This is a genomic window from Corynebacterium sp. HMSC28B08 (genome assembly GCF_001806865.1).
Lineage (GTDB): Bacteria > Actinomycetota > Actinomycetes > Mycobacteriales > Mycobacteriaceae > Corynebacterium > Corynebacterium auriscanis.
In genome coordinates, this window is record NZ_KV786166.1 from 1 (window position 1) to 57671 (window position 57671).

The 57671-nt window shown below is 59.5% G+C and carries 45 protein-coding genes, 1 pseudogene and 1 riboswitch (1 of these 47 running past the window's edge); of the genes and pseudogenes, 28 read left to right on the top strand and 18 right to left on the bottom strand.

The genetic code is table 11. The features are described from left to right. Nucleotides 1-285: 285 nt before the first annotated feature. The gene (locus HMPREF3098_RS05595) at nucleotides 286-2589 is read left to right on the top strand and encodes an HtaA domain-containing protein (RefSeq protein WP_141739679.1); all 2304 of its coding nucleotides are present in this window, start codon (nucleotides 286-288) and stop codon (nucleotides 2587-2589) included. Nucleotides 2590-2773: 184 nt separating this feature from the next. Continuing rightward, nucleotides 2774-3481: a DNA-3-methyladenine glycosylase gene (locus HMPREF3098_RS05600; protein WP_070434359.1), complete on the top strand. Its 708-nt coding sequence runs from the start codon at nucleotides 2774-2776 to the stop codon at nucleotides 3479-3481. 259 nt (nucleotides 3482-3740) lie between these two features. Here HMPREF3098_RS05600 and HMPREF3098_RS05605 read toward each other — a convergent pair whose 3' ends face one another. The 3 genes from HMPREF3098_RS05605 to HMPREF3098_RS05615 form a co-directional block, all read right to left on the bottom strand. Further along, complete coding sequence (locus tag HMPREF3098_RS05605) at nucleotides 3741-4097, bottom strand: hypothetical protein (protein WP_070434331.1); 357 nt, start codon at nucleotides 4095-4097, stop codon at nucleotides 3741-3743. A 138-nt stretch (nucleotides 4098-4235) separates the two neighbouring features. Beyond that, a complete protein-coding gene (locus tag HMPREF3098_RS05610; RefSeq protein ID WP_070434332.1) occupies nucleotides 4236-4604 on the bottom strand; it encodes a TetR/AcrR family transcriptional regulator in 369 nt (122 codons plus the stop codon). Between the two features lie 96 nt (nucleotides 4605-4700). Next, nucleotides 4701-5345: an LppP/LprE family lipoprotein gene (locus HMPREF3098_RS05615; protein ID WP_083284166.1), complete on the bottom strand. Its 645-nt coding sequence runs from the start codon at nucleotides 5343-5345 to the stop codon at nucleotides 4701-4703. Between the two features lie 71 nt (nucleotides 5346-5416). Between HMPREF3098_RS05615 and HMPREF3098_RS11295 the strand changes: the two genes are divergently transcribed. Then, nucleotides 5417-5770: a hypothetical protein gene (locus HMPREF3098_RS11295; protein WP_141739680.1), complete on the top strand. Its 354-nt coding sequence runs from the start codon at nucleotides 5417-5419 to the stop codon at nucleotides 5768-5770. Between the two features lie 575 nt (nucleotides 5771-6345). Here the strand turns inward: HMPREF3098_RS11295 and HMPREF3098_RS05625 are convergent. Together HMPREF3098_RS05625 and HMPREF3098_RS05630 are read right to left on the bottom strand one after the other, a co-directional pair. Then, nucleotides 6346-9984, bottom strand: a complete 3639-nt coding sequence (locus HMPREF3098_RS05625) for a (Fe-S)-binding protein (protein ID WP_070434334.1) — start codon at nucleotides 9982-9984, stop codon at nucleotides 6346-6348. 192 nt (nucleotides 9985-10176) lie between these two features. Further along, nucleotides 10177-11316: an alpha/beta hydrolase fold domain-containing protein gene (locus HMPREF3098_RS05630; protein WP_141739681.1), complete on the bottom strand. Its 1140-nt coding sequence runs from the start codon at nucleotides 11314-11316 to the stop codon at nucleotides 10177-10179. A 233-nt stretch (nucleotides 11317-11549) separates the two neighbouring features. On the opposite strand from HMPREF3098_RS05630, the gene dnaK reads away from it, so the two are divergent. Beyond that, complete coding sequence (gene dnaK, locus HMPREF3098_RS05640) at nucleotides 11550-13406, top strand: molecular chaperone DnaK (protein ID WP_070434337.1); 1857 nt, start codon at nucleotides 11550-11552, stop codon at nucleotides 13404-13406. Beyond that, nucleotides 13406-14077: a nucleotide exchange factor GrpE gene (gene grpE / locus HMPREF3098_RS05645; protein WP_070434338.1), complete on the top strand. Its 672-nt coding sequence runs from the start codon at nucleotides 13406-13408 to the stop codon at nucleotides 14075-14077. The genes dnaK and grpE overlap by 1 nt, the downstream gene beginning before the upstream one ends. A gap of 135 nt (nucleotides 14078-14212) precedes the next feature. Here the strand turns inward: grpE and HMPREF3098_RS05650 are convergent, their stop codons facing one another. Continuing rightward, nucleotides 14213-15547 carry a hypothetical protein gene (locus HMPREF3098_RS05650; protein WP_246815858.1) on the bottom strand — a complete coding sequence of 445 codons (1335 nt, stop codon included), beginning with the start codon at nucleotides 15545-15547 and terminating at the stop codon, nucleotides 14213-14215. A gap of 392 nt (nucleotides 15548-15939) precedes the next feature. Between HMPREF3098_RS05650 and dnaJ the strand changes: the two genes are divergently transcribed. Further along, nucleotides 15940-17136, top strand: coding sequence for a molecular chaperone DnaJ (gene dnaJ, locus HMPREF3098_RS05655; RefSeq protein WP_035116307.1), 1197 nt, complete (start codon nucleotides 15940-15942; stop codon nucleotides 17134-17136). A gap of 156 nt (nucleotides 17137-17292) precedes the next feature. Then, a complete protein-coding gene (locus tag HMPREF3098_RS05660) occupies nucleotides 17293-17700 on the top strand; it encodes a heat shock protein transcriptional repressor HspR (protein WP_035116355.1) in 408 nt (135 codons plus the stop codon). 15 nt (nucleotides 17701-17715) lie between these two features. Here HMPREF3098_RS05660 and HMPREF3098_RS05665 read toward each other — a convergent pair whose 3' ends face one another. The 5 genes from HMPREF3098_RS05665 to HMPREF3098_RS05685 form a co-directional block, all read right to left on the bottom strand. Further along, nucleotides 17716-19845, bottom strand: coding sequence for an ABC transporter ATP-binding protein (locus HMPREF3098_RS05665; protein WP_083284176.1), 2130 nt, complete (start codon nucleotides 19843-19845; stop codon nucleotides 17716-17718). Between the two features lie 5 nt (nucleotides 19846-19850). Continuing rightward, the gene (locus HMPREF3098_RS05670) at nucleotides 19851-21611 is read right to left on the bottom strand and encodes an ABC transporter ATP-binding protein (RefSeq protein WP_070434339.1); all 1761 of its coding nucleotides are present in this window, start codon (nucleotides 21609-21611) and stop codon (nucleotides 19851-19853) included. 81 nt (nucleotides 21612-21692) lie between these two features. Continuing rightward, on the bottom strand, nucleotides 21693-23180 hold the full coding sequence (locus tag HMPREF3098_RS05675; RefSeq protein ID WP_246815859.1) for an amino acid permease: 1488 nt from the start codon (nucleotides 23178-23180) through the stop codon (nucleotides 21693-21695). 184 nt (nucleotides 23181-23364) lie between these two features. Beyond that, a complete protein-coding gene (locus HMPREF3098_RS05680; protein ID WP_070434340.1) occupies nucleotides 23365-24771 on the bottom strand; it encodes an alpha/beta hydrolase in 1407 nt (468 codons plus the stop codon). Nucleotides 24772-24811: 40 nt separating this feature from the next. Continuing rightward, entirely contained in the window at nucleotides 24812-25135 is a 324-nt protein-coding gene (locus tag HMPREF3098_RS05685; RefSeq protein ID WP_070434341.1) for a hypothetical protein, read from the bottom strand. Nucleotides 25136-25317: 182 nt separating this feature from the next. Between HMPREF3098_RS05685 and HMPREF3098_RS05690 the strand changes: the two genes are divergently transcribed. Beyond that, nucleotides 25318-26229 (top strand): carbon-nitrogen hydrolase family protein, encoded by a 912-nt coding sequence (locus HMPREF3098_RS05690; RefSeq protein WP_035116301.1) that lies wholly within the window; start codon nucleotides 25318-25320, stop codon nucleotides 26227-26229. A gap of 78 nt (nucleotides 26230-26307) precedes the next feature. Here HMPREF3098_RS05690 and HMPREF3098_RS05695 read toward each other — a convergent pair whose 3' ends face one another. Together HMPREF3098_RS05695 and HMPREF3098_RS05700 are read right to left on the bottom strand one after the other, a co-directional pair. Further along, nucleotides 26308-26775, bottom strand: coding sequence for a hypothetical protein (locus HMPREF3098_RS05695; RefSeq protein ID WP_141739682.1), 468 nt, complete (start codon nucleotides 26773-26775; stop codon nucleotides 26308-26310). A gap of 37 nt (nucleotides 26776-26812) precedes the next feature. Further along, entirely contained in the window at nucleotides 26813-28048 is a 1236-nt protein-coding gene (locus HMPREF3098_RS05700; RefSeq protein ID WP_070434343.1) for an acyl-CoA dehydrogenase family protein, read from the bottom strand. Between the two features lie 179 nt (nucleotides 28049-28227). On the opposite strand from HMPREF3098_RS05700, the pseudogene clpB reads away from it, so the two are divergent. Continuing rightward, nucleotides 28228-30811, top strand: a pseudogene (gene clpB, locus HMPREF3098_RS05705) (ATP-dependent chaperone ClpB). A 44-nt stretch (nucleotides 30812-30855) separates the two neighbouring features. Here the strand turns inward: clpB and HMPREF3098_RS05710 are convergent. After that, on the bottom strand, nucleotides 30856-32058 hold the full coding sequence (locus HMPREF3098_RS05710; protein WP_070434344.1) for an FAD-dependent oxidoreductase: 1203 nt from the start codon (nucleotides 32056-32058) through the stop codon (nucleotides 30856-30858). Nucleotides 32059-32298: 240 nt separating this feature from the next. Here HMPREF3098_RS05710 and HMPREF3098_RS05715 point away from each other — a divergent pair, with 240 nt between their 5' ends. The 4 genes from HMPREF3098_RS05715 to HMPREF3098_RS05730 are packed head-to-tail and all read left to right on the top strand — an operon-like array spanning nucleotide 32299 to nucleotide 35647. Next, a complete protein-coding gene (locus HMPREF3098_RS05715) occupies nucleotides 32299-33819 on the top strand; it encodes an acetaldehyde dehydrogenase ExaC (RefSeq protein ID WP_070434345.1) in 1521 nt (506 codons plus the stop codon). A 54-nt stretch (nucleotides 33820-33873) separates the two neighbouring features. After that, the gene (locus HMPREF3098_RS05720; protein WP_083284168.1) at nucleotides 33874-34776 is read left to right on the top strand and encodes a sulfurtransferase; all 903 of its coding nucleotides are present in this window, start codon (nucleotides 33874-33876) and stop codon (nucleotides 34774-34776) included. A 20-nt stretch (nucleotides 34777-34796) separates the two neighbouring features. After that, nucleotides 34797-35264, top strand: coding sequence for a PTS sugar transporter subunit IIA (locus HMPREF3098_RS05725; protein ID WP_070434346.1), 468 nt, complete (start codon nucleotides 34797-34799; stop codon nucleotides 35262-35264). After that, on the top strand, nucleotides 35264-35647 hold the full coding sequence (locus HMPREF3098_RS05730; protein ID WP_052095234.1) for a hypothetical protein: 384 nt from the start codon (nucleotides 35264-35266) through the stop codon (nucleotides 35645-35647). The genes HMPREF3098_RS05725 and HMPREF3098_RS05730 overlap by 1 nt, the downstream gene beginning before the upstream one ends. Before the next feature lie 79 nt (nucleotides 35648-35726). On the opposite strand, the gene HMPREF3098_RS05735 is transcribed toward HMPREF3098_RS05730, so the two are convergent. Further along, complete coding sequence (locus HMPREF3098_RS05735; protein WP_083284170.1) at nucleotides 35727-36602, bottom strand: SDR family oxidoreductase; 876 nt, start codon at nucleotides 36600-36602, stop codon at nucleotides 35727-35729. A 361-nt stretch (nucleotides 36603-36963) separates the two neighbouring features. Beyond that, nucleotides 36964-37078, top strand: a riboswitch (glycine riboswitch). Nucleotides 37079-37120: 42 nt separating this feature from the next. Here HMPREF3098_RS05735 and gcvP point away from each other — a divergent pair. Both gcvP and gcvT read left to right on the top strand, forming a co-directional pair. Then, nucleotides 37121-40042, top strand: a complete 2922-nt coding sequence (gene gcvP, locus HMPREF3098_RS05740) for an aminomethyl-transferring glycine dehydrogenase (protein WP_070434347.1) — start codon at nucleotides 37121-37123, stop codon at nucleotides 40040-40042. A 45-nt stretch (nucleotides 40043-40087) separates the two neighbouring features. Continuing rightward, on the top strand, nucleotides 40088-41266 hold the full coding sequence (gene gcvT / locus HMPREF3098_RS05745; RefSeq protein ID WP_070434348.1) for a glycine cleavage system aminomethyltransferase GcvT: 1179 nt from the start codon (nucleotides 40088-40090) through the stop codon (nucleotides 41264-41266). Between the two features lie 43 nt (nucleotides 41267-41309). On the opposite strand, the gene HMPREF3098_RS05750 is transcribed toward gcvT, so the two are convergent. Further along, on the bottom strand, nucleotides 41310-41720 hold the full coding sequence (locus tag HMPREF3098_RS05750; protein WP_035116289.1) for a winged helix-turn-helix transcriptional regulator: 411 nt from the start codon (nucleotides 41718-41720) through the stop codon (nucleotides 41310-41312). A gap of 245 nt (nucleotides 41721-41965) precedes the next feature. Between HMPREF3098_RS05750 and HMPREF3098_RS05755 the strand changes: the two genes are divergently transcribed. The 3 genes from HMPREF3098_RS05755 (at nucleotide 41966) to HMPREF3098_RS05765 (ending at nucleotide 45245) form a co-directional block, all read left to right on the top strand. Beyond that, nucleotides 41966-42877: an alcohol dehydrogenase catalytic domain-containing protein gene (locus tag HMPREF3098_RS05755; protein ID WP_070434349.1), complete on the top strand. Its 912-nt coding sequence runs from the start codon at nucleotides 41966-41968 to the stop codon at nucleotides 42875-42877. Between the two features lie 196 nt (nucleotides 42878-43073). Next, on the top strand, nucleotides 43074-43457 hold the full coding sequence (gene gcvH / locus HMPREF3098_RS05760) for a glycine cleavage system protein GcvH (RefSeq protein WP_035116285.1): 384 nt from the start codon (nucleotides 43074-43076) through the stop codon (nucleotides 43455-43457). 96 nt (nucleotides 43458-43553) lie between these two features. Continuing rightward, nucleotides 43554-45245 (top strand): type III secretion system chaperone family protein, encoded by a 1692-nt coding sequence (locus HMPREF3098_RS05765; RefSeq protein ID WP_070434350.1) that lies wholly within the window; start codon nucleotides 43554-43556, stop codon nucleotides 45243-45245. An 86-nt stretch (nucleotides 45246-45331) separates the two neighbouring features. On the opposite strand, the gene HMPREF3098_RS05770 is transcribed toward HMPREF3098_RS05765, so the two are convergent. Then, on the bottom strand, nucleotides 45332-46135 hold the full coding sequence (locus HMPREF3098_RS05770) for a DsbA family protein (RefSeq protein ID WP_083284180.1): 804 nt from the start codon (nucleotides 46133-46135) through the stop codon (nucleotides 45332-45334). Between the two features lie 527 nt (nucleotides 46136-46662). Between HMPREF3098_RS05770 and pyrE the strand changes: the two genes are divergently transcribed. From pyrE to HMPREF3098_RS05805, 7 genes are all read left to right on the top strand, one after another. Beyond that, nucleotides 46663-47211: an orotate phosphoribosyltransferase gene (pyrE, locus tag HMPREF3098_RS05775; protein WP_035116280.1), complete on the top strand. Its 549-nt coding sequence runs from the start codon at nucleotides 46663-46665 to the stop codon at nucleotides 47209-47211. Nucleotides 47212-47326: 115 nt separating this feature from the next. Next, a complete protein-coding gene (locus tag HMPREF3098_RS05780; RefSeq protein ID WP_070434366.1) occupies nucleotides 47327-47947 on the top strand; it encodes a TrmH family RNA methyltransferase in 621 nt (206 codons plus the stop codon). A 225-nt stretch (nucleotides 47948-48172) separates the two neighbouring features. Then, the gene (locus tag HMPREF3098_RS05785) at nucleotides 48173-49351 is read left to right on the top strand and encodes a glycoside hydrolase family 76 protein (protein ID WP_052095233.1); all 1179 of its coding nucleotides are present in this window, start codon (nucleotides 48173-48175) and stop codon (nucleotides 49349-49351) included. Nucleotides 49352-49434: 83 nt separating this feature from the next. Continuing rightward, the gene (gene fbaA, locus HMPREF3098_RS05790) at nucleotides 49435-50469 is read left to right on the top strand and encodes a class II fructose-bisphosphate aldolase (RefSeq protein ID WP_035116275.1); all 1035 of its coding nucleotides are present in this window, start codon (nucleotides 49435-49437) and stop codon (nucleotides 50467-50469) included. A gap of 90 nt (nucleotides 50470-50559) precedes the next feature. Beyond that, entirely contained in the window at nucleotides 50560-51009 is a 450-nt protein-coding gene (locus tag HMPREF3098_RS05795; protein WP_070434351.1) for a DUF3151 domain-containing protein, read from the top strand. After that, complete coding sequence (locus tag HMPREF3098_RS05800) at nucleotides 51006-52004, top strand: endonuclease/exonuclease/phosphatase family protein (RefSeq protein WP_070434352.1); 999 nt, start codon at nucleotides 51006-51008, stop codon at nucleotides 52002-52004. The genes HMPREF3098_RS05795 and HMPREF3098_RS05800 overlap by 4 nt, the downstream gene beginning before the upstream one ends. A 9-nt stretch (nucleotides 52005-52013) precedes the next feature. Then, entirely contained in the window at nucleotides 52014-53303 is a 1290-nt protein-coding gene (locus tag HMPREF3098_RS05805; RefSeq protein ID WP_070434353.1) for an FUSC family protein, read from the top strand. 90 nt (nucleotides 53304-53393) lie between these two features. On the opposite strand, the gene HMPREF3098_RS05810 is transcribed toward HMPREF3098_RS05805, so the two are convergent. Next, a complete protein-coding gene (locus HMPREF3098_RS05810) occupies nucleotides 53394-54311 on the bottom strand; it encodes a hypothetical protein (RefSeq protein WP_070434354.1) in 918 nt (305 codons plus the stop codon). A 237-nt stretch (nucleotides 54312-54548) separates the two neighbouring features. Here HMPREF3098_RS05810 and HMPREF3098_RS05815 point away from each other — a divergent pair, with 237 nt between their 5' ends. The 3 genes from HMPREF3098_RS05815 to HMPREF3098_RS05825 form a co-directional block, all read left to right on the top strand. Then, on the top strand, nucleotides 54549-55661 hold the full coding sequence (locus HMPREF3098_RS05815) for a hypothetical protein (protein ID WP_070434355.1): 1113 nt from the start codon (nucleotides 54549-54551) through the stop codon (nucleotides 55659-55661). Nucleotides 55662-55936: 275 nt separating this feature from the next. Continuing rightward, a complete protein-coding gene (locus tag HMPREF3098_RS05820; protein WP_070434356.1) occupies nucleotides 55937-57226 on the top strand; it encodes an adenylosuccinate synthase in 1290 nt (429 codons plus the stop codon). A 176-nt stretch (nucleotides 57227-57402) separates the two neighbouring features. Then, nucleotides 57403-57671: the 5' end (the start) of a GNAT family N-acetyltransferase gene (locus HMPREF3098_RS05825; protein ID WP_052095229.1), read on the top strand. Its footprint extends 559 nt past the window's final position; the window shows 269 of its 828 coding nt (coding positions 1-269); the start codon lies at nucleotides 57403-57405; its stop codon lies beyond the right edge, outside the window.

The following is a 57671-nucleotide window of genomic DNA, read 5'->3' on the forward strand; positions in this document are numbered from 1 at the left end:
AGGGGGGAAAGGGGGTGAGGGGAAGAAGGGGTGAGGGGAAGAAGGGGTGAGAGGAAGAAGGGGTGAGAGGAAGAAGGGGTGAGGGGAAAGGGGGTGAGAGGAAGAAGGGGTGAGGGGAAGAAGGGGTGAGGGGAGTGGAAAGTGGCGAGGGGGTAAAGATTTTCATTACTGAACTGCGGATCTGTAATTCAGAAGGGTGTGACTGATTCCGCAGGATATAGGTTAGGCAAACCTTAGTAGGTAATCTCCGGGGTGTCTCATCCCTTTGGAGTGTTTGGAGCATCCTTGAAAACTACTGTTGCCCGCCACGGTGCTGTTTCGCTTGCGACGATTTGTGCGTTGTTGTCAGCCGGTGTGGCGGTTCCGGCTTATGCGCAAGTGAGCCCACCCGTAACTGAAACCTCAACTACACCGCTGTCCGTTGACGTCGGGACGATGACGTGGGGGATTCGATCTTCATTCAATAACTACACGCACGGACCGACCGAGTTGATCGGCACCGCCACGGAGAATGAGAAAAAGAACAGGTTCGGCTTTTCAATTGAGGCAAAAACTTATGATCGCGAGAGTGAACGATTCGAAGCGAAGTTCAGTGGCGGCGTGCGGTACAAGAAATACTGTGACCGTGGGGCGCAGGATAAGTGTCAGCTCGATCTGAAAATCGAGAATCCGCGCATTGTCATCAGTCCAGAGGGATCTTTTGTCTATGCGACCGTCACGTCAAAGCAGTATCCGAGTGGAAATGTTTACCTCAACTCAGGGGTGGATGATTCCAAGCCAATCGCGCAGCTGCACACTGCGAGTGCTGACTTTAAGACCAGTGGGAGCGTAGTGACATGGTCGGAGATTCCCAGCACACTGACCCGAGAAGGCCGCGAAATGTTTTCTCATTTCTACCCGGTAGGTGTGGGATTGGATTCGCTTACGTTCAGTTTCGACGTATCGGGACTGGAAGGTTTTGCTCGGCCGTCCACCGACGGCGCAGCGTTCGCCGTATCCACGCGAAAGTTTGACAATGAGGCGCTTTACGAACGGCGCCGTGATCTGTTTGCGTTGAAAGACCATGTCATTGTTGCAACAGCAGATTACCGATGGAGTCCCGTGGCGAAAGCTGGTTTTTCCCTATTGGATCGTGATTTGAACGAAGTGCATTCGCAGCGTGTGCGTCTCAATGAATACGGTGCAGTGGCTTTTGATGATCGCAACAAGGACCTTTATTTTGTTGGAAAGCAGAATTCTGAATCGCGGCCATTTAACGACGATTTCCAAACTGTCTACAAAGTACACGTTGATGTGAAGACAGGGTTTGGTCAGCCCGTCGTTGTGCACACTTTTGCGGACCCTGTCACGGCGATTGGTTACAACCACTGGTCGGGTAGGGTTCTAGCGGTGACCGAGACGCAGGCCGCAGTGTTGAATAGCGGGGCGGTCTCTCCTACTGACCTGCCACGTCAATCAGATTTGGTGGCAGATGCGGGCTTTATTGAACCCGAAGGTATGTATGGGGAAGCGCAAGCGGGCTTCCCAGTTAAGCACGACCTACTGGCGATGAAGGACGGCAGTTTCATTTTGAACTCGGGTACTAGCTCCGCGATGAAAAATGGTAAGAAGTATTTCGGTCTGATGGTGGGAATTGATGCATCCGCGCCTGAACTGTCTGCTCGTTTGCTCTCAGAATCCGCGAGTTCTGAGTCTGGTATGAAGACTACGGCTGCACGAACCAATGGTGAAACAATCGTTCGGTACAACTCCATTGGGCAGCCTGAGTACTCCTTTGCGCAGACTCTCCGCTATGAAAACGGTCAGCTCCATCGAATTAATGATGTATCGGCGGGTCGGGAAGATGTCGCCGATGGCGAACACAGTGATATCAAAGTATGGGGAAATGCTGTCCTCACGCACAGCGGCACATTGCTTGCGCTAGATGCTAACGACGGGCATCTTAAAAGGTTGAACACTCAAACTTTAAAACGGGAAGCGGCAGAAGATATCGCTATTCCGAAGGGAGCAAAGACCAACGAGTACCTCCATGGCGGGATGCTGTTGCTGGATGAGGGAACGATTTTTGTACCCTCTTATGACGATGCGCCAGGTGAAGGCGAAGAACGCTATGTGCTGCGGAAAGTCTACGATCCTTCCTTTATTCCGCCGGTCGTAGACAAAGGGCAAGGCTACGAACCCTTGGAGCAGGGAACGGGTGAGGGTAAAACACCGGCGGGTGAAGAGCCGATGCCTACGGGAACGGCTGACGCACCTGATAAACCGACACCCGGCGAACCAACAACTGGTGAACCAATGCCCAGTGAATCAACACCCAGTGAATCAACATCGAGTAAACCCCCGGCGCTGAGCGGATCAGCAACCAGTGATTCAGTAACCAGTAAAACCCCGGTGTCGAGTGATTCGTCAGGCTCTGTCAGCCCCGAAGGCAGCGACAACTCCTCGATGGACAAAAAGCCAGGAGACTCCAAAACGTCGTTGTGGTGGACGTTCACTAAATGGTTTGGAATTCTCGGCGGTGTGCTGGCGCTGATCGCCATCCTGGATCACTTCTTCGGGAACATCATCCGCCACGCGTTTGTTCGCTAGCGCTCTCGAACCTCTCATGACTCGCGGTTGAACCCCGGGGTGGAGTTCACTGAGGAGCTCGTAGAGTGGATGGAGAACTCGACCGCCAGTCTTTGCCTGATCCCAGCTCACCTAGACTGGCGACATGACTGACGGCATGACTGACGGTACAAAAGTTGGCTCGACCGATACCTTCGCTAGCCGCATGGCGAGCGTCCCAGACCAGGTTCTGGTCGATTTCGATCAGCCCGCTGACGTAGTCGCCCCGCAATTGTTGGGTGGGATTCTGCGCTTAGGGCACGTAGCTGTGCGAATCACCGAGGTGGAGGCTTACCTGGGCGAAAGCGATCCCGCGTCCCACGCATTCAAGGGGCCCACCCCTCGGTGCGCGACGATGTTCGGCCCTTCGTCCCATTTGTATGTTTACGCGAGCTACGGCATCCATCGCGCTGGGAACCTAGTATGCAGCCCTGATGGGCACGCGGGCGGAGTGCTGCTGCGGGGCGGGGAGGTCGTCGCAGGTTACGACGTTGCACGGCGCCGTCGGGGACCTAAGGCGCTCGACGCCGCGCTGGCCCGCGGCCCCGGAAACCTCGGGCAGGCGATGGGGTTTGACCTCGAGCTCAATGGGGCGGAGGTTCGCCAAGGCGGCAGCCCTGATTTCCTCGCGCTGCCCGATTCCGCAACAGCACCGGCCCCGTCTGGTTTGCCTAATCCGGTTGATTCGGCTGAGTTGGCTGCCTCGTCTGCCCCGGCCCCGCTGCCCGTCTTATACTTCCGGCGCGCCAGTGAACCCGTGGAATTCGTCGCGGGAAAACGCATCGGGATCAGCAAAAACGTCGAGGCCCCACTGCGTTTCTGGATCCCAGGAGACCCAACCGTCAGCACCCCGCGCGGCCGACCAAAGTTTTAAACTGGTGTGCGCGCTGAACCCCCGGTGTCAACGTTGCAGAACGAGATGCCTTCCCACCGCGCTTCTTGAGTTTTTCATTCTGCTTTTCGAATAGGTGCCGCGCCGCTTTTGGGACAGGCGTCGTTCTGTTTGCAGACACGCCCCTTCTTCTCGGGCAGGTGTTGCTCCGCTTTGGGGACACGACCCGTTCTGCTTTTCAGGCAGGCCCCGTTCCGCGTTTTAGACAAATGCGGTTTCTTGGGCGAGCTAGGTCGTGCCATCATTTAGCGCGAGCGTGGGAATTGATGGCCCGGGCTTGATCGGCCGGGTTGTCTGCGGCGACCACGAGACGTGTGAAGTGCTCGTCAACCAGTTCGACGACAAGGGCGTTTTCAAAGCCATTGACGTTATAAAAGGTGCGTTCGCCATCGGAGTGGAACGTGCCACTGAGCTTTTGTCCAATACGCAGGCCGGGAGCTCGGAATCCTTTGGGCTCTTCCTTCATCCCGGGATCGTGAGTGGCGCCGCGCACGTGGTTCCATGGGATCGTGAGGCTGCCCGTGAAAGACCACAGCTTGTCGAGGCCCTGGGGCTCTACGACGAGGTTTTCTTCGGTAAAAGTGATCTTGTTGCGCATGGAAATCTCCTTAGTGTGAGAGGGTGGGAGTGTCTGGGGTGTGACCAGTGAGAGGGCCAGGTTTCTCGCGCGGGGCCCGGGTCTACTTGCGCGGGTCTCGGGTTGCTTGCGCGGAGCCCGGGTCTGTTCGCGCGGAGCTCAGTGGCCGGCGCGGGATAGGACGTGTTGGCCTAACTCAGCTGGATCGTCGTTAAAGCAAAGTCGAACGGCTTCGTGCGTACGAGCGCGGATGTCCTTGCTAGTGGGGGCTAGTTCCGTGAGTGCAACGAGGACGAGGTTTTTAGCGTCATAATCGACGATGCCCTCCTCCGCACTTTGACAAACCGTTTCTAACGCCATGCGGAATAAACCGTGTTTAGATCCGAAAATCTTATAGAAACTGGAGCGGTTCAACCCCAACTCCTTCAGGACCGTATCCACCGATAGTGCGTTGAATCCGTGTGTGCCAAAGGTGACGATTGCGGCGCGAAGAACGTCGCTTTCGTTGAATTCTCGTGGTCTAGCCATAGTTTAAGAATAAACGTTCTGGAATGAATTGTCCACAACTCACCGAAGAAGAAAGGGCGGCACCCGAAGGTGCCGCCCCCATATCAGCCACCAAGCCTACTGTGGCGGCACGTTACCAGTCATGATGATGCGGCCAGCGGACTCACTCCACCGGAAACTGGCGTGCGCCTCACCGGAGCGTTCCGCGTTACTTTCGCCAGGCAGTGGGTAGTGATAAACCACATTGAGAGCGTCATCGCCCGTACGCGTCACGGTCGGCATGAAACCGTATGCCTCCGATGTGGTGGTTCCTAAGTATTCCCCGTAGTTGAATAGCATGATCTGGAACGGTGACGACGACGTCGCGCCATGAATCGTCACTGTAATCCACGACAGGGGCGCACAGGGGTCGTAGCCATCAATATCCGCGGTGCTCGCATCCCAATCCCAAGAGTTGGGCTTGACCCGTGAGATATTGTCCCGCACCGCCTGAGTGGCACTATCGGAACCGCATTGTGGCGATGACGATTTCCTAGAATGCTCGCTTTCGCGGTCGCGTGAAGCTCGCACGTTCGGTGGCAGCTCGCGTTTCGATGTCAGGGTAGGAGAGGGCCGGTCTTTGGAGGGGGTTTGCGGGGTAGCTTCGACGCTGGGTGTCGTTTCGGGTTGTTCTTTTTGGGACGACGCCGTTTCGTTCTCCATTGTCGAGCATCCGGAGATAACGAGTCCTGCTGCGACGATTAGCGTGGCAATCCGCTTCATTACTTCGACTTCCTTCCTAGGTAGATGCGCAGGTGCCAGACAAAGTTCAGTAGAACCAGCATCGCTGCGGTGTGAAGCAAGGTAAAGACGGCAACGAGGCCTGGCTTGGGGCAAATGTGGTTGATGCCTCCAATGTAGAAGATCTGCGCACGATCGTGCACGACGTGCCTGTCGAAGAGGATCGCTATCAGCGCTTACGACTGAGGATGGCACTATCGGATTCGTTTGATCAGGTGTGGAGTTCCGCTCGGGGGCATGGGCGGTTGAGCCCAGAGGCGCGGTACATCATCCCGTCGCGTTATGGCTGGTGTCCGTATGTTTTCCGCGTAGCTGAAGGCGGGTGGCGCCGTGATGAGTTCGAGGGAAGTAACGATCGCTTTAGGCGACGCGAGGCTACTACATCGACTACAGGAACAATCGTCTGATCGAGCTTGGGGAGCCAAATCCCAACAACGCGTGGCGACCGAGGGACCGCATCTTGAAAAAAGCGCCAACGGAGCGGGACATGGAAGTAGCTAAGGTGCTGGCGGGTTCGGTCATTGCACTTGGGCCGGCGCGGCGGAATCCGGTGATTAGGTTGCGGCAGCGGGGGCGGCGGTTGTTCTGAGAGAACGGTTCTGCTGACTTTTCCCGATTTGCAGAACGAGCTGCGTGGTCCTTTTGCGATTTGCAGAACGAGATGCGCTGTTGAGGCGATTCTTGAGGCATCTGAGTCTGCTTTTCGGGCTCCGGGGAACGAGCTGCGCTGACCTTTTCCGATTTGCAGAACGAGATGCGCTGTTGAGGGGATTCTTGAGGCATTTGAGTCTGCTTTTCGAATCCGGAAATCGCGCGTGTATTGATTTTGGTTTCCTAGCGTTGGCACACGCAGAGTTCGTACCCATGGGGAAAGAAACGTCGAGCGAGGGCGCTTGAGAAAAGAAACAACCGCACCTGCTTTTTCGAGCAGATGCGGTTGTTGTCGTTACCGGAGGTTCTCCCCAGTTTCAGGCGTTAGGCCTCAAGCGTTGGGGGCGCCGGGAGCACCTGGGACATTAGGCGTGATCTTGATGATGCCGCCTTCGGTCTTCGTCTGGGACTGGCCCTGCTCTTGCGCAGGAGCGTTGTCCTCGGACGGAACTTCCTTGGCAGCAGGCGCAGCTGGAGCCGCCGGTGCTGCCGCAGCCTCGGTTTCAGTTGGGGCCTGAGCCTCTTCGGTATGTGGTTCCTGTGCCGGAACCTCTTCGGCTGAAGCTTCCTCGGATGCCGGTACCGAAGGTGCCTTAGCTTTTGGAGCTTCCGGTGCTGCTGGCGCCTCGGCCTGTGCCGGTGCAGCTGGAGCAGCTGCAGGAACCGATGGAGCAGCAGGCGCTGGAGCGCCCGGAGCGCCTGGGGTCATCGCGCCCAGCTTGATGACACCACCTTCAGTGCTAGCTCCCGATTGTGCTGGTGCGGAAGGCGTAGCTGGCTCGGACTTCTGAGCAGCTGGAGCTTCCGGTTCCGCAGAAGCGGCTGGCGCAGCCGGAGCACCCGGAGCGGATGGTGCACTCGGCGCTGCTGGGGTCTGAGACTGAGGAGCCTGGGCCTCAGCGGACGCGGTTTCAGCGTCTGCCTCGGCCTGAGTTGGTGTTGCTGGAGCTGCTGCAGGAGCCGAAGGAGCTGCTGACGCGCCAGGGGCGGCTGGAGCTCCCGGTGCTGCTGGAGCGGTTGCACCGAGCTTGATCTTGCCGTCAGAAGTGGTCTCGGCTGCAGCTGGTGCGGCTGAGGTAGCCGGCGCAGCGGACTCTTCTTGGGCGGATGGAGCCTTTGGAGCGCCAGGAGCTGCTGGGGTTGCTGGAGCACCCGGTGCCGCTGGAGCGCCAGGAGCCGACGGGGCACCTGCGGATGGAGCCTGGGGTGCTGGAGCCTTTGGAGCACCAGGTGCCGCTGGGGCGCCTGCGGATGGAGCCTGTGGAGCGCCCGGTGCCGCTGGGGCGCCTGCGGATGGAGCCTTTGGAGCTGCTGGAGCTGCTGGAGCACCCGGAGCCGACGGGGCGCCTGCGGATGGAGCCGCTGGAGCGCCAGGAGCCGACGGGGCACCTGCGGATGGAGCTGCTGGAGCCTTTGGAGCACCCGGAGCGCCAGGAGCTGCTGGAGCACCTGCGGATGGAGCTGCTGGAGCGCCTGCGGATGGAGCCTGTGGAGCACCCGGTGCCGCTGGAGCACCCGCAGCACCTGCACCCGCTGCTGCCGCAGCTTCCTTCTTCTTCGCTTCCTCGGCCGCCTTCTGCTCAGCCTTGCGCTTCTTCTCTTCTTCAGCGCGACGCTTCGCCTCTTCCTCCGCCTTGCGCTCAGCCTCCTCGCGGGCCAGCTTCTCTTCATCAACCCAACCGCGCTCTGGAGCAACCAGGAACTCTGGTTCCTTCGGCGCTGGCAGCTTGCCGTCGACCATGATGGATTCGCGGAACATCTGGGAGATGTCCAGAACCTGAGTGCGCTGGCTCTTGTCCTCGATATCGGACTGACGGTTGTTAACACCGTCGCTCATCATCGTCTTACAGAATGGGCAACCCACGGCAATCGTGTCGGAGCCCGTCGCCAGCGCCTCATCCGTACGGTTCAGGTTGATGCGCTCGCCGATGTGCTCTTCCATCCACATGCGGGCACCACCGGCACCACAGCAGAAACCGGTGTCGCGGTTACGATCCATCTCCACCAAGTTTGCGCCGGATGCACCAATTAGCTCACGCGGAGCTTCGAAGACCTTGTTGTGTCGGCCCAGGAAGCATGGGTCGTGGTAGGTGACCTGACGCCCCGTCTGAGGACTGTTCACAGGCTCTAGTCGGCCTTCGCGGATCAGCTTGTTCAGCAGCTGGGTGTGGTGAACCACGTCGTAGTTGCCGCCCATTTCTGGGTACTCATTGCGCAGGGTGTTGAAGCAGTGTGCACAGGTCACGACGATCTTGCGCTGCTTCGGTGGTACGCCTTCGAACGCATCGTCCAGAACCTCGATGTTCTGCTCTGCCATCATCTGGAAGAGGAACTCGTTACCAGCACGGCGGGCGGAATCACCGGTACAGCCTTCGCCCTCACCCAGTACGGCGAACTTCACACCAGCGGTGTACAGCAGGTCCGCCACGGCGCGGGTGGTCTTGGCAGCGTTGTCGTCGTATACGCCGGCACAACCAACCCAGAACAGGTACTCGGTATCGTCGAAGTTCTCGATGTCCTGGCCGTAAACCGGGATGTCGATGCCGTCTGCCTTGGCCGCTTCGATCCACTCGGAACGCTTGTTGTTGTTCTGGCCCCAAGGGTTTCCCTTGGTTTCCATGTTCTTGAACAGGCCACCCAGCTCGGTTGGGAATTCGGAGTCCACCAGCACTTGGTAACGGCGCATATCCACAATGTGGTCGATGTGCTCGATGTCCACTGGGCACTGCTCAACACAAGCACCACAGTTGGTGCAGGACCACAGGATGTCTGGATCGATTACACCCTGCTCGCCGGAAGCAACCAGCTGCAGCAACGGCATGTCGGCGTGTGCGTCGATGGCTGGGTCGTCCAGAACCGCAGTGCCACCGGAGAACATGCCAGCACCACGGGAGCTCTCGGCTTTGGCGGCCTTCAGGTATGGGGCAGATTCGATAGCGTTATCGCGCAGCGCGGTGATCAGCAGCTTCGGGCTCAGTGGCTTTGCGGTGTTCCATGCGGGGCACTGTTCTTGGCAACGTCCACACTCCGTACAGGAGGTGAAGTCCATCCAGCCCTTCCAGGTGAAGTCGTCAATGGTGCCCGCACCGATTTTGTCGGTGTCTGGGTCGGCGTTCTCCATGGTCAGGATGCGACCGTTGGAGGTCATGGGCTTTGCTGCGCCCAGGGCGTTGCGACCATCGGAGTTGCGCTTCAGGAAGATGTTGAAGAACGCCATGAAGCGGTGCCAAGCGACACCCCACTTGACGTTCTGGCCAACGATGAACAGCCAGATCATGCCGGACAGCAGCTTGATCAGGGCGAAGATGGAAACCAGCAGCGGGGATTCCGGCAGAATCTTGGCCACCTGCATGGTGAAGAAGTCCGTTGCTGCATGGCCGCCCTCGTAGCTGGCGAAAGTAGCGATCTTGGAAGCCTTCACCAGGATCATGCCCAGACCCTCGATCAGGACCACGGCTTCCACGAAGTATGCGGCCTTGGAGTTCGAGCCGTAGAAGCGGGCCTTCTTATCCTTGTCGCCGATCTTCTGACGGATGATGATCAGCGCGATGATGCCCAGGACGGTGCCCAGACCCAGTAGCTCATCAACGAAGTGGTACAAGCCCCAGTTGCCGATGATGGGCCAGCCACCCTCGGGGTTGAAGATCTGAATGTAGGCCTCGAACCACACCATGGATCCCAACAGGAATCCAACCATGACGAACCAGTGGGCGACTGCCACGCCCGGTTTCTTGGCCATCTTGGTGTGGCCGATGATTTCCTTGATCAGGTTCATCAGTCGGCCGGCGGGGTTATCCGTCCTCTTCAGCGCCGGTTGGCCGAGGCGGATCGTGGTAAAGATCTGCGCCGCGCCACGGATGAAGAAGATCCAGGCGGGCAGTGAAAGCAGCGCGCCAATGATTCCCAGCGGAATGGTGATGTTCCACGGAATGTCATTGGAGGTCGCCTGCCCTGCTGCAAGCAGGTCCATGTTGTGCTCCTCGCAAGTCCGGTGTGAGTCAGGGTGACTCTGTCAAGTAGTTCATATCCGTGCCGGATTATGTATGAACTAATTACTTACTAGGGCACAATATCAGTCTTGGGGTGGCTTTTTTCAATTTTCGCCAGCCCGCTGACCAGCGCTAATTAGCAACAAATGTGTTGCCTAATTCACTCGGGGCCCTTATGTGGTAGCGATCTCAATCATCCGCTTGCGCGCCGCACGCCCTTCCGGAGTATTTGTGAGGTGGTACATGTGGATCGCCCCTTCTTCTTCGTGCAGCGTTGCCACTGCCCCTACTTCTTTTATTCTCGACGCCAACTTTCCGCAGTCTGGGAGCGAAATATCCCTGGTGCCGCAATAGATATAGGTGTGCGCGGGGCGGGGGCTGGACAGGGCTTCGCATAGCTTTTCCGAGGTCATCAGGAGCGGGCTGACAGCGGGGTGTTGGGTCGCGGCGGCGTCGGAACAAATTCCGGCAGTGACTAACCCAGAGGCCCACAGCACACCTTGGGGGCGTAGCACCTGGGGGTTTAGAAGGGGATCGGAGGGGAGGAACTCCTCGATGTCAGGATTAGATAGATCCATATCTAACCAAGGGGCGTTGAGGACGATGGCCTTGGGGGCGGGGAGGGGGGACTCAGCAACATTAGAGCCGGCCATGCTGTCCCCGAAAGGCCATGCCAGCGCGCTCAGGAACAACCCGCCACCAGCCGAATCTGCAATGACTGTGACATTATCTGCGCCGTGGTCCGCGACCAGCTGACGGTAACACTCGCGGATCAGCGGCAGACCGTGAGCGGCGGAGTAGTCGGGAACTAGACCGTAGAGGGGAATGTCCACGCGCAGGCCGGCTTCGGCGAGCTGGCTCACGAAGTTCCAGTTGCGCGGTTGAATGGGTTTGACAAACCCGCCTGGCAGTACGTACAAGACAGCCTTGTCTGCGGCCTTGGCGGGAGATACCTCGTCGAGGTGGTCGCTCTCGGATGTGGTGCTTGGACCTCCCGCGGTAACGCCTTCAAACTGCATGGGTGCGACGGACCATACGGGGAAAGAGGTCGGGGGTGTTGTGCTGCGCAGTGTTGGGTTGCCGGGTGCTGTGCTGCCCGGTGTTGGGTTGCCTGGTGCTGTGCTGCCCAGTGTTGGGTTGCCCGGTGCTGTACTGCCCAGTGGGGTGATGTCCACGTGACGCATCGACAGCGCAAAGTGCTGTCGCAGAATGTGTGGTGGTTCTGCGGGGGACGGGGCGGCGCTCAGCGTGGCGTCGGGATTAGAAGCCCGTCGCGAAGCCAGATAAGCGGAAACGCGCATGGAAAAGCTCATGGGACCAGCGTAGTAAAAAGTTTTTGGAAAAAGTTGAGTCGATCGGGAACAAGGTTGAGGGGTTGTGAGTTGAGTAGGGTGTGAGCAGGTTGAGCGTGAATGACTCAAGAAAACTTGACTCCAGCGAAATCTTCCGCATACTGGAGAGCATGAGTTGAGTCATCCGCACTAAAGGCTCGATGATCGACAACACAATCCAATGAAGGATTAACACAAACAGGAGGTAGCCCATCATGGGACGTGCAGTAGGTATTGACTTGGGAACCACCAACTCTGTGGTTTCCGTACTCGAGGGTGGCGAGGCAACGGTTATCGCTAACTCCGAAGGTTCCCGTACCACCCCATCTGTCGTTGCGTTTGCCAAGAACGGCGAGGTTCTGGTGGGTCAGTCCGCTAAGAACCAGGCAGTGGCCAACGTGGACCGCACCATCCGTTCCGTCAAGCGCCACATCGGCGAAGACTGGAAGACCACCATTGACGAGAAGGATTACACCGCCCAGGAAATCTCCGCTCGTACGCTGATGAAGCTGAAGCGGGATGCGGAGGCGTACCTCGGCGAGGACGTCACCGATGCAGTGATCACTGTTCCTGCTTACTTCAACGACGCCCAGCGCCAAGCCACCAAGGATGCCGGTCAGATCGCCGGCCTGAACGTGCTCCGCATTGTGAATGAGCCAACGGCTGCGGCTCTGGCTTACGGCTTGGAGAAGGGCGACAAGGAGCAGACTATTCTGGTCTTCGACCTGGGTGGCGGTACTTTCGACGTCTCCCTGCTGGAGATTGGTGACGGTGTTGTCGAGGTTCGCGCAACCTCCGGTGATAACGAGCTGGGTGGCGATGACTGGGATCAGCGCATCGTTGACTGGTTGGTAGAGAAGTTCAAGTCCAGCAACGGTGTGGACCTGTCCAAGGACAAGATGGCTATGCAGCGCCTGCGTGAGTCCGCTGAGAAGGCAAAGATCGAGCTGTCCAGCTCTCAGCAGGCTTCCATCAACTTGCCGTACATCTCTGTCGACGCGGACAAGAACCCACTGTTCCTCGATGAGACCCTGTCTCGTACCGAGTTCCAGCGCATCACCCAGGACTTGCTGGATCGCACCAAGAAGCCATTCGAGGCTGTGCTGAAGGATGCTGACGTCAGTGTCAACGACATCGACCACGTTGTGCTTGTCGGCGGTTCCACCCGTATGCCAGCTGTGTCGGAGCTCGTGAAGGAGCTGACCGGTGGCAAGGAGCCAAACAAGGGCGTAAACCCAGATGAGGTTGTTGCCGTTGGTGCTGCTCTGCAGGCTGGCGTGCTGCGTGGCGAGGTTAAGGACGTGCTGCTGCTGGACGTCACCCCACTTTCCTTGGGTATTGAGACCAAGGGCGGTGTGATGACCAAGCTGATCGAGCGCAACACCACCATCCCAACCAAGCGTTCCGAAACCTTCACCACTGCCGAGGACAACCAGCCTTCCGTGCAAATCCAGGTCTTCCAGGGCGAGCGCGAGATGGCTGCACACAACAAGCTACTGGGCTCCTTCGAGCTGGGTGGCATCGCACCAGCTCCTCGAGGGTTGCCTCAAATCGAGGTCACCTTCGACATCGACGCCAACGGCATCGTCCACGTCACCGCGAAGGACAAGGGCACAGGCAAGGAAAACACCATCAAGATTCAGGATGGTTCCGGTCTGTCCCAGGACGAGATCGATCGCATGGTCAAGGATGCCGAGGCACACGCTGAAGAGGACAAGAAGCGCCGCGAGGAGCAGGAAGTTCGCAACTCCGCTGAGTCCATGGCGTACCAGACCCGCAAGTTCGTCGAGGACAACAAGGAGAAGGTCTCCGAGGAACTGCAGACCAAGGTTGAGGACGCTGCCAAGGCTGTTGACGAGGCACTGAAGGGCGACGATATCGAGGCCATCAAGGATGCCGTCGAGAAGTTGTCCGCTGAATCTCAGGAGATGGGCAAGGCCATCTACGAGGCCGAGGCTGCCGAAGGTGCCGCTGGCGCTGGCGCAGCTGGTGGTGCCGACGCCGGTTCCGCTGACCAGGATCCCAACGTTGTCGACGCTGAGGTAGTCGACGAGGAGGACGAGAAGAAGTAATGGCTGACAATCAGAACGTGAACCCGGGAGATCCCGGCTCCACCGATGAGGAAGCCATCGCACAGGACTTCGCCAACATCGACGCTGATGCAGCGGCCGAGGCTTTGATCGACGAGGCTTCTGAGGAGGATTCTGCGGCCGCTGCGGCTGCGGAGGCCGATGCGGTGGCCGACGAGGCTGCGCAGTCCGTTAGTGAGGAAACTCGCGAAGCAGAGGAAGCTGCGATGGAAAACGGTGCGACCGCTAATCCTGAGGAGGCTCTGTCCAAGGAGCTCGCGGAGCGCACTGAGGACCTGCAGCGCGTGACGGCGGAGTACACCAACTACCGTCGCCGCGTGGAGCGCGACCGCGCTTCCGTTATCGCTGGGGCCCGGGCGGATATTGCCGCTCAGCTGCTTCCGATTGTGGATGACTTGGATCTGGCTGAATCTCACGGTGACCTCACTGGCCCCTTGAAGGCGATGGCTGACAAGCTCCAAGGCGTGCTGAACTCCGTGAAGGTGGAAGCTTTCGGCGTCGAGGGCGAAGAATTCAACCCCGAGCTGCATGAGGCGGTCCAGGACACCTCCACCGGCGATGACAAAGTGGTTGGAACCGTCCTGCGCAAGGGTTACCGCGCGGAGGACCGCGTGCTGCGCCACGCCATGATTGTCCTGGCCGATCCGCAGTAGATTCACCGTTGGTGAGTATGACGTAGAAGACGGACGAGCCTAGAAAACTCAAACCCCGCCGGTTGAACTCCGGCGGGGTTTTCGGTCAACGAGCAATTGATTCCAAGTGGTGGACCAAGAACAGCTCCAAAAGACTCATGAGGGCTCGGGACCTGCGCCCGGACCCGCGAGGCCGCCAGGTCCTTCGCCGTCTTCCCAGCCCTGGTTGAGTTTCTCCATCAGGTAGGCCGTGGGCTTGACCTCGAGTTCTGCGGAGCGTTCGTCCTTCCATTTCACGTCGGTAAAGGTGATGATTTCACCCAGGTGGGAGATCATTAACCGTGGGCTCAGTGCGCCTGCCTGCTGGGTGAACTCCTCGGCAGCGAAGGTGGCCATCAGCCCGATCGAGCCCATGAGATCGGCGCCCGTATCCACCTCCCGGACTAGCGTGATGTGGCGATGTGGTGATGCAAAAAGCAGCCCCACGCTGCGGTCGATGCTCGGTAGGTAACGCTCCGCGATCTCATCCAGGAGGATGGGGACGGAGCCGACGTAATAAGAACTGCCTTCAAACACCCACATGCGTTCCCCCGGCTTACCCTGCTCGCCATTGACGGAATGCACCTGTAGGTCAGAATCGATTAGTTCCTGCCACAAGTTGCGGAAACCGATGCGGAATAAATCCTCCACGGGCCCGCGATCCTTTAGGGATGCGGGGCTTAAGCCAAGCACCGAATGAGGTAAATCTTGAACGAGGTGGATACATAAAGCATCCGAGAACGGCCGCACCGGTGAATCCGGGTTGAACTCGCGGGCATGGAGCTGCAGGCTCTCAGGCAAAAGGTCGATCGCGGTCAAACGTACGCGCAACAGTCGGTAGAACTCCGCATCCGGAGTGGACTGTAGATTCTCCGCTGTCTGCAGTGACGCAACTAAACCCGTGACGAACTCGTGCACCAAGGGCGGCATCTCTTCCTCAAAGTTCCGCAGCTGGGCGGCCTGCTTCACGATGTTCTCCAGCCCCATGACGTTCCCTTCGCTCAGCTCGGGGGCGGGCAGCGTTCCGCCATAAGGTCCCGGCGCGGGGCCAGTGTGCCGTACCTGATTGTCGATGTCCTGCGGCTTCTCGTAGTAGACAACCTCCGGAGTGGGATTCGCGCCGTAACCGAGCTCGTTGAGGGTGCGCACGATGTGGCGGATCAAGGCATCCGATGCTTCCGGATCCAACCCGCGGAGGGGGATCGGTGGATCTTCGGGGCCAGCCTCCGGCGAATGCCCAGGGGGCACTGGGGAGGGGGACAAGGGGGCGTCGGTAGAAGGGATGTCGGACGGCGGCCCAGCAGGAGGTGGCCCAGCATGAGTTGCCCCAGGGTGAGACGGCTCAAGGTGGGACGGCCCAGCATGCGTTGGCCCAGGCGCATCGTTTGATTCGGATGGTGAGTTGTGGGAGCCGAAAAGGCGGTTAAGCCACGAGCGCTTCTTAGGAGTCATAATGTCCACCCTAGCGATAAGTGCCCGGCGGTAAACGGGAATGGTTGGCGGTTCGCAGGGCGCAGGTCGCAGGGCGCAGGGCGGGAATGGTTGGCGGTTCGCAGGTCGCAAGTGGCGGTTCGCAGGGTGGGTACAGGTGGCAAGCGCGCAGGGACCCGAGACCATCCGACAGAACTGGAATAAAAGTTGAGCGTGGTCGTTATAAGAATTAGATTCCCAAAGTTCAGCGCGGTAGACTCAAGTTGACTTGAGGTTCGCGCGAACCGACGGCTGAAGACGAACGTAACCGAAGGCTGAAACACAGTCACTTGCGCACAGTCACTTACGCACGTCAACCGCAAAGGTCGCAGCCGTAACTAGCAACACAACATTCACCAACAAGGAGAGAAGACATGGCACAAAATGAGTGGGCCGAGAAGGATTACTACGGTGACCTCGGCGTATCTTCCTCCGCGAGCGCGGACGAGATTAAGAAGGCCTACCGCCATATCGCCCGCGAGAATCACCCAGATAAGAACCCCGGCGATACGGTTGCGGAGGATAAGTTCAAGCGGGCCTCGGAGGCCTACAGCGTGCTGGGCGATAAAGAAAAACGCGCCGAGTACGACGAGCTGAAGCGGCTGATTGCGTCTGGTGGGTTTGGCACGGGCGGTTTCGGCTCGGCTGGGTTTAGCTCCAGTGGTTTTGGTTCGTCCGGGTTTGGCTCCGCCGGGTTTGGTAAGTTCTCCGACTTCGGCGGGGAAGGGTTCGACGTTTCCGATCTGCTCGGCGGGGTGTTCGGGGCTTCTTCTGGGGGACGACGCCACGCTGGTGCCGGCCACCAATCCCAGCGGTCCACTCGTGGGACGGACGTGGAAACGGAGATCACCCTGGAGTTCCGCGAGGCGACTAAAGGTGTGACGGTTCCGATCCGCCTGACCAGTCCTGCTCCGTGCCAAACGTGCCACGGTTCCGGTGCGAAACCAGGGACCACCCTGAAGACGTGTGCCACGTGTTCCGGCCGAGGGGTGACGTCCGAGCAGCGCGGCGGATTCGGTTTCGCCCGTCCATGTGTGGACTGCGCGGGTACGGGAACGCGCGTGGAGGATCCGTGTGCAGATTGTGCCGGTTCCGGGCAGCAGTCACGGACGCGGACCATCACGGTGCGCGTGCCCGCGGGCGTGGTCGACGGTCAAAAGGTGCGCCTTGCGGGGCAGGGTGCAGCAGGGGAGCGTGGCAAGCCATCCGGCGACCTGTTCGTCACGGTGCATGTCCGGCCCGACAAAATCTTCACCCGCAGCGGGGATGACCTGAAGCTGACTGTTCCGGTGAGCTTCAGCGAGCTCGTGTTGGGTGGTGCGGTGACCGTGCCCACGCTCGATTCGAAGGTGCGCGTGCGGATCCCGCAGGGAACTCAGGATGGGACGACGCTGCGGGTGCGCGGGCATGGCGTTAACAAGAGGAACGGCGCCAGCGGTGACTTGCTGGTCACCGTGAAGGTTGAAGTGCCGAAGAACCTGGACGAGGGCGCGATGAGTGCCCTACGCAAATACGCGGAAGAGGAGAAGCGCTCCGGCTTCGATCCGCGTGAGAATTGGGATGGGAGCTAGACCATGACCAAGAATGCGGCCAATGATGGGGCCCAACATACGGCTCAGGACGGGGCCGAAGTACAAGACCGTAACGGAACCGGATCGAACCGTGAGGGGGCGGGCAATGCGGGCAAGTCACACGCTGCGGGCACCCCAAAAGAGGAAAAGCGCGAAGTGTTCGTCATATCCGTAGCAGCGGAGATCACGGGAATGCATGCGCAAACATTGCGCACGTATGACCGCATCGGGCTGGTCACACCCGAGCGCACCCGCGGTGGCGGGCGCCGGTACTCGCGCGAGGATATTGATCAGCTGCGGGAAATCCAGCGTCTCTCGCACGAGGAGGGTGTGAACCTCGCCGGGATAAAAACGATCATTGAGCAGCAGAATCGCATCGCCCGCCTGAACCGGGAAATTGATTCCCTCGAGGCGGAAGCCGCGATGTTGCGTCACAAGCTCACCGAGTTGCAAACCCGCCTGGACCGGGGAGAAGGTGGCGGGCGCTCGCGGGGCGAGATCGTTCATGTGCCACGTTCCACTGCGGTGGTGTTGTGGGAGCAGCGGCGGGGAAAGCGGCGCTAGTTCAAGCAGGTCTTGCTAGTTCACGCTCGCCGCATACAACTGTGCGTATTCTCCGCCCTGAGCCAACAACTCTTCGTGATTACCCTGCTCCACGATGGAGCCATCCTTCATGACCAGGATGACATCCGCGTCGCGGATGGTGGATAGACGGTGCGCAATGACAAACGAGGTGCGATCCGACTGCAGCGCAGACATTGCCTTTTGCACCAGAGCTTCGGTGCGGGTGTCCACAGAGGATGTAGCCTCATCCAAGATCAGCAACGCGGGCTCCGCCAAGAACGCGCGCGCGATGGTGATTAGCTGCCGCTCACCGGCGGATACCGAACCCGAATCCTGGCTGATGACGGTTTGGTAACCATCGGGAAGTGCATGAACGAAGCGGTCCACAAACGTGGCTTTGGCCGCGGCGATGACTTCCTCATCGGTGGCATCCAAACGGCCGTAGCGGATGTTGTCCATGATCGTCCCCTCGAACAGCACGGCATCTTGCAGCACCATTCCCACCTGCGAACGCAACTGCTGACGGGACAATCTGGCAGTATCCACCCCATCCAGCAGAATCTGCCCACCGTCAAGCTCATAGAAACGCATAATCAAGTTGACCAGCGTGGTTTTGCCAGCGCCCGTGGGTCCAACGATTGCGACAGTCTGGCCAGGGCGGACCGTCAGGTTGAGGTCACGGATAAGGGGCTTGTCCTCCACGTAGCTGAAGCTCACGTCGCGGAACTCGACCGCGCCCTCGGATCGGGTGGCCAGTGGAGAGCGGGCCGCCTTCTGCCCAGCCTGCCCATCCAGTCCAGCTACATTCTGCCCAGCCTCATTCCGCCCATCCAGTCCAGCCGCCTCCTGCCCAGCCTGTCCATCCAGTCCAGCCACATCCTGCTTCTCCTCTTCCGCATCCAGCAACTCAAAGATGCGCTCGGCGGAAGCCACGCCGGACTGCAGCATGTTCATCATTCCTGCCAACTGGCCGAGGGGCTGATTGAACTCACGGGAGTACTGAATGAAGGCCGTGGCATCGCCCAGCGTCAGCGAACCACTAGCCACACGCAGGCCACCCACAACGGCGATGCCCACGTAACTCAAATAGCTCAGCCACTGCATCAGAGGCATCATCATCATCGAATAAAACTGGGCCCGGCTGGCAGATTCGAATAGCTGGTCGTTGCGGGCGTCGAAAACATCCTGCATATCGGCGCCGCGACCGTAAGCCTGAATTAGTTCGTGACCGGTGAAGCTTTCCTCGATGTGACCGTTAAGCCGCCCGGTTTCGCGCCACTGATCTGCGAAAAGCTTCTGGCTTTTGCCGCCGATGATTCCGATGACAAGCGCCGTGAGCGGCAGCGATACCAGCGCAATCAAGGCCAGCTGCCACGAGACAATAAACATCATCACGATGATGCCCAGGATCGTCAGCGCCGAGTGGATCAGTTGACTGATTGCCTGCTGCAACGCCTGCTGCACATTGTCCACATCGTTGGTGGTGCGCGACAGCAGGTCGCCGCGCTGGCGAGTATCAAAGTAACTCAGCGGCAGCCGGTTGATCTTGTTTTCCACCTCGCGCCGCAGGTCGTAGATCACCCGCATGACCAGCGAATTCAGGATGCGCCCCTGCAGCCACATGAACAGCACGCTGACCGCGTACATCGCCAGCACAATCAGCAGATAGTGCCCCAGCTTGTCGAAATCGATCCCCTGTCCCGGCACCACATCCACCGCAGTCAACATGTCCGCGAATTTTTCTTGGCCTTGCGCGCGGGCACCCTCGATGGCTTGTTCCTTCGTGATGCCACTTGGCATCTGTTTACTGATGACGCCCCCGAAGATCACATCCATCGCCTTGCCCAAGATCTTCGGGGCGATCACGGACAAGACCACGGAGATGATGACCATCGCGAACACAACCGCGAGCGCGGCCTTCTGTGGGGCGAGCAACCCCACCATGCGTGTGGCGGACGGCCAGAATGCCTTGGCCTTGCGGGGAGTGCTGCCACCACCGAAACCGTCCATGGTGCCCACGGAATCGCCGAGTTCCTCGATTTCCGCCTCGCTGATATCGGCACTGGTGGCTGACTTGGTAGCTGACTTGGTGGCTGGCTTGGTGGGTGTTGTTGCCTTGGCGGACTTGCGGCCGTGCCGCTTCATAGGGGTCATGACGCCTCCTCGGCACTCAGCTGCGAACGGACAATTTCTTGGTAGGTGGCCGAGGACTGAAGCAGCTCCTCGTGGGTTCCCCGTGCAACGATGCGACCGGCTTCCATGACGAGGATGAGGTCGGCTTCGGCGATGGTGGACACTCGCTGGGCGACCATCAGCACTACCGCGTCGCTTGTGTGGGAGCGTAAGGCGCTGCGCAGCGTGGCGTCGGTCTTCACATCCAAGGCTGAGAAGGAATCGTCGAAAAGAAACAGCGGCGGCTGAGCCACGAGAGCCCGGGCGATGGAGAGGCGCTGGCGCTGACCGCCCGAGACGTCCGTGCCACCCTGGGAGATGGATGACTCAAGGCCGTGAGCTGTGGTTTCACCCTCGCCGGTGGTGCGGGTGCGCACGAAATCCTCGGCTTGGGCGATGCGGAGGGCATCCCAGAGTTCGGATTCTGTGGCCTCTCGATTACCGAAGCGCAGGTTATCCGCCACGGTGCCGGAAAAGAGGAATGCCTTTTGCGGGACCAGGCCAACGCGCTGGGCGAGATCCTGCCGGGACAGGTCGCGGACGTCCACCCCGTCGATGAGGACCCGGCCGGACGTGGGGGAGTACAACCGCGGAATGAGGTTGATGAGAGTGGTTTTGCCCGCGCCCGTGGCGCCAATGATGGCGACGGTTTGGCCGGGCTGGGCAGTGAAGCTGACGTCGCGAAGCACTGGGGATTCGGCACCCGGGTAGGCGAAGGTGACGTTGTTGAATTCGACGGTTCCAGTGGACCGCGCAGGAACGACAGGGGAGGCGGGATCGGCGATGGAGGGCTGGTTGTCGAAGACTTCATTGATGCGCTCGGCGCAGACGATCGCGCGGGGCAGCATCATGGCCATGAACGTTCCCATCATCACGGCAACGAGGATCTGCAGCAAGTACTGCATAAACGCGGTGAGTGAGCCCACCTGCATTAGGCCATCGTCCACGCGGTGGCCGCCGAACCACAGCACGGCAGCCGTAGCTAGGTGCAAGATCAACGTGATGACGGGGAACATGAGCACGAATACGCGCCCGATGCGGACAGAAATATCGGTGATGTCCCGGTTGGCAGCTGCGAAACGCTGGGCTTCGTGATCCTCACGGACGAAGGCGCGGACCACGCGGATGCCGGTGATTTGCTCGCGCATGATCTCGTTGATCGTATCGATTTTGTCCTGCATCGCGGTGAACATGGGTACCAGCCTGGACACTAAGAACCCCACCACGATCAGCAGGACCGGTACGGAGACCCAAAGCAGCCACGATAGGTGGACATCCTCCCGGACGGCCATGATGATGCCACCGATGCTCATGATGGGGGCCATAACCATGAAGTTCAGGATCATGAGCAACACCATCTGAACTTGCTGCACATCATTGGTGCCGCGCGTGATCAGCGTGGGGGTGCCGAATTTGCCGATGTCCTCGGCGCTGTAGGCATCGACGGTGCGGTAGACATCCCGGCGAATATCGTGGCCCACACCCATGGCTGCCCGCGCTCCGAACCAGGTGGCAACGATGGCGGTGACAACTTGGACGAATGCCACTCCGACCATGACCCCACCCGTGGACCAGATGTAGCCGATGTCGCCGGTGGCCACGCCCTTGTCAATAATGCGGGCGTTCAGCGTGGGGAGGTATAGCACTGCCAAGGTGGACAGTGTTTGCAGAATGAGGACGAAAACCACATACCACGTGTATGGCTTTAAATACTGACGTAACAGCCGGAGCAGATGCATAAATGAAGAATACATTTCTGCCCGGCTGCGCAAGGTGTTTCGCACCGAGGCTCCGCGGTGGAGAGGGCCAGTGGCTGCGAGTTACAGGCTTACTTGCCCCGTCATGATCAGGTAGAGCGCCGCAATGGCGGAGAGTACAACCAGCGTGGCGATGACCCACTCGAAGGCATTGAAGATGCGCTCGCGGTTGGCCATGCGTGTAGCAACGTAGATGGCCATGCCAGGGATGATCAACAACGTGCCCAGCAGCACGAAGTGCAGTTCTGCTGCGTACAGCAGCCAGATGGAGTACACGAACGCGATCAGGCCCAGCACTAGGTGCAGGCGATTGGTGGAACCAGAGACGTCCGGACCGCTGAGGTCGAATTTCTTGCCGGCGTCGGGGTGAGAAATGCCGCGACCACGGGTGGCCAGGAACAAAAGGTACAAGCTAGAGAACACGTAAGGCACCAGGTAGAGGGAGGTCGCAAGCTGGACCATCGTGGTGTACGTGGATTCGTTGAGGTAGAAGATGACGATGAAGATCTGAATGACGACCGCGGACATCAGCTGCGCAACGTACGGGGCGCCCATGGAGTTGGTGCGCCCCACGATCTTCGGCATCAGGCGGTCCTGGGCCATGAGGGTGATTGGTTCCGCGCACAGCATTTGCCAAGAGACGTACGCACCCAAGACGGAAATGCACAGGCCGATAGAAATCAGTCCGGCGCCCCAGGGGCCCACCACGTGCTCGAGGACAGAGGCCATGGAGTTGTCCCCCATCGCGGCAAGTTCCTCGCGGGAGACCACTCCGAAGGAGAGGAAGCTCACGGCCATGAGCAGCAAGAAGACGATGACGAAGCCCAGGAACGTGGCCAGGGAAACATCCTTGCGGTGGCGGGCACGCTTGGAATACGTGGATGCGCCCTCCACGCCGATGAATGCCCATACCGTGAATAGCATCATGCCTTTGACTTGGTCGGTCAAGGAGTGCACTTCGTTGCCGTTATCCCCGAAGGTTGCGGCACGGCCCCAGAAATCAGAGGTGAAGACTTCCGTGTTGAATCCCAGGAACGCGACCAGCACCAGGAACGCCAAAATCGGCAGGACCTTGGCGATCGTCGCAACCACGTTCATAATCGCCGCCTGGCGCACACCGCGGGACAGCACCGCGAAGATTGTCCAGGTCAGCCCCGATACGAAGATTGCTTGAATGAATGGGCGCGAGCCGTCGAAGATGGGCACGAAGAATCCCAGCGAGCTGAAGAACAAGGTGGCGTAACCCACCTGCGCGATGATGGTTCCCAGCCAGTATCCCCAGGCGGAGGCAAAGCCCACGAAGTCACCTAGGCCTGCGCGGACATAGGCGTATACGCCGGAATCTAGGTGTGGTTTGCGCAGCGCCAGTGCCTGGAAGACATACGCGATGCAGAGCATGCCCACACCGGTGATCGCCCAACCGATCAGTGCGGCGCCGGGGGAAGCCACGGACGCAATGTTTTGCGGCATGGCGAAGATGCCTGCGCCCACGCACGATCCGACGATGAGGCTAACGAGGGTGCCTAAGCGGACGGTGCGGGGATCGTCCACGACCAGCGCTTCGGAGGAGGCTGGCGGCTGCGCGTGGCCTTCATTAGTTGGGATTACCCCATTATCTGCTTTTTTCACGGTTGCTAGCGTACTAGCACGCAGGCCGTTTGGTGAAATATTGGGCAGAGTTGTTTGTAGCTTTGCGGTTGTTTGTAGCTTTGCATGGGTTGCTGAGAGTTTGTATTTATTGTGGATTCGTTCCGGGGTTCATTGTAGGGTTCATTGTGGGGTTCATTCCGGGGGCCCACAGGTACGAACTATGAGAGTCCGTTTCCCCACGGGACCATAGATACATGTCAGTGAGGTTGCGCCATAGGTATTCGCCCCAGCCGGTCGCACTGGCTTTCTGGTCAAAGCCCTCGCGGAACATTGGGGAGGCCGGGTCCCGCCCTAACGGGCCGCCCAGCGGAGTGGTAACCAGTCCAATGAGGTCACCGGGTGCGCGTTCCACTGTCACCTGGCCTGCCTCATTTGGTGTATCGGAGTCCCATGCTCCGGCGTTCGGTGTGCCATGGTTGAGTATCGCGATATCTCCGGCATCGCCCACACCCGCACCGGGTGAGCCCCATAGGGAGATCCGGTCGGCTTCGAGACCGGGCGGGGAGGCAGGGGAAGTAGGGGAAGTAGGGGAAGCAGGGGAAGTGGGGGAGGGCCGTGCGCCTTTGTCTGTGGTTTTGCCCGCTAATCCCACCACTGTGGAGCCATAGCTATAACCCACGACATGCAGTCGCGCATTGGGTGCGTGTTGCCGCAGTTCGCGCTGAAATTCCCGCAGATCACCCGCGGCCGCCTTCGCCGCGCTGGGGGAAACCGCCTCGGCCACACTGCCTGGGGCCGGGTATCCGTGCCACGCGACCACGGCCACCTGTTTCCCCGCCGCCGCTGCCTCCGTGACCTTCTGTCTCGCCCACAGATCCGTCTTGGCTCGCGAATCCTCCGCGCTGGATCCCACCCCGCTGACCAGCGTGATCACCTCCTCGGCATTCCCTACCCGGCCGTAGGTGCGCACTTTACCGAAGGGATTTTGCTGTTCATCTACCGGGACTTCTTTTAGTTCCGACGCCCCGCTCCACCCACCCCCGCCCATCTTCGGCGCTTCTTTCATCCCCGCCGTGGCGGAATGTACTGCCCCCGTAGCCGCTGCATCAGACACCCTAGCGATGCTCAGCGCGCCTCGTAATACCGCGCTTAGCGCGCGGGAGGTGCTCACTGCCCACACGTTCACCCCGGGCACGGCACCTGCGGGGCCTGGCGATACGGTTCCATCTGGGGCAATGATCATGCCTGCGGTGCGGGCGGCGGCCGTGGTTCCGCGGACAATGCGGCACACCAAGTCCAACAATTGCCCGTGGGCCAAGAACACGCCGGCCACGCCCTGCGCGGTCATTCCTAAAATATCAATGGGGTTGATGCTGGCCTGCACCCGATGATTGGCTGCACTGCTGGCGATGCCGGTCCACGCGTGCTCCCAATCGCTGAGTGTTCGCGCGCGCCCCGCGCCACTGACGATCTGCTGGGAATGGTGCAGCACATCGTTGCCCGCGTGCAGAATGGATGCGGGACGGGCGTTTTCCATGCTAAAGATATCCATGCGTTCTCCGTGTGCTTTGCGTTCACTGCGTTCTCAGCGCCTACCTACGGGATTCTGCGGCCACACCCGGCGGGCCGGACGTGAACAGTGACCCATTCGCTACCTCCTGCGCGCCCACGTCGCGGGCGAAGTGCGTGATTTGTTCCACCGAGCGCCTTAGGTTGTCGGCATGTGCCCCGGTCACGCGGCTGAACGTCGCTATCCACTGCCGCGCGGTCGCTGGGAAAGATCCGCCCGCAACCGCGCCGGGCAGGGTGATCCCGCCTACGGCATGGGCGCTATCGAATAGCGCGCAGGCTTCGCGGTCTAAGGCGAGGATCCGGGTTGTCAGAGCCGCTTCGTCGAGGGTGATCTGTGTGTTCATCGTTATCGCGCTAGTCCTTTCTGTCTATGGGGAGCAGGTTAGGGGAGCGCGGGGCGTCGGAACAGAAGAAAAAACGAGGGCTGTGGATAAGTAGGGGTGTGAAGGCCAAAAGAGTGCGGAGTTATCCCCAGAGATTCGTAGTGCGCTGACGCGCCCTGGCCCTTGGCGCTAGGGTTGGGGGCATGCGTATTGCCGTGATTCAGATGATCGCTGAACCCGATGTGGAAGCCAACCTGGCGCGAATTCGTAAATATATCGCGTCTGGGGCCAATGGTGGGGCTGACCTCGTGGTGTTCCCAGAAGCTGCGATGTTCCCCTTCGACAGCGGTCGGCTGGATATGGTGGCCCAACCGTTGGATGGGCCATTCGCGGCGGCGATTCAAGAGACCGCGGAGAAGCACGGTACAACCGCGGTGGTGGGAATGTTCACCCCCGCGGATACCGTGTACCGCCTGCCGACGGGCGAGCTGACAGAGAAGCAACCCGCGGACACTCCCGATGCCAACCGGTTCCGTCGCGTGTACAACACGTTGCTGGTCGCGGGGCCAGACGGGGTTAAGCACTACAACAAGATCCACACTTATGATGCGTTTGGCTACCGTGAGTCGAATACCGTGAAGCCCGGTGATAAGCGCGTGACGTTCGACGTGGCTGGCACCACCGTGGGGTTGGCCACGTGCTACGACATTCGGTTCCCAGGACATTTCGTGGCGATGGCGGAGGCTGGTGCGAAGGTAATGGTCGTACCCACCAGCTGGCAGGATGGGCCGGGCAAGCTGGATCAATGGCGCGCGTTGACAGTGGCGCGTGCCTTGGATTCCACCAGTTACTTGGTGGCGGCGGGCATGGCGCGACCAGGGTCTCCGGATCGCTACGGACACTCCGATGGGCCCACGGGCATTGGACATTCCGCGGTGATTGGCCCCAATGGTGCGCGTTTGGCCGAGACCGGTTATGCCGCGCAGGTGCTCATGATCGATATCGACCCAACCCACGTGGAGAAAGCGCGCAAGACGCTGCCCGTACTGCAGGGGCATCGGTTGGATATGGAGATCGAAGGGCTGCGGCAGACGCCGGCGCAGGGGTTAGATTAGGCGCCGGATTAGGGGGGGGGGCTGGCTCGGCTCGTGCTGGCCGGTGCAGGCGCGGGCCTAGTTGGTACTGGCGCGGGTTTAGCTTTGCGGGGAATTCTGCAGCATGTGGAATGCCCATTCTGTGGCCATGATGAGCTGGGCTTCCCGGTCGGGGTGTAGCTGCTTGAGCGCCGTTGTGGTGGCACGGTTGGCGCCTTGGATGTGTTCGGGGGTGACGCCCAGCGCCTCCAGCTTCGCCGACATTGCGGTGAGTAAGGCAAACCCGGCGGGGGAGAACTCGGGCACTCCTTGGCGGGGAAGTCGCAGTTCGCGGGAAAGGTCCGCCAGTGCGCTGAGCACCAGTTCCCTCAACAACGTTTGGCTGGTGGTGACCGCCGGGCCGTCGTAGAGCCGCGCGGCGGTGTTGCATAGCTGTTCGCGCCATACGGAATCCGAAAGCGCCGAAACCGTGGACATGGCCGGACGTATCCGCACACGGGGAAATGCCCTCAAAAACCCCTGGTCGGCGCGGTCGACGGCGCTGGCGGGTTCGTCCATGTCACTCATGCCCGGAAATTCTACTCGTCAGGGTGGATGGCGGACCCTACCGAAACGCAGCCTCGCCTGTGAGGGCTTGACCGATGATGAGCTGATGCATCTCGGCCGTGCCTTCGTAGGTCAGCACGCTTTCTAAATTATTCGCGTGACGCATGGGAGAGAATTCCGTCGTGATGCCCGCCGCGCCCAGCAAGGAGCGGCATTCTCGTGCGATGTCTAGAGCCACTCGCGTGGAGTTCAGCTTGCCTGCGCTGGTTTGATGTGACTTTAGTTCGCCCCGGTCTTTCAGGCGCCCCAACTGCAAAGCCATGAGTAAGGATTTATTGAGTTCCACGGTCATATCCGACAACTTTGCCTGCGTGAGCTGGAAGGAGCTCAAAGAGCGCTTGAATACGGGTCGTTGCGCGGTGTAGGCCAACGTGGTCTGCAGGCAGTCGCGTGCTGCGCCCAGCGCGCCCCAGATGATCCCGTAGCGAGCCTCGTTCAGGCAGGTTAGAGGTCCTCGCAGGGAGCTGACATGGGGGAGGCGCTGGGCGTCGGAAATACGGCAGTCATCCAGCACGATTTCACCGGTTACCGAAGCGCGCAGGCTCAACTTCCGGTTGATCGTTGGGGTGCTCAAGCCAGGTGTGCCGCGTTCGATGATGAAACCAACGTGGCCGGGTTTGCCAGCGTTTCTCTCAACGACATTTTCGTCGTTGCCATCGTCGTTTTCTGTGCGAGCCCACACCACCAATACATCCGCGATGGGGGAATTGGTAATCCACATTTTCGAGCCGTTGAGCACCCATTCGTCGCCCTCTCGTTTGGCGTGCGTTTGCATCGACGCCACGTCGGAACCGGCACTGGGTTCCGTTAATCCAAAGCATCCCACAAGCTCGCCAGCTGCCAATCGCGGCAAGTACTTGTCCTTTTGCTCGTCGGAACCCCAATGGTGGATAGCAAACATGGCCAGCGATCCCTGTACGGACATCATGGAACGCAAGCCGGAATCCACGGCTTCGATCTCCATGCATGCCAGCCCGTATTCGACAGCCGAGCCTCCGGGGCATCCGTATCCCTCTAAGTGCATTCCTAGAATGCCCAGATCGCCAAAGCTGCGCGCGATTTCCTTGATTGGAAGCTGGCCCGTATCGAACCATTCGCCGATACGGGGGCGCAGATGGTGGTTCCCAAAGTCGGCCACAGCGTTCCGAGTAGAAATCTCGGACGAGCTCAAGAGGGAATCAAAAGCGACGAGGTCGAGAGTGTTGGGATTGGAGGTGTTGCTGAGCTGGGACATAGGGGTCAGTCTATGCCACCAACGGGAACTATGTGACTGGAATCACAGTACAACTCGCCCTTGAGTGGAATACGCTCAACTTCACGGTGGTTGAGTCTGGTGTACTCAAGTAAAGTGGCAATAGCTCGTGGCGAACCCGCCACACACCACCCCGCCACACAACAATCAGGAGGAACCCAATGTCGAATTTCACTCCGACAACGAAGACCCAGGAAGCCATGCAGGCTGCCCTGCAGAGCGCCTCCGCTAAGGGCAATCCCGATATCCGCCCAGCTCACCTGTTGGTGGCTCTGTTGGAACAAAATGATTCGATCGCGTTGCCCGTTCTGCAGGCGGCGGGTGTGGAACCATCCGCGGTGCTCACCGAGGCCCGCAACGTGGTGGCTGCCTACCCACAGGCCACCGGTTCGAATATGGCCAACCCCCAGTTCAACCGGGATGCGCTCAATGCGCTGACCGCCGCTCAAGAGCTAGCAGGGGAACTCGGCGATACCTACGTGTCGACGGAGGTGCTGCTGGCCGGAATCGCCAAGGGCGATTCCGAGGCCGCTTCGCTGCTGCACTCCAAGGGGGCGACCTTCGATGCGATCAAGACTGCGTTCCAATCGGTTCGCGGTAACCGTAAGGTCACCACGGAGGAACCCGAAGGGCAGTTCCAGGCATTGGAGAAGTACTCCACCGACCTGACCGCCCGCGCTCGAGAGGGCAAGATTGACCCCGTGATCGGGCGTGACCAGGAAATTCGTCGCGTGGTGCAGGTGCTTTCCCGCCGTACGAAGAATAACCCCGTCCTCATCGGTGAACCCGGAGTTGGTAAGACCGCCATCGTGGAGGGGCTGGCCCGACGAATTGTGGCGGGTGACGTGCCGGAATCCCTGCGTGGGAAGAAACTCATCAGCCTTGACCTCGGTTCCATGGTTGCGGGTGCGAAGTACCGCGGTGAGTTCGAAGAGCGCCTGAAGGCCGTGCTCGACGAGATCAAGGAAGCTGAAGGTGAGGTCATCACCTTCATCGATGAGCTGCACACTATCGTTGGCGCCGGTGCTGGTGGCGATTCCGCGATGGATGCCGGCAATATGATTAAGCCACTGCTGGCCCGTGGTGAATTGCGGTTGGTGGGTGCGACCACCCTGGATGAATACCGCAAGTACATCGAAAAGGACGCCGCGTTGGAGCGCCGCTTCCAGCAGGTCTATGTGGGTGAACCCACCGTGGAGGACACCGTTGGTATCTTGCGAGGCCTGAAGGAGCGCTACGAAGTACACCACGGTGTGCGTATCCAGGACTCGGCATTGGTTTCCGCCGCTGCGTTGTCTGATCGCTACATCACCAGCCGCTTCCTGCCGGATAAGGCCATCGACTTGGTCGACGAAGCGGCGTCCCGCCTGCGTATGGAGATCGACTCGCGGCCCGAGGAAATTGACAATGTGGAGCGCGTGGTCCGTCGCCTCGAAATCGAAGAGATGGCGTTGGCCAAGGAGACCGACGTGGCGTCGAAGGAAAGGCTAGAAAAACTACGCAGTGAATTGGCCGACGAGAAGGAAAAACTGGCCGGCCTGACCGCTCGATGGGAGAACGAAAAGGGCAGCATCGATAGCTTGCGTGGCCTGAAGGAAGAGCTCGACCACCTGCGCCGCGAGTCGGAAATTGCCGAGCGCGAAGGTGACTTCGCCAAGGTGGCCGAGCTGCGCTACGGCCGGATCCCGGATGTGGAGAAGAAACTGCAGGAAGCCGAGACGACTGTGGCTGCCCAGCAATCGGACATGATGCTGACTGAGGAGGTCACACCGGACACGATTGCAGACGTGGTCTCTGCATGGACAGGTGTTCCTGCCGGCAAAATGTTGCAAGGCGAGACCGAGAAGCTGCTGAACATGGAGTTGGTCCTGGCCGGCCGCGTGGTGGGACAGGAACGGGCCGTGGATGCGGTATCCGATGCAGTGCGCCGTTCGCGCGCCGGTGTGGCGGACCCCAACCGACCCACGGGTTCGTTCCTTTTCCTCGGCCCCACCGGTGTGGGTAAGACGGAACTGGCCAAGGGTTTGGCGGAGTTCCTCTTCGACGACGAGACCGCCATGGTGCGTATCGATATGTCCGAGTACGGCGAGAAGCACTCGGTGGCACGACTGGTCGGTGCCCCTCCGGGATACGTTGGATACGATGCCGGCGGACAACTGACCGAAGCCGTGCGGCGCCGCCCCTACACCGTGGTGCTGTTCGACGAGGTGGAAAAAAGCCCACCCGGATGTTTTCGACGTGCTGCTGCAAGTCCTCGATGAAGGCCGCCTGACCGATGGTCAGGGGCGCACCGTGGACTTCCGCAACACCATCTTGATCCTGACCTCGAACTTGGGTGCGGGTGGAACGGATGACGAAGTCATGGAGGCCGTGAAGCGCGCCTTCAAGCCCGAGTTTGTCAACCGCTTGGACGACGTACTCATCTTCAAGCCACTCAGCGAGGAGCAACTGGAATCCATCGTTTCTATCCAGTTGCGTGGCCTGGGTGAGCGGCTGGCGGCCCGTCGACTGGTGCTAGATGTTACTTCCGATGCCAAGAAGTGGCTGGCCGAGCGCGGATACGAGCCCGCGTACGGTGCCCGCCCGTTGCGTCGTCTGATCCAAAAGGCAATCGGCGACCAACTGGCGAAGAAGCTGTTGGGTGGCGAGATTCGCGATGGTGACCGTGTTCTGGTGGACGTGGAAAGCACCGGGGAAGAGCAGCCGGAACTGGTAGTGAGTTCGGCGGGCCAGGCGGAGGGGTAACCCCCCGGCGAGTTAGCGTTGCCACAGGCTAGCGTTCCTGTCCGCTAATCTCCCCCACGCAAGTAGGCCGCCGCTGCCCGCCCAGCCTGGCGACCTGCACGTGTGGCTCCCACAGTGGAGGCTGTGGAGCCATACCCCACCAGAAAGACTCGCGGATCTTTGCGCACCCTCACTTCGTCGCGCATCAGGATCCCGCCTCCTGGTTCCCGCAGTTTCATTGGTGCCAAGTGTCGCAGCGCATGCCGGAACCCCGTGTTCCAGAAAATCACGTCCACGTCTATAGAAGTGCCCGCGGGATATGGATTCCACGATTCCGGCACTTGTAGCTTTGCATGCGAAGAAGGCCCCAATCCATCGGCAGTGTCGCTGAAAGGCTTGCCGAAAACCACTCCAGTTCGAGTGATCCGGTCAAACACTCCGCGTGAGACTAGCGTCCCGTCAGCCACCCCCTGCAGATATTCTGGTCGCTGCGGAATGCCGGTCGTCCGCACTACAGAAGCCGGCGCCTGCCCGTGGAACGTCCGTTCCCGCACGGCATCTTCTACTGCCAACCCCCAGTTGGTGCCAAACTCCCGCGCGGTGAAGTTCGGCGGGCGCCGGGTGGCCCATACAGTGTCGGTAACCTGGGCCAGCTCTAACAGGAACTGTACGGCCGACAATCCACCGCCCACTACCAACGTTCGCAATCCCGCGAAGTCCTCCTTGCGGGTATATCCCTTCGTGTGCAGTTGCCGTCCCTTGAATTCCCCTATTCCTGGCACAAATGGAATGTGTGGATTGGCCCAGGTCCCAGTTGCACTTAGCACCGCATCTGCGCCGATTACCACATTCGTGGGCGTAGCCTTCTTTTCATCTCGACGCCCCGCGCCGCCCGCCACCGTAATGGCCAGCTGGTCGCCTTCCGGGGCTACCGATGTCACCTGAGCGGGGCGCACTACATTGAAAGCGAACTCGCGCTCGTACTCGCCGTAGTATTCCGCCACCAACTGAGAGGCCGGTACGTCCGGATCAGGTCGTTGCATGGGCATGCCCGGCAAATCGGCGATGCCGTGGGCTTTTCCCAACGTCAGCGAATCCCACCTGTGCCGCCACGCGCCGCCGGGCCCATCATTGGCGTCCACGATGATGAAGTCGGTGCCGGGTGTGAATCCGCGGCGCGCGAGCTCGTGCCCGGCAGCCAGCCCGGCCTGTCCTGCGCCGATGATGACCGCGGGGAAATGGCGATGATTCAAAGAATCGAGGTCCATAGCTGCGATCGTAGTTCCGTTTGCGCACGGTTGGCGGGTGCGGGGATTAGCGGCCTACCTGTGCAAGCGTGCTGGTCGGGGGTGGCGTAGGGCGTCGGATAAGGGAGTGGAGCACTTACAAGCGCTAATACCTGCATAAATATGAAAACAACATGGTCGTAAAAAGTGATTCAGGTCACTATATTGGCCGACAAGATTTGTTCACCCCTATCCAGTCGACCAACACGTTAGGAACCCCTCATGACTGTGTACGCAGACCCCGGAACCACGGGCGCGATTGTCAACTTCAAAGAGCAATATGAAAACTTCATCGGTGGGCAGTGGGTTCCACCGGTCGATGGTCAATACATGGACAACGTCAGCCCGATCAATGGTGACGTCTTTTGCCGCGTGCCTCGCTCTAAGGAAGCTGACATCGAAAAAGCCCTAGATGCAGCACACGCCGCGAAAGGCGCATGGGGGCGCACTAGCCCCCAAGAACGCGGCAACATCCTGCTGAAGATCGCCGACCGCCTAGAAGAAAACCTAGAGATGCTCGCCGTCGCCGAGACCTGGGATAACGGTAAGGCGGTGCGCGAGACCCTCGCGGCCGACCTGCCACTGGCAGTGGATCACTTCCGCTACTACGCGGGTGCCATCCGCGCCCAGGAAGACCGCACCAGCCAAATTGATGCGGATACCGTGGCTTATCACTTCCGCGAGCCATTGGGCGTGGTAGGGCAGATCATCCCATGGAACTTCCCGATCCTCATGGCCGCGTGGAAGTTGGCCCCTGCGCTAGCTGGCGGAAACTGCATCATCCTCAAACCTGCAGAGCAGACCCCGGCCAGCATCCTGCTGGTCGTGGAACTGATCCACGATCTGCTGCCCGATGGCGTGCTCAACATCGTCAATGGCTTAGGCGAAGAAGCTGGTGCCGCTCTGACCGCCAGCGACCGTGTTGCGAAGATCGCCTTCACGGGATCTACCCAGGTTGGCCAGATCATCAACAAGGCGGTTGCGGAGAAGCTCATCCCGGTGACCTTGGAACTGGGTGGTAAGAGCCCATCGATTTTCTTCAAAGACATCATGGATGATGACGATGACTTTCGTGCGAAATGCGTGGAGGGCCTGGCCATGTTTGCACTCAACCAAGGCGAGGTTTGCACCTGCCCATCGCGCGCACTCGTCCATGAGGACATCGCCGAGGAATTCCTCGACCTAGCCGTACAGCGTGTCAAGAGCATCAAGACCGGTAACCCGTTGGATACGGACACGATGATGGGGGCACAGGCCTCCCAAGAGCAGATGGATAAAATCACTGGCTACCTGCAGTCAGGTCCCGAAGAGGGGGCGGAAGTCCTCACTGGCGGTAGCATCAACAAAATAGATGGTCGCGATGGCGGGTTCTACATCGAACCCACCATCTTTAAAGGCACAAACAACATGCGACTGTTTCAGGAGGAGATCTTCGGCCCAGTCCTAGCAGTAACGACCTTCAAGGACTTCGATGATGCCATCCGCATTGCCAACGACACGGAATATGGGCTGGGTGCCGGTGTGTGGTCCCGCAATGGCAACGTGGCCTACCGAGCCGGGCGGGCCATTCAGTCCGGCCGCGTATGGGTGAACAACTACCACAACTACCCAGCTCACGCTGCCTTCGGCGGATATAAGAAATCCGGAATTGGTCGTGAGACCCACTTGATGATGCTGGATCACTACCAACAGACCAAGAACCTGCTGTGGTCGTACAGCGAGAAGCCAACTGGACTGTTCTAACTGCGCGCACTCTAGTTGCTCGCGTGGCGGGCGAAGGAATTAGACTCGTGAACTATGAGCTTGCCCGCCACTGAATCCGGCCACCATCCCGCAACTGAATCCATTAACACCCACGCGCCCGCATCCACGTCCTTCATCACTGGCGAGGAGATGTTTAGTCAGTTCAAGCGCGGTAAGCGCATGACCATCATCGACTCGCACTGGGCGAAAACGGAGAATTCCGCGTGGGAAGCCTATGTCGGCCAGCACCTGCCTGGTGCGATGTTTTGTAACCCACTGATGCATTTGGCGTCCCTCCCCAGCAGGCAAGAGGGGCGCAACCCTTTGCCACGGCTTGAAGACCTCAAGCGCATGCTGGCCGATTGGGGTGTCATGGCCGATCGGCCCGTTTATATTTACGATGCTGGCCCGAACCTCTATGCGGCGCGCGCATGGTGGGTGTTGCGCTGGGCGGGTGCGACCGATGTTCGGATCCTCAACGGCGGTACCACCGAGTGGGAGAAAGCCGGTGGTGATGTGGCCGGCGGCATCGGTGCGCTGCGTGGCCGTGGCAACTTGGAATTCAAGCCTCACTCCATGCCAGAGCTCCTCATTGACGAAGTAGAGGAGTGGAAGCGCCACAACCTGCTGATCGACGCGCGCGAGTCCGGACGATTCAAGGGTCTGCGCGAACCATTTGACCACCAGGCGGGGCGGATTCCCGGTGCGGTCAATATCCCGGTTGCGGAGCTGATGAACGCCGAGGGCAAGGTGGAAAAACCCGAGCGCCTGCGTGAATACCTGGCTTCCCGAGGCATCACGCGCGGGGACAACGTTGCCGTGTATTCCGGCTCGGGCTTGCACTCGTCGTTGTTTATTGCGGCGATGGAGCACGCGGGCTTGCACGGGGCACGCAACTTCATCGGCGGATGGTCCCAGTGGAGTGCGCGTCTCGATTTGCCCATCGAGCGGGGCTAAAGACTTTAGAATTTAGAGTTATGTCAATCTCCCTCAACGTCCGCAGTCCGTTATCTGGCACTGTCGTGGATCTGCAGCAGGTTCCTGACCCTATTTTTGCTATGGGGACTGTAGGCGCTGGGATTGCGGTCATCCCGGATCCTGACGTAGAGGTTGTTCATATCACTGCCCCCGTCGACGGGCTCATCACCCGCATCATGCCACATCTTTTTGTGATTCAACCCCGTTCGGATGTCTCTCTTCTGGTGCATTTGGGGGTCGATACCGCACGGCTGAGGGGGCAGGGGTTCGACGCCAAGCTCTCTGAAAACACCGCTGTGAAGCAGGGGCAAGTCATCAGCTCCTATGCGCCGAAGGAGATTGGCCGCATGGGTTTTGATCCCATCGTCATGGTCGTGGCGATGCAGCTCCCGCAAGGGGTGCTGGATGATGTCATGATTGCCGGAGAGCCCTGCCAGCAGGGCGACAAACTCTACCGCCTGCACTGATGTCCCGCCGAATCTTCAGCATCCTCGCGGTTATCGGAATGGTGGCCTCCCTTGTCAATGCGGGTGGCTGGGTGGGGCCGGAGAACCTAACGGTGCTCACTTGGGTGTCTTTCGTCCTACTTTTGCTGTTCCAGGTGTGGCCGCTACAGGCTACGATGCGTGGCAGCTTCGGCCATCCGCAGCACCCGGTGAACCGGTTTTACACATGGTTGTCCTTTCTGGGTATCGCTGGCACTGTTTTGCTGCTTCTCGTGGCGCTGGCCAGACCCAACCCCCTGCTCATTGCCATTGCGGCCAGCGCAATGTTCATCGGCATCATGGGTGCGGCAGTGTTGGCCATTTTCGCGACCCCGTGGCGCGAGTGGTATACCCGGCAGCATTAGGCGCGGGTCGGTCTCGCTGCTGGTCGGTCGCGCAGCTTGCCGATATGCGGTGGGGTGCTCCTAAGGGATTGCGGGGGATCTATAGCCCGTGCTTTCGCCCGATGATCCAGTGGACGGTCTCCCTGGGCAGCACGCGCGATAGCGGGAAGATAATCGGCGCCATGGAACCTGTGGCGTACAGCGGGCGTGGGCGGTGATCAGTAATCGATTTCAGGATCTCCTCGGCCACGCGTTCAGCTGAAATGCCATTGGATTCGTTGCGATCGAGGCGCCGCAGCATTGTGGAAAACTCTGTGCGGTACGGGCCTTCCATATCGATGTACTTGGTGCGCCGCGCGGACAAACCGGTATTGATTGATCCCGGTTCCATCACACTGATATTCACCCCGAAGGGGCGAACCTCCCGGCGTCCCGCGAACGCGAATCCCTTCAGTGCTGCTTTACTAGCCACATAGCTGCTGCGAAACGCCAGTGGGAAACTGCCGAGCATGGATCCCACCATCGTGATGCGCCCAGCTCCAGCTGCACGCATGGCGGGAAGGAGTTTTTGCGTCAGTTGTATTTGGCCTAAAACGTTCAGCTGAAACAGGCGCGTCAGTGCCTTGTGGGGTAGCTCCTCCAGAGGGCCTGATTGGCTTTCGCCTGCGTTGTTAACCAAGACAGCCGGGGTGCCGCGCCGCAGGACTTCCGCTGCTAGCGCATCAATGGAAGCTGGGTCCTCCAAATCCAACGGCAGGTATTCAACGTTAGGCAAAGGGTTTTCAATGTTTTCCGGGTGCTGGCTGGTACCGATGACGGTAAAGCGAGGGGCGTCGGGGGAAGAGGGGTTGGCCAACGCGGCGGCGACTGCCCGTCCGATGCCGGAAGAAGCACCGGTTACAACGGCAATGCCATCGTTGACGGCCGGCATGGCCGAGCTAGCGAATTGGGGCAGGAAGACGGAAAGTTTTGACATGAAAGCAATTGTTACGCATCTGCGCGTGGCGCGCGAGGGGATTGGTGCAATCGGGAGGCAATTACCGAAGCGGGCAGGGGGCGCAACCGGAACGGGCAGGGGAAAGAGGAAGTGGGCAAGGGGCGCAACCGGAATGGGCAGGGGAAAGAGGAAGCGGGCAGGGGGCACAAAAAGTGAAGGCTAGATTTCAGAAGAATGGGGAGCTGTCGGGGTGGCCATATATGATAGGGGCGCTACAACTTCATAGTTCACCCGAAGTGAACGCCGCTACTAACCGTGGTGGGAGAGGCCGCGCCACGCGCCGGCCGCCGACGGAGCAACACCTCCCCGAAGACACTCTCAGGCACCCGTACCGCCCCGGCAAGGCACCTCTGGAAAGACTTGCGCCCAGTCGTACGAGGCGTAGGCGCCGAAGGAGAAAGGTTGCTGTACGTCAGTGACCGAAGCTCTCAGGCACCCAAGACAGAGCGGGGAGGACAATCGCCCGTGCTAGAAACCGGAAAGTTTGAAAACGCCCCATGGAAACAAACGCACCCTTTGTCCCCCGCCATATTGGTCCAAATCGGCAAGCAACGACCGAGATCCTCGAATTCCTCGGTTACAGTTCCAGCGCGGAACTCGCCGATGCCGCGCTGCCGGACTCCATTAAGCAAAAGCAAGCCATCGGGCTGCCACCAGCGTTGAGCGAGGTGGACACCTTGGCAGCGTTGCGGGAGTTTGCTTCCAAAAATGTGGTGAAAAAGCAGCTGATCGGTAACGGGTACTACGACACGATTACGCCGGCTGTCATCCGCCGCAACGTGGTGGAAAACCCAGGCTGGTACACCGCTTACACCCCATACCAGCCGGAGATTTCCCAGGGCCGCCTCGAGGCCCTGCTGAATTTCCAGACCATGGTGCAGGACCTCACGGGCCTGACAGTTGCCGGTGCGTCGCTGTTGGATGAGGCCACCGCCGTGGCTGAGGCCGTGCAATTGATGGCCCGGGGGAATACCAAGGCCGCGAAGGCAGGCGGTGTGGTCCTGTTGGATTCCGCACTGCATCAGCAATCCATCACGGTGACCTTGGCGCGTGCCGAGGCCGCAGGGATTCCTGTGGAGGTCGTAGATCTTTCCGCTGATGACTTTGACTACGCTGCCTACGACAACCTAGTGGGTGTGGTGCTGTCTAACCCCGGTTCCACCGGTCGCGTTCGCGATCTGGCTGCGCCTATTTCTGCAATCAAGGAAGCCGGTGCGCTGGTAACGGTAGCGTGCGACCTGCTGGCACAGGTGCTGGTGACCGCACCGGGTGCGCTAGGCGCGGATATCGCCGTGGGCTCTGCACAGCGTTTCGGCGTGCCACTGTTCTTCGGCGGCCCACACGCTGGTTTCATCTCCTGCACTGAGGCACTGCAGCGCAAGCTACCGGGCCGCATTGTGGGTGTATCCGTCGATGCTGAGGGAACCCCTGCTTACCGCCTCGCACTGCAAACGCGCGAGCAGCACATCCGTCGTGACAAGGCCACCAGTAATATCTGTACCGCCCAGGCCCTGCTGGCTGTTATCGCTGGTTTTTACGCGGTGTGGCACGGTCCAGAGGGACTGCGCCGCATCGCCACCGAGGTGCACGGCCGCGCGGTTGCCTTGGCTGTGGCGTTGTCCGAGGCCGGCCTGTCGCTGGCTCACGATACCTTCTTCGACACGGTCACCGTCGATGTCTCTTCTACTCTTTCTTCATCCGACGCCGCGCTGACCGCCGCTGCCGAAGCCGGATTTAACGTGCGCCGCGTGAACGAGAAGTTCGTGGGTATTTCCGTGGGCGAATCCACCACAGACGAGGACATTGCGCAGCTGGTCGGCGTGCTTGCCGGGAAGTCCAGCGCCAAGGTCGATACCGCGGAATTCACCGTTCAGGCCGGTCCACTGGCCGAAGTTGGTGTGTTGCGTGAGGACGATATCCTCACCCATCCAATCTTCCGCTCCGTGACTTCCGAGACCCAGATGATGCGTTACCTGCGCAAGTTGGCCGATCGGGACCTGGCACTGGATCGCACCATGATCCCTCTGGGTTCGTGCACCATGAAGCTCAACGCAGCCGTGTCCATGGAGCCCATTACCTGGCCCGAGTTCGCCGGCATCCACCCACACGTTCCGGATGACCAGGCAGCGGGCTGGTTGGAGCTGATCGCGGATCTGGAAGAGCGCTTGGCCAAGATCACTGGTTACGCCAAGGTTTCCGTCCAGCCCAACGCAGGTTCTCAGGGGGAGTTCGCCGGCCTGCTGGCTATCCACCGCTATCACCTGTCCCGCGGCGATGAGCAGCGCGATATCGTGCTGATCCCGGCTTCCGCCCACGGCACCAACGCTGCATCCGCAGCATTGGCTGGCTTGAAGGTCGTGGCCGTCAAGAACGCCGAAGATGGTTCCATCGACGTTGCTGACCTGGAAGCCAAGCTGGAAAAGCACGGCCCACAGACGGCCGGCATCATGATCACCTACCCATCCACCCACGGTGTGTACGAGGAGCAGGTGCGCGAGGTCTGCCAGAAGGTGCACGAGGCCGGCGGCCAGGTGTACATCGACGGCGCAAACCTCAACGCATTGGTTGGCCTGGGTCAGCCAGGCGAGTTCGGCGGTGACGTTTCCCACCTGAACCTGCACAAAACGTTCACCATTCCTCACGGCGGTGGCGGTCCAGGTGTTGGCCCAGTATGTGTGGCCGAGCACCTCATCCCATTCCTGCCTTCTGATGCTAGCCAGGACCTGCCGGAGGGTGAGGATGATTACACCTCCGGACAGCCGGTCTCCGGTACCCGTTTTGGTTCCGCAGGCGTGCTGCCTATTACCTGGTCCTACATTGCGCTGATGGGCGACGATGGCCTGACTGAGGCTTCTCGTATGGCTCTGGTCACCGCGAACTACATCTCTCGCAAGCTGGCGGACTACTACCCAACGCTGTACACGGGTAAGAACGACCTGGTTGCACACGAGTGCATTCTGGATCTGCGCGACCTGACCAAGAAGTCTGGCATCACCGCCGAGGATGTCACCAAGCGCCTCATGGACTACGGTTTCCACTCTCCTACCTTGGCCTTCCCCGTGCCGGGAACCTTGATGGTGGAGCCCACCGAATCCGAAGATAAGGAAGAACTGGACCGCTTTATTGAAGCGATGATCAGCATCTACGGGGAGATCCAGGAAGTCATCGACGGTAAGGTCTCCGCGGAGGATTCAGTGCTGCGCCACGCGCCATTCACCGCGTACTCCGTCACCCGCGACGACTTTGATGAGGCCGTATCCGGCGGTAACTTCACCCGCGCCCAGGCGGCCTTCCCAGTATCTGGCTTGCAGATCACCAAGTACTTCCCACCAGTGCGCCGCATTGATAATGCGCACGGCGACCGCAACCTCGTGTGCTCTTGCCCACCGCTTGAGGCATTCGCCATCAACGAGGACTAGTACCCACGTCACGAAGAACCCCGAAAGGTTTGGTTACACACAGTTATGGCTGAGAAAGCACAGTTGAAAGAAACCGCACTGCACAAGGTGCACGAGAAGTTGGGCGCACGCTTTACAGATTTCGGCGGCTGGGATATGCCGCTGAAGTACAGCAGTGAGCTGGATGAGCACAAGGCCGTGCGCAATGGTGTGGGTGTATTTGACCTGTCCCATATGGGTGAAGTACGCGTAAAGGGTAAGGATGCCGGGGCATACCTGGACCACGCGTTCATCTCCAACATGTCCGCAGTGAAGGTGGGCAAAGCCAAGTATTCTATGATCTGCACCGAGTCCGGTGGCATTATTGACGACCTCATCACCTACCGCCTGGCCGACGAGGATTACCTGGTGGTGCCGAACGCGGGCAACGTGGCCAACGTGGTCTCCGCGATGATGGAGCGCGCCACCAACTTTGACGTTGAGGTTAACAATGAATCGGACGTGACCTCCATGGTGGCAGTCCAAGGCCCCAAGGCTGCTGCGATTATGCACTCCGTAGTGGAAAACGTGTCCAATGCCCCTGTAGCTTCCGGTGCGGGTGAATCCGTAGAGGAGGCCGTGGAAGGCCTGGGCTACTACGCCGCATTCCAGGGCATTGTGGCAGGCCAGCCAGTCATCATCGCCCGCACGGGTTACACCGGCGAGGACGGTTTTGAAATCATCGTGGGCAACGACGGAGCAGAGTCCGTATGGCTCACCGTTATGGAGCACGCTGCGAAGTTCGATGGTCTGCCCTGTGGCTTGGCCTGCCGTGACACCCTCCGCCTAGAGGCGGGCATGCCGCTGTACGGTAACGAGCTGTCCTTGAAGCTCACCCCAGTTGATGCTGGTCTTGGCGTGCTGGCTGCAATCAAGTCCAAGGAATCCTTCGTGGGTCGCGAAGCCATTGCGGCCGCTAAGGAAGAGGGCGTGAAACAAAAGCTCATCGGTCTGACTGGTGAGGGGCGACGTGCTGCACGTGGTGGCTACGAAGTATTTGCCGGTGAAGGTGAGACCGCGATCGGTCGCGTCACCTCCGGCGCGCTGTCGCCAACGCTGGGCCACCCTGTCGCGCTGGCTTACGTGTCCACCGAGGCCATCGAATCTGGCGATGCCGCTGTGGGCGCGACCGTGGAGGTCGATATCCGCGGCAAGCGTTTCAACTATACCGTCGTAGAGCTGCCGTTCTACAAGCGCGAAAAGTAATAGATGAAAGAGGGGCGATAGCGTTTTAGGGATCCTCTTGTAGCTATGGGGTGTTAGTTTCCGCGGCGTCGTAACGCCGTTGGGCATTTTCTATCGCACCCATGTTGTGCTCCGCCCACGAACGCAAGGTCAAAAGTGGATCTACCAAGGATTCTCCAAGGGGGGTGAGCTGGTAATCCACACGTGGAGGAATGGAAGCGGTAACCTCCCTCAGGGCCAGTCCATCTCGTTCGAGGTTGCGCAGGGTCTGTGTCAGCATTTTCTCACTGATCCCTGCAATTTCTTGCCTAATCTCGGAATAACGCAAGGTTTGACCACTCAGGGTAATGAGGACCAGTGTCAGCCATTTACTGCCGATCTTGTCTAGAAGCTTTCGACTTGGGCAGTCCTTCATGAACACGTTGTAGTCGGATTCTCGTGCTTTTCGACGTTGCGACGCTGTTTGGGTAGGCATTTTAGAAAACCTTCACAAAATCTTTTGGAGCCATTTTCCCACCTGTACAGGGAACTAACTAGTTGGTTCGTACCCTACTTCAAAGTCGGCACTTACCAAAATATAGTAGCTTCAATATAGTGGGCTTGTCTACCTCGAAAGGCTGTAAAGTGCGGACCTGCTTGCGAAGTCTGAGGTGGCGCTTATTGCTTCCCCATGCACACACCTGTGTGTTGCATTGACTTATTGAAGAAAGGGCCTGATCCATGAAGGCTATTGTTTCCATTCCCAACACTCCCGAACCGCAACTCGTCGACCGCGATACCCCGCGCGCCAACGACGGTGAAATTCTCGTTCGGGTAGCTGCGTCCACCGTGAACCCCGTGGATGCTATGTCTCCGTCTGCAGATGGTCGTGTGGCATTCGGTCTTGACGGTGAATTCGGCCTGGGCTGGGAGTTCTCGGGAGAAGTCGTAGAGTCCACGCGCCAAGCGTTCTCTATTGGCAGTAAGGTCATCGGTCTGACGCCGAATATAGGGATCCCCCTCAGCGCGCATGCTCAATACGTTAGTGTCAACGCAGACCAGCTGGCCCTTTTGCCAGATTCCTTGCCCTTTGAAGATGCGGCCACAATTCCGCTGAATGGGCTCACAGCCTTCCAATCCTTAGAGTTGCTCGGCGAGCCAGCGGGGCGTGACTTACTCATTACCGGTGCTGCTGGTGCAGTGGGGGGCTACGCAATGGAGCTCGCTAAGGATTCGGGGCGTTGGGGGCAAGTTTATGGACTCGCTCGAGAGGATGATCGTACATTTGTGGAAGAGCGTGGTGCACGCCTCGTTACCTCAGTGGAGAATTTGGTGGGCGGCGGATTCCGCGTAGGAGCCGTACTTGATGCGGCCACGATCCCCGATACGGTCCTACCTGCCATCGCTGATGGTGGGAATTATGTTGGGGTGTTGCCGGCATTCCCCGTAGAAGCACCCCGTGGTATTACTTCTCGTTCCGTTCTCGTTCACCCGGATCCAGCTACGTTGGAGCGACTTGCGAATCATGCCCACACTGGAACGCTTGTGCCCCGCGTGGAGCGAGTATATGATGCAGAAACTCAGTACGCGGAGGCGTGGAAACGGGTGACGACTCCGGGGGTCCGAGGTCGGCAGGTACTCGTGTGGAACTAATCTAAGACGGAAGGTTGGAAGGCTAGGGTGACATTGTCCCCCAACTGTGACTTAACTGTCGCATTGTTCGTGTAAGGTGCCCAGATGAGTCAAAGTTTTAATGACTAGGCGCTCGGCCGTTGCAGCTGGCCTTTGACCAGCGAATTCAACCAGGTGCCAACTTTGCGAAGCAAACTACGCTAAGGAGCCAACACACATGTCCGCACTGCCATCCGACTTCCTGTACTCCGAAGAGCACGAGTGGGTCAACACTTCCGCTGTCGTCGAGGGCGAGACCGTTCGCGTCGGCATTACCCACATCGCTGCTGAAGCTTTGGGTGAGATCGTCTTTGTTGAGCTGCCCGAGGTAGGCACTGAGGTCGAGGCCGGCGAGGCTTTCGGCGAGGTGGAGTCCACCAAGTCCGTTTCCGACATTTACGCTCCAGTTTCTGGCGAGGTCGTGGCGGTCAACGACTCCCTCGATGACAATGCCGGTTTGATCAACGAAGATCCATACGGTTCCGGCTGGTTGTACGAGGTCAAGGTCACCGAGTCCGGCGACCTCATGGATGCGGAAGCCTACGCAGCAGCTAACGAGTAATCCTCGTACATAGGCGAACACTTGCTTCCGCCCAGGGCCACGATCACTGCAGCCCTGGGCGACCTGACACGAGTTTAAGGTCGAACTCCACCTACGATGAATGGATCCGTACTCACCCTGCTCATCGGCTTGGTCCTGCTGGGGCTGGCCGCATGGTTGCTTTGGCGTGCCGGAACCCAAGATTCGGATGGTGCGGGTTCGGCCTCTTTTGATTCGACGCCCCTAGGTTCCCCCGATGATGATTCATCGCTGGAGCGGGCAGAGCGTGGCGTCGATAATGATAAAAACCCAGAAGGACCAGCACATCCGGGAGAGCCGGAACCGCGTGCGGAGGTTGAGGGGGAGGCGCCGGGAGCTGTTGTGGGGCGAGAAGCGAGTGCTCCAGCGGTGAAGGAAGCTGATCCGGGGGTGAACTCGTCAGCCAGCCCAGCGGCACACTCGTCAGCTGGTTCGGAGCCGGGCACAGTGGTAAAACCAGAGCCTACTGGCCCCGGTGGAGACGAGAAACCCCAGATCACAACCCCGGAATCTGCGGATAAGGGGGATGAACCCGCGGCACCGCAGATCGTCCGGCGTGAAGACGAAGAGGGTTTCCGCTTCATGCGCGGTCGCAAGCGACGGCGATTGTGGGCTCAGGACAACGGCTTTGGGCACGTTCGCGAGGATCGCCGGGCGGCCACGGAACTGCCCGAGGTTCTTGTGCAAGCCATTCAGCCGGAGCAGTTAGTTCTGCGAGATGTGGTGGCGGGGTTTTTCGAAGGTTACGAGCTCACGATCGGAGACCTCGGCGGGGCGACGATATTGCGGATGCGGCGGCCAGCGGAATCGCCCGTGACGGTGTATTACTCCGTGGCGGGAGCGGTACCCGCGGGAATGCGCCGGGCGGAGCTGCTGGATCAGCCACCGTTCTACGGTTTTACTACCGATATCCGCGCGCTTGATCGCATGCTGGATGAACGTGTGGAGGACGGCTTGGCGGCTTTGGCCCACGTCGTTACGGACGTGATCTGGCAGGACGACTGGATCGTTATTCAAATGTCCCGCAGGCTGGATATTAGCGTGTGGGAGCAGGTGCTTCCCGTTGTTCGCTCGCTGGCGGATGCGGCGATGGTGCTGCCTCCGCTGATCATGAGCACCCCACTGGCTATGGATGTGGCGGACCCGACCCGCGTGCTACCACGGGGAACAGTGACGACGGGACGGACGGGGTCTGCTATAACGGCTGACTCTGTGGAGCACGGCGCCCCCTTGCAATCCACCACGGCCACTCCACAGGCCGCAAAACGCTCCTCGGGTAAACCTCGCCCTGGGCATCTGCGCGCTGTAGCGGATAAGCACGTCTCGCGGTCGCAACAGCGGGTGCAGGAACAGGGCCGCGAGGTGGCCGGGGCCGCCAGGACAGAAGACGGCGGCGCCGTGGCATCTGAGCGTCCGCACATCGAACGTCCCGCGGGTCCGGTGGAATTCCCTTCGCGTTCGACCGCGCGGTCCGAGGGGGAGTGGGAGCACGGTGATTTCCCGCTGATCGATGAGACCGATGGCAGTATCCCGTCGTTGGGGGAGGACCCGGATCACATTGCGGGTTCGAAGTCTCAGCAGTCCCGCGTGATTCGCGTGGATCAGGAAACCGCGATCTTTGGTGAGGAGCTATCGCACGCCGCGCAAGCTCGCCGGCGCAAAGGGCGGCACCGGGCACCCGATGCGCGACACGCGCGGCCCGACCCGATCGAGCCGGTGGAAGCAGAGATTGAAACCGTCGACGGGGAAATCGTCGAGGATCAGAACTAAGGGGCTGGCGGGCAAGTAGTGGTGGCGCCACGGCACCCGATGTTTGCCACAAGGGGTCCATGCTTGCCACCACACCCGATGTGTTGCTACTGGGCTGGGTTTTTCACTTCACCGGAAGCCACGCGCTCGAGCTCCTCATCGATGACCTTTTTGAACACTCCCCACGGTTGCGCACCCGATACGAATTTAGTGCCCACCACGAAAGCCGGGGTGCCGTTGATGCCGATGGAAGCACCATATTTCTGAGCTTCGGTTACGGGCTTGTCGAATTCCTTGCCCGTGGCATCCTTGCGGAACTTGTCCATGTCGGGCACTCCAGCGGCTTCGGCAAACTTCACGTAATCGTCGATCTTGTACCCAGGGTGGCCCTGCCTACCCGCAGAGGCCTTGTACAGTTCGGACGTGAACTCCTGAAACTTTCCCTGCTTCGCCGCAGCGCGCCCAGCCTTCGCCCCCGCGACTGCGTCATCGCCGTTGATGGCAAAGTCGTTCCACTCGATCCGAACTAGGCCCTTATCAACGTAGTTTTCGATGATCTGATCGCGGGTTTCATTGTGGAAGGTTGCGCAGAACGGGCACTCCGTGTCGGCGAATTCCGAAATAACCACCGGGGCATCGATGGCGCCGATCGCGAATGGATCCTCGGCATTACGGCGGTGCACATTGAGGATGTCCTGGTTGCTCTCGATCTTCTTACCGGGTCCAACGATCGTGGCGTTGTAAGTGCCATCGGGCAGTGCTTTGGGCCCCTCCCCGCGGGTCCCGTTGCCGCCGGCTGGAGGGATCTTGGCTGCCAAGGCTTCTTGCTGCGCCTGATCGCGACCGTGCTGTGCGCCCAGAACGTATCCGCCCGTCCCCGCCAGGGCACCCACCACGAGAGCTGCGGCCAGGCACGCAGCGAGGGGGATGCCCTTCTTTTTGTTTACAGCCGGAGTGTGCGCTGGGGTCTGCGATGCTGGCTGATTCTGCGGTGCTGGTTGACCCTGCGCGGTTTGCTGACCCTGCGGTGCTGGCTGATTCTGCGGTGCTGGCTGATTCTGCGCGGTTGGCTGATCCTGCGGTGATGGCTGGTGTGGCTTTGCCTGGCCCAACTGCTGGCCCGGGAGGTGTTGTGGTACACCCTCCGGCTGCGGGGGTCGGTCATTTGGATGCGGTTTCTGGGCCACGGTCACTTCAGCTTTCGTCGTTTTGGATAAAGATTGTCAGGCTTGCATTGTCAGCTTTAGGTAGCTGGACAAAGGCTATCGTTTTCCCATGCCGAATCCCACCCCGACAACTCCACCCCATGGGGTTTAAAGTTTCAGCTTTGACGGCGGTAGTCTCAGAAGGAGGAAAAGTGCAAGCTGGCCATGTCGCGTTGTCCGCAGTAGCCCCCGTACTGTTGTGATCGCGAAGGGCCCAAACGTGGGGAGAAACAATGAGCGTCGACGAAAGCAAGAAGCAGCGATTGGCTGAGCTGGTAAAGGAACTGGCCGTGGTCCACGGCAAGGTGACGTTGTCCTCGGGCAAGGAAGCCGATTACTACGTGGATCTGCGCCGTGCCACGCTGCACCGCGAAGCCTCCAAACTCATCGGCCAGTTGCTGCGCGAGCTGACGGCGGATTGGGATTACGCTCACGTCGGGGGCCTGACGTTGGGTGCCGATCCGGTAGCAACCTCGATCATGCACGCAGGCGAGGGCGTGGATGCTTTCGTCGTGCGCAAGGAAGCCAAGAAGCACGGCATGCAGCGCCGCATCGAAGGGCCCAGCATCGAGGGCAAGCGGGTCCTGATTGTGGAGGACACCACCACCACGGGTAACTCCCCACTCACGGCAGTAGCTGCCGCGCGTGAAGCCGGCGCAACCGTCGTCGGCGTGGCCACTGTCGTGGACCGTGCCACTGGCGCCAAGGATGTAATTGAAGCCGAGGGTGTGGAGTACCGCTCCCTGCTGGGCCTCGAAGATCTGGGGTTGGCGGGTGCCTAAACCACACGAGGAGGGCGAGGCCACGCCTAGCCCAGAATCTGCATTTAACTCAGAATCCACGCCTGGCCCAGAATCCACATCCGGTCGGGGCCCCACCGAATGGTTCGATCACCCCGTGGGGGTCGGGCCGTGGGAAGAGCAATACCCAGGCGCGCCCCGGCCTGCGGAAGCACACTTCGACCCCCGACTGTTGGACGAAGGCGATCGCCGCAACGTCGTTGATGCGTACCGATACTGGCGCTTGGAAGCCATCGTGGCCGATATTGATTCTCGGCGCCACGCATTGCATATCGCCATCGAAAACTTCGAGAACGATTCCAACATCGGCACTGTCGTACGCACCGCGAATGCTTTCGCGGTGGACACGGTGCACATCGTGGGCCGGAAACGCTGGAATCGACGGGGTGCTATGGTGACCGACCGCTACCAGCACCTCGCGCATCATGCGGATGTCGCCAGTGTGTTGGAATTCGCGCGCGCCCACGACCTTACGGTGGTGGCGGTGGACAACACACCGGGCAGTGTACCCCTGGAAACCGCGGACCTGCCTCAACGTTGCTTATTGCTGTTTGGCCAGGAAGGTCCTGGTGTTACCCCAGAGGCGCAGCAGGCCGCATCACAAACGGTATCCATTGCCCAGTTTGGTTCCACTCGCTCTATTAATGCGGGTGTGGCTGCAGGCATTGCCATGCATGCGTGGATCCGGCAGCACGCGGATCTTTCTCAAGCGTGGTAAAGCCATTTTTGTGACCGCACTGCCCTGTACCTGCTGTGGCTTTCTGTTTGCTGTGGCTCTCTGACTGCTGTGCCCCTTTAACTGCTGTGGCTTTCTACCTGCTGTGCTTCTTTGACAGCTTTGCTCCTGTGACTGTGTTTCCCGCAGTCCTGATTTCCTGTGAAGGGTAGCGCTCTGGCAAATGGCAGATTCTCTAGAAATAAGCGATGTCTTCAGGCAGTATTGATGATTGTGCAAGAACGATGGGATCACCGCGCAGACCTAGCGGAACAAGCAATTGAGGAACGGCACTCCGCCCGCCTTTGGGGATTGCCGTTAACCAATTTGGGTCTCATCGCATGGCCGCCCACCAGCAGGGACAGGCTTTTTGTTCGTTGGCATTACTGGTGGCAGGCTCACTACATTGACAATTTGGTCGACGCCTCGCTGCGCCGCCCTACCAAAGCCCGCCAGGCTGACATTCGTCGCACGCTTCGGGCAATGCGTATTCGCAACCTACGTCGACTAAGCCGTAATAACTATTACGACGATAAAGCGTGGCTGGCACTTGCCATGGGTCGGGTTGGCCAACTGGATAAAATGGCCACCCCGCGGGGGTATGAGGACTTGGTGGAGAATATCTTCCAGGGAATTGATGGGCTTACGGGTGTGCTGCCGTGGCGTACCAGTGAAACCTTTTACAACGTCCCAACTAATGGACCCGCAGCAATTCTGGCCACGCGTGTGGGGCGGTTGGATATTGCCGAGCACATTCTGGATTGGATCTTTACCCATCTGATCAATGAGGACGGCCTGGTCATGGACGGATTGCGCATGCGCATGCATGGGCCGGAAGTAGAACCGGCGGTCTATAGCTACTGCCAGGGTGTGGTCCTGGGAGCGTGTGTGGAATTGGCCATTGCACAACGCGATGCTGCTGGGGTGGACCGGGACGCGGTATCGGAGGTTGGCATGACCTCCATTACCCGGGCTCGCGGATTGATCGAAGCCATTGCACGTACGCACATTAATGCTGACGGGGTTCTTGATTGGCCATCTTTCGGAGGCGATGGAGGCCTATTCAACGGCATCCTCATGCGCTACTTGGCACTAGCCGCGACGAGTTTGCCATCATCGCGGCGTCGAGGTGAAGAAGCCCAACGCACCGCCCGAGACATAGTGAAAAGGACCGCGGAATCCGCGTGGCGCTACCGCCTGGAAGTCGACGGCCTGCCGGTGTTTCCCGCGGAGTGGACTCGCGATGCCATGATGCCCCAATCCGGAGGGTTGGTTGGTGCAACCATCGCCGGCGCGGTAGCCAGTTCGGACATCGCAGAACGCGATCTATCGGTGCAATTGGGCGGGTGGATGTTAATGGAAGCGATGTGCCGCGTTGTTCGGGACGAATCCGACTACGAGAACTAACCCCGAAACCCACAAGGCGTGGAAACTATTTCAATTAACAGGCATACTTTGGGGTGGAACGTCCAAACAATCAGGAGGCTTCAATGCCAATTGCAACCCCCGCCGTCTATCGCGACATGCTCGACAAGGCCAAGGAGGGCGGATACGCTTTCCCCGCAATTAACTGCACGTCTTCCGAGACCATCAATGCAGCTCTGAAGGGTTTTGCTGACGCGGAGTCCGACGGCATTATCCAGTTTTCGATCGGCGGTGCGGAGTTCGGTTCCGGCCTGAACGTTAAGAACAAGGTCGCCGGTGCTACTGCGCTGGCCGCTTTCGCACACGAGGCCGCGAAGTACTATGGCGTGAACGTGGCCCTGCACACTGACCACTGCCAGAAGGAAGTTCTGGACGACTACGTTCGTCCGCTCATCGAGATTTCCCGCAAGCGCGTGGAGGCTGGCGAGGACCCATTGTTCCAGTCCCACATGTGGGATGGTTCTGCTGTGCCGATCGACGAGAACCTCGAGATCGCCCAGGAACTGCTGGAGAAGTCCAAGGCCGCCAACATTGTCTTGGAAATTGAGATCGGCGTTGTCGGAGGTGAAGAAGATGGCGTGCAGGCCAAGGCCGGCGCGAATCTGTACACCACCGAAGAGGACTTCGAAAAGACCGTGGATGCACTGGGAACCGGTGAAAACGGCCGCTACCTGTTAGCAGCCACCTTCGGCAACGTGCATGGTGTATACAAGCCGGGCAACGTGAAGCTGCGCCCAGAAATCTTGGATATGGGCCAGAAGGTCGCTACCAAGAAGCTGGGCTTGGCTGAAGGCTCCCAGCCGTTTGACTTCGTCTTCCATGGTGGCTCCGGCTCCGAGAAGGAGAAGATTGAAGAAGCCCTGCGCTACGGCGTGATTAAGATGAACGTGGATACGGATACCCAGTATGCGTTCACTCGCCCAGTGGCTTCCCACATGTTCAGCAACTACGACGGTGTGCTGAAGATCGACGGCGAGGTCGGTAACAAGAAGGCCTACGATCCTCGCTCCTACCTGAAGAAAGCTGAAGAGGCTATGTCTGTCCGTGTGGTGGAGGCCTGCAACGACCTGCACTCCGCTGGCAAGACTTTGGGTAAGTAAAATCCCTGCGGTTCTAGCCACGCGGGGGCACTTACCGTAGTGGCCCCGCACCGCGCCTGTGCCCATAACGATCAACCCGGAGGAAATCCCATGTCAGAACAGCTACGTCACGGTCGGGACCTGTTTGGTTCCGAAAAGCCAGAGACCCGCTTGCCGGAGGAATTCGCCAGCAACATCACCGCTGACGATGCCGGAGCGAATATCGACGCGCTAGAGAAGCTGGTTGCAGCGGACCTCAAGGATTCGGGGGCATGGGCGGCACTGGCTCTGCGTCTCGTGGAGATGGAAGAACCCGTGAAGGCATATGCCTGCGCTCGGACCGGATACCACCGCGGGCTGGATGCTCTGCGTGGCAATGGCTGGCGCGGCACCGGCCCTGTGCCGTGGGATCATGAGCCCAACCAGGGCGTATTGCGCGCCATAGGTGCGCTCGTGGTCACCGCTAAGCTGCTGGGTGAAGATGATGAAGTCATCCGCTGCCTGAATTTGCTCCATGACTGCGATCCAGCAGCGGTCCCTGCTATGGGTTTGGATCGGTGAGGTCGAACCCCAATAGCTACGCAAGGAACCTGTCCCTCATAGTTTTGGCGGGTTCCCTGTTTTGGCTGTCCAGCATTATCTGGCCGATTTCATGGACAGCTTCCAAACCGTATGTTGCTGAGCTTCAGGCCAGTGCGTGGGTCGCGGTAGTTATCGCCGTCGGCGCGATTGGCAGTTTGAAGTCCCTGCGTAGGGCATGTGTTTTCGCTATGATCGCCGTGCTGGCCGCAACCATTGTCCCGCGTATTCCGGCTTTCTCTATTTTCCAATCCTCACCCACGCTTCGGGTGATGGCGCTGAATACTTATTTTGGTGGGGCACAGGAAAAGGAGATCATCGCGGCGGTCGAAAAGGTTGGGCCGGATGTGTTGGTTCTCTCGGAAACTAATCCATTGGAAGCTTCCGCGGTAGCTCGAGCCACGGACATGCAAGTGATGACCGAAGTTCACCCGGGGGAGGGTGCTGACGGCACCACGATTCTGACCAAAACGGAGTGGGGGAACCGTAATGATGTCAAGGCCGAGCTAGTCAGAGGGATCACACGGTTCCAGATGCCCCACGTCACGGCCACTCCGCCGGCCGATTCGGATAATTCCTCGGATTCCTCTGCAGATGGGGATGCCTCCTCTAGTCGACGCCCAGTAGAAATCTACGGTGTTCATTCTTTGGCTCCCGCTGGGCGCGACCGCGGGCCATGGGTTCGCGAGCTGGAGAATATTGCGCGAATGGTTGGCAAAAACCCGGGCCACAACGGCCGGAACATTGTCATCGCTGGCGATTTCAACGCCACTCGTTCGCACCCTGCTTTCCGCCAGATTGACCTGGACGACTGTACGGGCCACATGGCGCACACGCCAACGTGGCCAACGAGCACACCAGTAATCCGCATCGATCATGTTTTGACGTCTGGGGACTGCACGGGCGGTGGAGTAGTTAAAGTCAAGGGAACTGATCATCGAGCCGTCTGGGCTGATCTTGCATTCAAGGAGGATTGACACCGATTGATGAGTGAGCAGTGGGTAGAGTCCGCGGATCCCCGCCGACCAGCTCGGGAGCGGTTGCGGCACCTGATTCGTCGCACCCCGGGAGCACAAGAGGCTGCCCGTTCGTTGCGTCAGATATCTCCCCAGCGGGCTCTCGAGCGAGTTCGGGAAACGTCCATCTTTGCCCTGCAATGCGCAATTGCTGCGGGAATTGCGCTGCTGGTTGCGGAGCAGGTATTCAATCACCAAGCCGCGTTCTTTGCGCCCATCGCGGCCATCATCAGTTTGGGCTTGTCCGAAGGCAAGCGTTTGCGCCGCGGTTTTGAATTGGTTTTGGGCGCCGCGGTGGGAATCGGCATTGGTGATGCGGTGATCTCGGTGACGGGCACCGGGTATTGGCAGGTTTCCCTTGCAGTCCTCGCTGCCATCTTGAGCGCTACTTTTATTGACCGTTCCGTCGTGGTTCCCATGCAGGCTGCCACTACCGCGGTTGTTGTGGCTACCATCATTCCACCCGGCACGTCCGGGGCGATGGACCGCATGGTGGATGCACTGATAGGCGGTGTCATTGGCTTATTGGTGCTGGCGATCGTTCCAAATTCTCCGCTTCGTACAGCCCGCCGGGAGATGTCGCGCCTGATTGCGAAAACATCCTTGGTTCTCGACGATGTGGCAGCGGGTATGGAGGCTCGTGATGGGGATGCCATTTACGAGGCTTTGGAAACTGCCCGCGGCACTCAAACCTTGGTCAACGCGATGCTGCAAAGTGTGGATGGTGGCTCAGAAATGGTCAGTGTTTCGCCGATGTATTGGTCGGCGCGGAGGCATTCACGGTCGATGAGGCGCGTGCTCGTCCCCGCGGATAACCTCATGCGTAACGCCCGCGTGCTTGCCCGCCGTGCGGAGATCATGATTGAAGACGAAGTGCAATCCACCGAGGAGCTCATTGACCTTATCCGGGGCCTTTCCGATGAGCTTGGCCGTTTGGCGGGGCTTTTCGCTACGGGTGGAACTAGGGGTACGCGTGAGGAAGCGATCAAAATCCCAAGTATTGTGCGTAGCTTGCAGCGCTTGGCGGCACGAACGGGGATGGAAGCTGCCGAAGGCACGGGGTTGTCCGGTTCTGTGGTGCTCGCTCAGGTGCGTTCGATGATTGTGGATGCCCTGCAGGTATGCGGATACTCCCGCAAGTCTGCGATGGCGGCGCTGGCCCCTACGGTGGAGCGCCCCTGGTTCGCCCCGGAGATTTGGGATGGGGATGACCAACCGTCTGGTGGCAACAATCGGGATCGTGATGACGGGGATGATTAGCGGAGGGACGATTCTGACAGTCGGTGAGGTTTACGCGCATCCTTGCTGTGCCCGGCCGGCCCCCGCCATGATCACGGCTGGGCAGCTGAATCATGCCCGTCGCACGAATTGCCCATCCCTTAGGTGCCGATAGAACGTGACGCGAGAAACTGGCCGCGGATGAACCACACCATCGCGGACCAGCTGGAAATCCACCCCGCCGGCCTGCATTGCCCGCCCGGTCAACACGGTTGGTTGTGCCTGCGGCGCCCGTGAGGCTCGCCACTTTTCCCTCCACCGGCGTAGTTTGCCTGTTTTTTCTTTATCGACGCCCCGCGCTGCCGGCCTCTGCACAGCCGCAATTCCCGGTGCGTCCGCGGTGGCGACCATTCGTACACCAGCCTTGAAGGGGGAATCATTGCCCTGTTCGTGGTGATAGAGCACATCCGAATCCACTACGACTTCACCGATCATTTCCTCGGTGGACTCATCGGCACCGCGTAATTCGGCTGCGCCCAAGGTAACCACGCTTTGGTCATCGCGGATTACACAGGTTGGCAGGGCTGGGGAGCGTAAGGCCCATAGGAGGGCTTGGGCGGGGGAGAGGTGGGCGTCGAGCCCCCAGGTAGTGGCAATGAGTGATTCCTGGCCTTGGGACTGGAGGGGGAGGAATGCGACCTCGACCCAGAGGGCATCAATGCGCATGAGCTTGGTGACGACGGCGGCGACGGCGGCATCGGAACCGCACACGATGATGCGGACGGGTTCGGTAGTGGTGTGCGGGTCGGGTGCGGGGGCGGCCTGATGGGCGACATCGGGTTGAGCCGCGATGTCGTCCAACGAAGGGGTGTGGCCCGTGGTGAAGGTAGCGGGAAGGTGGTCAAAGGCTCTCAGCTGTTGGCGGGTCGGGATCTGGTACATGTCCAGGGTTTGGGTGTGGTGCCCGGTGAAAGGGGCAGGCAATTCGGACGGGAGATGAAGATCCGGGTGGTTTTGGGCGAGATCCCCGCAGCGCAACAGATAAAGCATGGTGATGATGTTAGTTCCTCGGGGGAGCTGCACATTTGAAGGGAAGGTGGGGGAGGTTCTATTTTTGGCAGGTTGGAACCGATTTTGTTGAGGGGGTAGTTGGGGGTAGGTGTAAGCAGGTTTTCTACATAAAAGTTAAATCTTGGGATTATTTAAGGTTCTCTTCAGTGTATATTACGTTTGGGTAACAAAACGTCACTCCAAGACATGACATTCCTGAAGAGTAAGGACCTGCGAATGAAGAGCAACCGTCTGAATCGTGTGACCGTAGCTGGCATGGCTGCGGCCTCCATCCTTTTTGCGGCTACTGGTGTGGCTGTGAACAACCACGTGATTCCTGCGGCTACCGCTGAATCGACCAACAACACTCTGCCGCTGACCTGCGCCTACGATGCTGGTATCGGCGGAAAGGGAACCATCAAGACTTCCACGGCTGTAACTGTTGACATGCCAACCAGCGTTGCTGCTGGTGCAGACATTCCAGTCAAGCTTTCCATGGGTGACGTAGTCATTGAGTTGAGTGCTTTGAATTTGGCAAAGAGTGTGACTGCTGGCAACAGCACCCTCCGCTTGGCAGTATCTCCCAATGCAGAGTTGGTTAGTGGGCCAGACAATGTCTCCCTTTCGGGTGGCGTGCTCACTGTCAGTAACCACCTGACGGCGATGAAGACAGGTGCGAAAACAGGTGCAGTCCAGGCGGCCCCGTTGAGCTTCGTGCTGAAGTCCACCGATGGCAACACCGTCACCGTGGGTGCGCCCAAGAATGTGACCGACATGATCCTGAAGGCCAAGACTGGCTTAGTGGGAACAGTTGATGTGAACACCAAGTGCACGACCGCGGCTACTTCGCTCAACAAGACGACGATTGAAGCTGAGGAGCCATCTGAAACTGAGGCCCCAGCTCCTACCGAGACTGAGGCCCCGGCACCAACGGAGACGGAGAAGCCTACCGAGACGGCAACTCCTACCGAGACTGAGGCCCCGGCGCCCACTGAGACGGAGAAGCCAACCGAGACGGCAACTCCTACCGAGACTGAGGCCCCGGCACCAACGGAGACGGAGAAGCCTACCGAGACGGCAACTCCTACCGAGACTGAGGCCCCAGCTCCAACCGAAACCCCCAAGCCAACCGAGCCTTCCAGCTCCACGGATCTTAATAGCGACGAAAACGTGAACGGATCGGAGATCCTGGGCTCCGGCAAGGATGGATTCGTATCCTTCGTGAAGAAGATCTTCGGTGTGGATGAGTCCGAAGAGGCTAAGGAAGTTCAGAAGACCTTCTGGATGGCCTTTGGCATCAGTGGTGTCATCGCATTCCTGCTGTCGTTCGCGTTGAAGTTCTTCCGCTAAAACACGGCAGCGGCCTCTGATTCATCACGCCGCTGATTTCCCTTTGGTGCACACCGTCTCGCGCATGAGCGAGCGAACTGTGGGGGCAGCAGTACAGGTCTGCGCGTGGGCGTCGGGAATAAAAGTAGTAAAAGGGCGACCCCTAGCAGAAAGGGGGGAACGCCCCTTTCTGCTATTTGCCGTAGTAGAATGAGAGACCGTGTTTATCCCCACCAGGAAATGAAATGGCGGGGTGAATTGCATACAACAGTCGTAGAAAAGGACGTGTTCACCACATGGCAGCAATCATCGTCGTCGGCGCCCAGTGGGGTGACGAGGGTAAGGGTAAGGCTACCGACATCCTCGGAGGGCACGTCGATTACGTGGTGAAGCCCAATGGTGGCAACAATGCGGGCCACACAGTCGTGGTTGGTGGCGAGAAATACGAGCTGAAGCTGCTCCCTGCAGGCGTGCTATCGGAAAATGCCACCCCGATCATCGGCAACGGTTGCGTGGTGAACCTCGAGGCGCTGTTCGAGGAAATTGATGGGTTGGAGGCCCGCGGCGCCAATGCTTCCCGCCTGCGCGTGTCTGCCAATGCGCAGCTGGTTGCGCCGTACCACGTGGCTATCGATCGTGTGGCGGAGCGCTTCCTCGGCAAGCGTGCCATCGGCACCACCGGCCGTGGCATCGGCCCAACTTACGCAGACAAAGTCTCTCGCGTGGGTATCCGCGCCCAAGACTTGCTGGATGAGTCGATCCTGCGCCAGAAGATCGAGTCAGCACTGGAGCAGAAAAACCAGATCCTTGTCAAGATCTACAACCGCAAGGCCGTTGAGGTTGAAGAAGTCGTGCAATACTTCCTCTCCTATGCTGATCGCCTCGCGCCGATGCTCATCGATGCCACCACGGAGCTCAACCTGGCTCTGGACCAAGGCAAGCACGTGCTTATGGAAGGCGGCCAGGCCACCATGCTGGACGTTGACCATGGTACGTACCCATTCGTGACGTCATCCAACCCCACCACGGGTGGGGCATGTGTTGGTGCGGGCATTGGCCCAACTCGCATTACCGCGTCGCTGGGAATCATCAAGGCGTACACCACCCGCGTAGGTGCCGGGCCGTTCCCCACCGAGCTTTTCGATAAGTGGGGTGAGTTCCTGCAGACCACTGGTGGGGAGGTCGGAGTCAATACCGGCCGTAAGCGCCGTTGTGGCTGGTACGACAGCGTGATTGCCCGCTACGCCTCCCGCGTGAATGGTTTTACCGATTACTTCCTTACCAAGCTGGACGTGCTGACAGGCATTGGGGAGATCCCGATTTGTGTGGCCTATGACGTGGACGGTGTGCGCCACGATGAAATGCCGATGACGCAGACCGAATTCCACCACGCCACCCCGATTTATGAGACCATGCCTGCGTGGGAAGAGGACATCACCGGGTGCAAAACTTTCGACGAGCTTCCTGAAAAGGCGCAGGATTACGTGAAACGCCTCGAGGAGCTGTCGGGTTGCCGGATCTCCTACATTGGCGTGGGCCCAGGCCGAGATCAGACCATCGTTATCAACGACGTGCTGCAAAGTTAGGGGCGCGTTGGGTGCATCTAGGAGCGTTTGAGTGCGCTCGGCGCACACGGCGCGCTCGGTACGTTTGGTGTACCTAGTACTCCTGCGGTTTGCTCCCCAGTGTGCCGGGGCCTGTTCCTGGGGCGCCCATGGAAATTGTTCCCGTCCCGCCTTGCCTGAGATTTGGATCCTTCCGCATGACTGAACATTCCTGGATTAATGATCTGCCGCACACCATCAGTGGCCCCGGCGATTTATCGCTGCGACGTGTGACACCCGAGCGTGCCGTTGAACTGCAGCGTTATTACGATTCGGTCCTGACCCCCGCCGCTCGCGCTGAACTGTTTCGCTTTTTTACTCGGCCTGTTTTCCCCTTAAGCTCCTTTATTACCGACGCCACACGCGTGACCTACACGCTCTACAACGGTGACTCGCCGGTGGCTCAAACGTCCGTGTATAACGCGGA

Excerpts from the sequence above, each read along its gene's own strand:
- HMPREF3098_RS05600 (WP_070434359.1), top strand. The coding sequence starts at position 2,774 with ATGGCGAGCGTCCCAGACCAGGTTCTGGTCGATTTCGATCAGCCCGCT.
- HMPREF3098_RS05605 (WP_070434331.1), bottom strand. The coding sequence starts at position 4,097 with ATGCGCAACAAGATCACTTTTACCGAAGAAAACCTCGTCGTAGAGCCC.
- HMPREF3098_RS05610 (WP_070434332.1), bottom strand. The coding sequence starts at position 4,604 with ATGGCTAGACCACGAGAATTCAACGAAAGCGACGTTCTTCGCGCCGCA.
- HMPREF3098_RS05615 (WP_083284166.1), bottom strand. The coding sequence starts at position 5,345 with ATGAAGCGGATTGCCACGCTAATCGTCGCAGCAGGACTCGTTATCTCC.
- HMPREF3098_RS05625 (WP_070434334.1), bottom strand. The coding sequence starts at position 9,984 with ATGGACCTGCTTGCAGCAGGGCAGGCGACCTCCAATGACATTCCGTGG.
- HMPREF3098_RS05630 (WP_141739681.1), bottom strand. The coding sequence starts at position 11,316 with ATGAGCTTTTCCATGCGCGTTTCCGCTTATCTGGCTTCGCGACGGGCT.
- dnaK (WP_070434337.1), top strand. The coding sequence starts at position 11,550 with ATGGGACGTGCAGTAGGTATTGACTTGGGAACCACCAACTCTGTGGTT.
- grpE (WP_070434338.1), top strand. The coding sequence starts at position 13,406 with ATGGCTGACAATCAGAACGTGAACCCGGGAGATCCCGGCTCCACCGAT.
- HMPREF3098_RS05650 (WP_246815858.1), bottom strand. The coding sequence starts at position 15,547 with ATGACTCCTAAGAAGCGCTCGTGGCTTAACCGCCTTTTCGGCTCCCAC.
- dnaJ (WP_035116307.1), top strand. The coding sequence starts at position 15,940 with ATGGCACAAAATGAGTGGGCCGAGAAGGATTACTACGGTGACCTCGGC.
- HMPREF3098_RS05665 (WP_083284176.1), bottom strand. The coding sequence starts at position 19,845 with ATGAAGCGGCACGGCCGCAAGTCCGCCAAGGCAACAACACCCACCAAG.
- HMPREF3098_RS05670 (WP_070434339.1), bottom strand. The coding sequence starts at position 21,611 with ATGCATCTGCTCCGGCTGTTACGTCAGTATTTAAAGCCATACACGTGG.
- HMPREF3098_RS05680 (WP_070434340.1), bottom strand. The coding sequence starts at position 24,771 with ATGGATATCTTTAGCATGGAAAACGCCCGTCCCGCATCCATTCTGCAC.
- HMPREF3098_RS05685 (WP_070434341.1), bottom strand. The coding sequence starts at position 25,135 with ATGAACACACAGATCACCCTCGACGAAGCGGCTCTGACAACCCGGATC.
- HMPREF3098_RS05690 (WP_035116301.1), top strand. The coding sequence starts at position 25,318 with ATGCGTATTGCCGTGATTCAGATGATCGCTGAACCCGATGTGGAAGCC.
- HMPREF3098_RS05695 (WP_141739682.1), bottom strand. The coding sequence starts at position 26,775 with ATGAGTGACATGGACGAACCCGCCAGCGCCGTCGACCGCGCCGACCAG.
- HMPREF3098_RS05700 (WP_070434343.1), bottom strand. The coding sequence starts at position 28,048 with ATGTCCCAGCTCAGCAACACCTCCAATCCCAACACTCTCGACCTCGTC.
- HMPREF3098_RS05710 (WP_070434344.1), bottom strand. The coding sequence starts at position 32,058 with ATGGACCTCGATTCTTTGAATCATCGCCATTTCCCCGCGGTCATCATC.
- HMPREF3098_RS05715 (WP_070434345.1), top strand. The coding sequence starts at position 32,299 with ATGACTGTGTACGCAGACCCCGGAACCACGGGCGCGATTGTCAACTTC.
- HMPREF3098_RS05720 (WP_083284168.1), top strand. The coding sequence starts at position 33,874 with ATGAGCTTGCCCGCCACTGAATCCGGCCACCATCCCGCAACTGAATCC.
- HMPREF3098_RS05725 (WP_070434346.1), top strand. The coding sequence starts at position 34,797 with ATGTCAATCTCCCTCAACGTCCGCAGTCCGTTATCTGGCACTGTCGTG.
- HMPREF3098_RS05730 (WP_052095234.1), top strand. The coding sequence starts at position 35,264 with ATGTCCCGCCGAATCTTCAGCATCCTCGCGGTTATCGGAATGGTGGCC.
- HMPREF3098_RS05735 (WP_083284170.1), bottom strand. The coding sequence starts at position 36,602 with ATGTCAAAACTTTCCGTCTTCCTGCCCCAATTCGCTAGCTCGGCCATG.
- gcvP (WP_070434347.1), top strand. The coding sequence starts at position 37,121 with ATGGAAACAAACGCACCCTTTGTCCCCCGCCATATTGGTCCAAATCGG.
- gcvT (WP_070434348.1), top strand. The coding sequence starts at position 40,088 with ATGGCTGAGAAAGCACAGTTGAAAGAAACCGCACTGCACAAGGTGCAC.
- HMPREF3098_RS05750 (WP_035116289.1), bottom strand. The coding sequence starts at position 41,720 with ATGCCTACCCAAACAGCGTCGCAACGTCGAAAAGCACGAGAATCCGAC.
- HMPREF3098_RS05755 (WP_070434349.1), top strand. The coding sequence starts at position 41,966 with ATGAAGGCTATTGTTTCCATTCCCAACACTCCCGAACCGCAACTCGTC.
- gcvH (WP_035116285.1), top strand. The coding sequence starts at position 43,074 with ATGTCCGCACTGCCATCCGACTTCCTGTACTCCGAAGAGCACGAGTGG.
- HMPREF3098_RS05765 (WP_070434350.1), top strand. The coding sequence starts at position 43,554 with ATGAATGGATCCGTACTCACCCTGCTCATCGGCTTGGTCCTGCTGGGG.
- pyrE (WP_035116280.1), top strand. The coding sequence starts at position 46,663 with ATGAGCGTCGACGAAAGCAAGAAGCAGCGATTGGCTGAGCTGGTAAAG.
- HMPREF3098_RS05785 (WP_052095233.1), top strand. The coding sequence starts at position 48,173 with ATGATTGTGCAAGAACGATGGGATCACCGCGCAGACCTAGCGGAACAA.
- fbaA (WP_035116275.1), top strand. The coding sequence starts at position 49,435 with ATGCCAATTGCAACCCCCGCCGTCTATCGCGACATGCTCGACAAGGCC.
- HMPREF3098_RS05795 (WP_070434351.1), top strand. The coding sequence starts at position 50,560 with ATGTCAGAACAGCTACGTCACGGTCGGGACCTGTTTGGTTCCGAAAAG.
- HMPREF3098_RS05805 (WP_070434353.1), top strand. The coding sequence starts at position 52,014 with ATGAGTGAGCAGTGGGTAGAGTCCGCGGATCCCCGCCGACCAGCTCGG.
- HMPREF3098_RS05810 (WP_070434354.1), bottom strand. The coding sequence starts at position 54,311 with ATGCTTTATCTGTTGCGCTGCGGGGATCTCGCCCAAAACCACCCGGAT.
- HMPREF3098_RS05815 (WP_070434355.1), top strand. The coding sequence starts at position 54,549 with ATGAAGAGCAACCGTCTGAATCGTGTGACCGTAGCTGGCATGGCTGCG.
- HMPREF3098_RS05820 (WP_070434356.1), top strand. The coding sequence starts at position 55,937 with ATGGCAGCAATCATCGTCGTCGGCGCCCAGTGGGGTGACGAGGGTAAG.